General features: G+C 43.3%; 56 protein-coding genes, 1 tRNA gene and 3 pseudogenes (1 of these 60 running past the window's edge). 35 read left to right on the top strand and 25 right to left on the bottom strand.

Annotated elements, in window-relative coordinates:
- From F6J99_RS08760 to F6J99_RS08745, 4 genes and pseudogenes are all read right to left on the bottom strand, one after another.
- A pseudogene (locus F6J99_RS08760) lies at nt 1-295 on the bottom strand (transposase family protein) (its annotated part extends 206 nt beyond the left edge of the window); the annotation flags it as partial.
- A 47-nt stretch (nt 296-342) separates the two neighbouring features.
- On the bottom strand, nt 343-1,038 hold the full coding sequence (locus tag F6J99_RS08755; RefSeq protein ID WP_293112597.1) for an IS630 family transposase: 696 nt from the start codon (nt 1,036-1,038) through the stop codon (nt 343-345).
- A 4-nt stretch (nt 1,039-1,042) separates the two neighbouring features.
- The gene (locus F6J99_RS08750; protein WP_293112590.1) at nt 1,043-1,270 is read right to left on the bottom strand and encodes a hypothetical protein; all 228 of its coding nucleotides are present in this window, start codon (nt 1,268-1,270) and stop codon (nt 1,043-1,045) included.
- A 7-nt stretch (nt 1,271-1,277) separates the two neighbouring features.
- Entirely contained in the window at nt 1,278-1,490 is a 213-nt protein-coding gene (locus F6J99_RS08745; RefSeq protein WP_293112589.1) for a hypothetical protein, read from the bottom strand.
- 415 nt (nt 1,491-1,905) lie between these two features.
- Between F6J99_RS08745 and F6J99_RS08740 the strand changes: the two genes are divergently transcribed.
- From F6J99_RS08740 to F6J99_RS08680, 13 genes are all read left to right on the top strand, one after another.
- Entirely contained in the window at nt 1,906-2,040 is a 135-nt protein-coding gene (locus tag F6J99_RS08740) for a hypothetical protein (RefSeq protein ID WP_293112588.1), read from the top strand.
- A gap of 863 nt (nt 2,041-2,903) precedes the next feature.
- Entirely contained in the window at nt 2,904-3,383 is a 480-nt protein-coding gene (locus F6J99_RS08735; RefSeq protein WP_365972921.1) for a sigma-70 family RNA polymerase sigma factor, read from the top strand.
- A gap of 182 nt (nt 3,384-3,565) precedes the next feature.
- Nucleotides 3,566-3,841 carry a hypothetical protein gene (locus tag F6J99_RS08730; protein WP_293112587.1) on the top strand — a complete coding sequence of 92 codons (276 nt, stop codon included), beginning with the start codon at nt 3,566-3,568 and terminating at the stop codon, nt 3,839-3,841.
- A 269-nt stretch (nt 3,842-4,110) separates the two neighbouring features.
- Nucleotides 4,111-4,248 carry a 50S ribosomal protein L34 gene (gene rpmH, locus F6J99_RS08725; RefSeq protein WP_044494288.1) on the top strand — a complete coding sequence of 46 codons (138 nt, stop codon included), beginning with the start codon at nt 4,111-4,113 and terminating at the stop codon, nt 4,246-4,248.
- Between the two features lie 128 nt (nt 4,249-4,376).
- Nucleotides 4,377-4,784 (top strand): ribonuclease P protein component, encoded by a 408-nt coding sequence (gene rnpA / locus F6J99_RS08720; RefSeq protein WP_293112586.1) that lies wholly within the window; start codon nt 4,377-4,379, stop codon nt 4,782-4,784.
- Nucleotides 4,774-5,169, top strand: coding sequence for a PH domain-containing protein (locus tag F6J99_RS08715; protein ID WP_070394093.1), 396 nt, complete (start codon nt 4,774-4,776; stop codon nt 5,167-5,169). Before rnpA ends, F6J99_RS08715 begins: the two co-directional genes overlap by 11 nt.
- Before the next feature lie 208 nt (nt 5,170-5,377).
- Nucleotides 5,378-6,547, top strand: coding sequence for a membrane protein insertase YidC (yidC, locus tag F6J99_RS08710; RefSeq protein WP_075901672.1), 1,170 nt, complete (start codon nt 5,378-5,380; stop codon nt 6,545-6,547).
- Nucleotides 6,548-6,553: 6 nt separating this feature from the next.
- A complete protein-coding gene (locus tag F6J99_RS08705; RefSeq protein WP_070394091.1) occupies nt 6,554-7,048 on the top strand; it encodes a R3H domain-containing nucleic acid-binding protein in 495 nt (164 codons plus the stop codon).
- Between the two features lie 302 nt (nt 7,049-7,350).
- Nucleotides 7,351-7,866 carry a YceD family protein gene (locus tag F6J99_RS08700; RefSeq protein ID WP_293112585.1) on the top strand — a complete coding sequence of 172 codons (516 nt, stop codon included), beginning with the start codon at nt 7,351-7,353 and terminating at the stop codon, nt 7,864-7,866.
- 242 nt (nt 7,867-8,108) lie between these two features.
- Complete coding sequence (locus F6J99_RS08695; RefSeq protein WP_070394089.1) at nt 8,109-9,623, top strand: AAA family ATPase; 1,515 nt, start codon at nt 8,109-8,111, stop codon at nt 9,621-9,623.
- Between the two features lie 377 nt (nt 9,624-10,000).
- A complete protein-coding gene (locus F6J99_RS08690) occupies nt 10,001-10,468 on the top strand; it encodes an SH3 domain-containing protein (protein WP_293112584.1) in 468 nt (155 codons plus the stop codon).
- Nucleotides 10,469-10,529: 61 nt separating this feature from the next.
- Nucleotides 10,530-10,694: a hypothetical protein gene (locus F6J99_RS08685; protein ID WP_293112583.1), complete on the top strand. Its 165-nt coding sequence runs from the start codon at nt 10,530-10,532 to the stop codon at nt 10,692-10,694.
- A 147-nt stretch (nt 10,695-10,841) separates the two neighbouring features.
- Nucleotides 10,842-11,018 (top strand): hypothetical protein, encoded by a 177-nt coding sequence (locus F6J99_RS08680; protein ID WP_009148761.1) that lies wholly within the window; start codon nt 10,842-10,844, stop codon nt 11,016-11,018.
- A gap of 247 nt (nt 11,019-11,265) precedes the next feature.
- Here the strand turns inward: F6J99_RS08680 and F6J99_RS08675 are convergent, their stop codons facing one another.
- The gene (locus F6J99_RS08675; RefSeq protein WP_293112582.1) at nt 11,266-12,141 is read right to left on the bottom strand and encodes an SH3 domain-containing protein; all 876 of its coding nucleotides are present in this window, start codon (nt 12,139-12,141) and stop codon (nt 11,266-11,268) included.
- A gap of 183 nt (nt 12,142-12,324) precedes the next feature.
- On the opposite strand from F6J99_RS08675, the gene F6J99_RS08670 reads away from it, so the two are divergent.
- A complete protein-coding gene (locus F6J99_RS08670; RefSeq protein WP_293112581.1) occupies nt 12,325-13,506 on the top strand; it encodes a peptidoglycan-binding protein in 1,182 nt (393 codons plus the stop codon).
- Nucleotides 13,507-13,737: 231 nt separating this feature from the next.
- Here F6J99_RS08670 and sigC read toward each other — a convergent pair whose 3' ends face one another.
- Nucleotides 13,738-14,988: an RNA polymerase sigma factor SigC gene (gene sigC, locus F6J99_RS08665; RefSeq protein ID WP_293062543.1), complete on the bottom strand. Its 1,251-nt coding sequence runs from the start codon at nt 14,986-14,988 to the stop codon at nt 13,738-13,740.
- Between the two features lie 489 nt (nt 14,989-15,477).
- On the opposite strand from sigC, the gene F6J99_RS08660 reads away from it, so the two are divergent.
- A complete protein-coding gene (locus F6J99_RS08660) occupies nt 15,478-15,645 on the top strand; it encodes a hypothetical protein (protein WP_293112580.1) in 168 nt (55 codons plus the stop codon).
- 287 nt (nt 15,646-15,932) lie between these two features.
- Here F6J99_RS08660 and F6J99_RS08655 read toward each other — a convergent pair whose 3' ends face one another.
- Complete coding sequence (locus F6J99_RS08655) at nt 15,933-16,844, bottom strand: NAD(P)H-dependent glycerol-3-phosphate dehydrogenase (RefSeq protein ID WP_293112579.1); 912 nt, start codon at nt 16,842-16,844, stop codon at nt 15,933-15,935.
- 48 nt (nt 16,845-16,892) lie between these two features.
- A complete protein-coding gene (lipA, locus tag F6J99_RS08650; RefSeq protein ID WP_293112578.1) occupies nt 16,893-17,762 on the bottom strand; it encodes a lipoyl synthase in 870 nt (289 codons plus the stop codon).
- Nucleotides 17,763-17,893: 131 nt separating this feature from the next.
- Between lipA and F6J99_RS08645 the strand changes: the two genes are divergently transcribed.
- Together F6J99_RS08645 and F6J99_RS08640 are read left to right on the top strand one after the other, a co-directional pair.
- A tRNA-Pro gene (locus F6J99_RS08645) sits at nt 17,894-17,967 on the top strand.
- 121 nt (nt 17,968-18,088) lie between these two features.
- Complete coding sequence (locus tag F6J99_RS08640) at nt 18,089-18,268, top strand: hypothetical protein (protein WP_293112577.1); 180 nt, start codon at nt 18,089-18,091, stop codon at nt 18,266-18,268.
- Here the strand turns inward: F6J99_RS08640 and tsaD are convergent.
- Nucleotides 18,251-19,303, bottom strand: a complete 1,053-nt coding sequence (gene tsaD, locus F6J99_RS08635) for a tRNA (adenosine(37)-N6)-threonylcarbamoyltransferase complex transferase subunit TsaD (protein ID WP_293112576.1) — start codon at nt 19,301-19,303, stop codon at nt 18,251-18,253. The two genes, F6J99_RS08640 and tsaD, sit on opposite strands and share 18 nt — an antisense overlap.
- A 151-nt stretch (nt 19,304-19,454) precedes the next feature.
- Between tsaD and F6J99_RS08630 the strand changes: the two genes are divergently transcribed.
- From F6J99_RS08630 to F6J99_RS08615, 4 genes are all read left to right on the top strand, one after another.
- A complete protein-coding gene (locus tag F6J99_RS08630) occupies nt 19,455-19,949 on the top strand; it encodes a Photosystem I reaction center subunit III (RefSeq protein ID WP_293112575.1) in 495 nt (164 codons plus the stop codon).
- Between the two features lie 163 nt (nt 19,950-20,112).
- Entirely contained in the window at nt 20,113-20,238 is a 126-nt protein-coding gene (gene psaJ, locus F6J99_RS08625) for a photosystem I reaction center subunit IX (protein WP_070394080.1), read from the top strand.
- 295 nt (nt 20,239-20,533) lie between these two features.
- The gene (gene purH, locus F6J99_RS08620) at nt 20,534-22,075 is read left to right on the top strand and encodes a bifunctional phosphoribosylaminoimidazolecarboxamide formyltransferase/IMP cyclohydrolase (RefSeq protein WP_293112574.1); all 1,542 of its coding nucleotides are present in this window, start codon (nt 20,534-20,536) and stop codon (nt 22,073-22,075) included.
- A gap of 381 nt (nt 22,076-22,456) precedes the next feature.
- The gene (locus F6J99_RS08615; protein WP_293112573.1) at nt 22,457-23,275 is read left to right on the top strand and encodes a phytoene/squalene synthase family protein; all 819 of its coding nucleotides are present in this window, start codon (nt 22,457-22,459) and stop codon (nt 23,273-23,275) included.
- Between the two features lie 419 nt (nt 23,276-23,694).
- Here F6J99_RS08615 and F6J99_RS08610 read toward each other — a convergent pair whose 3' ends face one another.
- The 6 genes and pseudogenes from F6J99_RS08610 to F6J99_RS08580 form a co-directional block, all read right to left on the bottom strand.
- Complete coding sequence (locus F6J99_RS08610; RefSeq protein WP_293084583.1) at nt 23,695-23,841, bottom strand: chlorophyll a/b-binding protein; 147 nt, start codon at nt 23,839-23,841, stop codon at nt 23,695-23,697.
- 144 nt (nt 23,842-23,985) lie between these two features.
- Nucleotides 23,986-24,153: pseudogene (locus F6J99_RS45495) on the bottom strand (hypothetical protein); the annotation flags it as partial.
- Between the two features lie 385 nt (nt 24,154-24,538).
- Nucleotides 24,539-25,006: a hypothetical protein gene (locus F6J99_RS08595; protein WP_293112571.1), complete on the bottom strand. Its 468-nt coding sequence runs from the start codon at nt 25,004-25,006 to the stop codon at nt 24,539-24,541.
- Between the two features lie 361 nt (nt 25,007-25,367).
- On the bottom strand, nt 25,368-26,201 hold the full coding sequence (locus F6J99_RS08590) for a hypothetical protein (protein WP_293112570.1): 834 nt from the start codon (nt 26,199-26,201) through the stop codon (nt 25,368-25,370).
- An 11-nt stretch (nt 26,202-26,212) separates the two neighbouring features.
- Entirely contained in the window at nt 26,213-27,217 is a 1,005-nt protein-coding gene (locus F6J99_RS08585) for a multicopper oxidase domain-containing protein (RefSeq protein ID WP_293112569.1), read from the bottom strand.
- Between the two features lie 152 nt (nt 27,218-27,369).
- Nucleotides 27,370-28,914 carry a hypothetical protein gene (locus tag F6J99_RS08580; protein ID WP_293112568.1) on the bottom strand — a complete coding sequence of 515 codons (1,545 nt, stop codon included), beginning with the start codon at nt 28,912-28,914 and terminating at the stop codon, nt 27,370-27,372.
- A 1,421-nt stretch (nt 28,915-30,335) separates the two neighbouring features.
- Between F6J99_RS08580 and F6J99_RS08575 the strand changes: the two genes are divergently transcribed.
- Both F6J99_RS08575 and pyk read left to right on the top strand, forming a co-directional pair.
- On the top strand, nt 30,336-31,676 hold the full coding sequence (locus F6J99_RS08575; RefSeq protein ID WP_365972897.1) for a sorbosone dehydrogenase family protein: 1,341 nt from the start codon (nt 30,336-30,338) through the stop codon (nt 31,674-31,676).
- 503 nt (nt 31,677-32,179) lie between these two features.
- On the top strand, nt 32,180-33,961 hold the full coding sequence (gene pyk, locus F6J99_RS08570) for a pyruvate kinase (RefSeq protein WP_070394073.1): 1,782 nt from the start codon (nt 32,180-32,182) through the stop codon (nt 33,959-33,961).
- Between the two features lie 372 nt (nt 33,962-34,333).
- Here pyk and F6J99_RS08565 read toward each other — a convergent pair whose 3' ends face one another.
- Nucleotides 34,334-34,999, bottom strand: coding sequence for a hypothetical protein (locus F6J99_RS08565; RefSeq protein ID WP_293112566.1), 666 nt, complete (start codon nt 34,997-34,999; stop codon nt 34,334-34,336).
- A gap of 654 nt (nt 35,000-35,653) precedes the next feature.
- Complete coding sequence (locus tag F6J99_RS08560) at nt 35,654-35,863, bottom strand: hypothetical protein (protein ID WP_293112565.1); 210 nt, start codon at nt 35,861-35,863, stop codon at nt 35,654-35,656.
- A 671-nt stretch (nt 35,864-36,534) separates the two neighbouring features.
- On the opposite strand from F6J99_RS08560, the gene acpP reads away from it, so the two are divergent.
- The 3 genes from acpP to tkt all read left to right on the top strand — a co-directional run bounded on the left by acpP (nt 36,535) and on the right by tkt (nt 40,492).
- On the top strand, nt 36,535-36,792 hold the full coding sequence (gene acpP / locus F6J99_RS08555; protein WP_070394071.1) for an acyl carrier protein: 258 nt from the start codon (nt 36,535-36,537) through the stop codon (nt 36,790-36,792).
- Nucleotides 36,793-36,855: 63 nt separating this feature from the next.
- Entirely contained in the window at nt 36,856-38,106 is a 1,251-nt protein-coding gene (gene fabF / locus F6J99_RS08550; RefSeq protein WP_070396806.1) for a beta-ketoacyl-ACP synthase II, read from the top strand.
- Nucleotides 38,107-38,485: 379 nt separating this feature from the next.
- Entirely contained in the window at nt 38,486-40,492 is a 2,007-nt protein-coding gene (gene tkt / locus F6J99_RS08545; RefSeq protein ID WP_293112564.1) for a transketolase, read from the top strand.
- Between the two features lie 57 nt (nt 40,493-40,549).
- On the opposite strand, the gene F6J99_RS08540 is transcribed toward tkt, so the two are convergent.
- On the bottom strand, nt 40,550-40,741 hold the full coding sequence (locus F6J99_RS08540) for a hypothetical protein (protein WP_293112563.1): 192 nt from the start codon (nt 40,739-40,741) through the stop codon (nt 40,550-40,552).
- Between the two features lie 1,174 nt (nt 40,742-41,915).
- Between F6J99_RS08540 and sds the strand changes: the two genes are divergently transcribed.
- A complete protein-coding gene (gene sds / locus F6J99_RS08535; protein WP_293112562.1) occupies nt 41,916-42,887 on the top strand; it encodes a solanesyl diphosphate synthase in 972 nt (323 codons plus the stop codon).
- 210 nt (nt 42,888-43,097) lie between these two features.
- On the opposite strand, the gene F6J99_RS08530 is transcribed toward sds, so the two are convergent.
- From F6J99_RS08530 to F6J99_RS08520, 3 genes are all read right to left on the bottom strand, one after another.
- Complete coding sequence (locus F6J99_RS08530) at nt 43,098-43,280, bottom strand: hypothetical protein (protein ID WP_149031100.1); 183 nt, start codon at nt 43,278-43,280, stop codon at nt 43,098-43,100.
- Between the two features lie 117 nt (nt 43,281-43,397).
- Entirely contained in the window at nt 43,398-44,891 is a 1,494-nt protein-coding gene (locus tag F6J99_RS08525) for a cyclic nucleotide-binding domain-containing protein (protein WP_293112561.1), read from the bottom strand.
- Between the two features lie 223 nt (nt 44,892-45,114).
- The gene (locus F6J99_RS08520) at nt 45,115-47,184 is read right to left on the bottom strand and encodes an adenylate/guanylate cyclase domain-containing protein (RefSeq protein WP_293112560.1); all 2,070 of its coding nucleotides are present in this window, start codon (nt 47,182-47,184) and stop codon (nt 45,115-45,117) included.
- Nucleotides 47,185-47,710: 526 nt separating this feature from the next.
- Between F6J99_RS08520 and F6J99_RS08515 the strand changes: the two genes are divergently transcribed.
- The 7 genes and pseudogenes from F6J99_RS08515 (at nt 47,711) to F6J99_RS08480 (ending at nt 52,827) form a co-directional block, all read left to right on the top strand.
- Complete coding sequence (locus tag F6J99_RS08515; protein ID WP_365972919.1) at nt 47,711-48,013, top strand: pyridoxal-phosphate dependent enzyme; 303 nt, start codon at nt 47,711-47,713, stop codon at nt 48,011-48,013.
- 322 nt (nt 48,014-48,335) lie between these two features.
- Nucleotides 48,336-49,336, top strand: a pseudogene (nadA, locus tag F6J99_RS45490) (quinolinate synthase NadA).
- Nucleotides 49,337-49,437: 101 nt separating this feature from the next.
- On the top strand, nt 49,438-51,153 hold the full coding sequence (locus F6J99_RS08500) for a methyltransferase domain-containing protein (RefSeq protein WP_293112558.1): 1,716 nt from the start codon (nt 49,438-49,440) through the stop codon (nt 51,151-51,153).
- Between the two features lie 317 nt (nt 51,154-51,470).
- Nucleotides 51,471-51,719 (top strand): FAD-binding protein, encoded by a 249-nt coding sequence (locus tag F6J99_RS08495; RefSeq protein WP_365972891.1) that lies wholly within the window; start codon nt 51,471-51,473, stop codon nt 51,717-51,719.
- Nucleotides 51,720-52,008: 289 nt separating this feature from the next.
- Nucleotides 52,009-52,158: a hypothetical protein gene (locus F6J99_RS08490; protein ID WP_293112557.1), complete on the top strand. Its 150-nt coding sequence runs from the start codon at nt 52,009-52,011 to the stop codon at nt 52,156-52,158.
- On the top strand, nt 52,148-52,534 hold the full coding sequence (locus F6J99_RS08485; protein ID WP_293112556.1) for an FAD-binding protein: 387 nt from the start codon (nt 52,148-52,150) through the stop codon (nt 52,532-52,534). The genes F6J99_RS08490 and F6J99_RS08485 overlap by 11 nt, the downstream gene beginning before the upstream one ends.
- Nucleotides 52,429-52,827, top strand: a complete 399-nt coding sequence (locus F6J99_RS08480) for a hypothetical protein (protein ID WP_293112555.1) — start codon at nt 52,429-52,431, stop codon at nt 52,825-52,827. Before F6J99_RS08485 ends, F6J99_RS08480 begins: the two co-directional genes overlap by 106 nt.
- A gap of 89 nt (nt 52,828-52,916) precedes the next feature.
- On the opposite strand, the gene F6J99_RS08475 is transcribed toward F6J99_RS08480, so the two are convergent.
- From F6J99_RS08475 to F6J99_RS08460, 4 genes are all read right to left on the bottom strand, one after another.
- Nucleotides 52,917-54,026 carry a M23 family metallopeptidase gene (locus F6J99_RS08475; protein WP_293112554.1) on the bottom strand — a complete coding sequence of 370 codons (1,110 nt, stop codon included), beginning with the start codon at nt 54,024-54,026 and terminating at the stop codon, nt 52,917-52,919.
- Between the two features lie 204 nt (nt 54,027-54,230).
- Nucleotides 54,231-55,298, bottom strand: a complete 1,068-nt coding sequence (locus F6J99_RS08470; RefSeq protein ID WP_365972917.1) for a transposase — start codon at nt 55,296-55,298, stop codon at nt 54,231-54,233.
- A 13-nt stretch (nt 55,299-55,311) separates the two neighbouring features.
- Nucleotides 55,312-55,908: an IS607 family transposase gene (locus F6J99_RS08465; protein WP_293112553.1), complete on the bottom strand. Its 597-nt coding sequence runs from the start codon at nt 55,906-55,908 to the stop codon at nt 55,312-55,314.
- An 87-nt stretch (nt 55,909-55,995) separates the two neighbouring features.
- Nucleotides 55,996-57,309: a homoserine dehydrogenase gene (locus F6J99_RS08460; RefSeq protein ID WP_293112552.1), complete on the bottom strand. Its 1,314-nt coding sequence runs from the start codon at nt 57,307-57,309 to the stop codon at nt 55,996-55,998.
- 173 nt (nt 57,310-57,482) lie between these two features.
- Here F6J99_RS08460 and F6J99_RS08455 point away from each other — a divergent pair, with 173 nt between their 5' ends.
- A complete protein-coding gene (locus F6J99_RS08455; RefSeq protein ID WP_293112551.1) occupies nt 57,483-57,617 on the top strand; it encodes a hypothetical protein in 135 nt (44 codons plus the stop codon).
- The last annotated feature ends 54 nt before the right edge of the window (nt 57,618-57,671 follow it).

The raw sequence follows: 57,671 nt of genomic DNA, 5'->3' as shown, positions 1-57,671 counted from the left end.
TAAATTCTCCCGAGCGAATTAATATATTTTCAATTTTATGAACCGTTCGATAAACTGTAGATTCTGAAACTTCCCAGTCCATGCCGATATGATAATACGAGCGATATTCTCGCCAATATTGAATAACCATTAATACTTGATCTTCAATTGTTAATTTAGGGGGACGACCGGTTTTCTTTTTACTAGCATCTTTCCCTTTAACTAAACAAACCATTAGCCTATAAGTTTTGGGACTAATTCCTGTAAGTCGTTTGAATTTTTTAGAGGATAGTTTTGTGGCTTTCCAATATTTCATGCTTAACTTCAGTCGGTTGTACAAAAAATAATTAATCTTTAATTATATCACAAAAAACTTTTGCAAGAGCTCTTATGAATCGAGCCGTTATCGAGGGTAATAACACGGATTCGACCCGTACGTTGGTAAATTGCACCAGCCACTTGGGCTTGTTCCTCCATCAGTTTGATGAAGTCTTCGCTTTTCCAGCTCCCCAACACCAAACTGCATATAAATGTCACCAACGGTTGCCACAGACCCAACAGACTCAATCGTTTCCCCCGTTTTTTCGTCTGTTCAAGCCGCTTCTGCTCTCCTTTAAAGTAATAGCTATAGCTGACGGCACTCCACAAACAGCATCCCGATTCGTCGAGGTAAAGCAAGTCAATTTCATCGGCAGCAGCCGCTAGTTCAAGCATTTCCAGGTCGTTCTTCTTAGCCAGCCGCTGATGTGGATCTTGCCGTTTTTGATGACTCACTCGCATCCGTTTCCAAATCACCCCCTTTTTTTGAGGAAAGTCACGTAGATACTCAGGACTAAGGTCAACTTGCCGTTCCCGAGAGAGTTTTTCGGCGAGTTGTACGCTGTTGTAGCTTCTTGGGTCAATTCTTAGACAGTCTTCTAGGTATTCGATATCCGTTTCGCTCCATCTTCTTTGTCGCCCTCGTCCTGATGCCTCCCATAGTCCTCCCAACCCTTTCGTTTTCCAGGCGTTTAGTGTCTTCCTAACCGTTTTAGCTGTCGAGTGCAGGTGAGTGGCGATCTGTTCAACATAAAGCGCCTTGATGACTTAAACGAACCGCTTCTGCTCGGTCGCGTAGCGTGGCCATAGGCCAATCTTTGACTCGTTGACCGACGGTGGTGGCTCTCCTCAACTCCCAGAGCGTTCTTTCTTCTTCTTGGGTGAGAAACACTCTCAGTCTGGCTCCCATACCTCTGACTCCTTTTTCCGGCAACACTTTATAATTTGTAACATACCTCCTTTTTTCTTGCACGACCTACTTACCTTACATCGATTTCCTTGGGAGTAGCCTTGAGGTGAAAAAAGTACCGACCGTTGATCATATAGACCGTTGTGATAGCTCCGATGGCGCAGATCAGGACTCCACAGAGCGGTAAGGTAATTTGCCAAACTGGGAAGTTGTGCTTCCCTGACCTAGCTTCAGACAAGGCAGAGGTGTACTTACTTGGTTTTGTCTGGTGATTCTGTAACATATGATTGAGCACTGAAAAACGAATGTTGAAATAGCCACGATTTTCTGTTGAGCGCCTGCCTAGAAACTACAAACTATCCAGCAGGCTTTTTACTAACAGTAGAATTCCTAAGCCAAAGAATTCTTGGTAAAAATTAGTGGCGTTGCTGATTCTGGGTATGATTCCGCCCCCTTAGCCCTTACAAGGGTAAGTTTTTTATAAAGGGGCGAGTAGATACTTTCATTAAATATCACATTTTTACCATATGTATTAAAATACACAAAATTTTCAGTAATAAGTCTTACCATTTCCTACTTCTGACGACTCCCTACTCCCGATTCCCGATTCCCGATTTCCTACGGTGCGCTTTCCGTAGGCGAATTAAATTCGCCACGGGTCGCACCGCTCCCGACCCAAATGTAAAAAACCTACCCCTGTGAGGGAACCAACGGGGGCTTTGCCAAAACCAGACGATCGCGCATTCATACTTCAATTCAGCAACGCCAAATTAGTAGGCATGTTCTTTCAAGGTCTACTAGCAGCTTTAGAGTCTGATTACGAGGCTACATAGTTAATGTGCCGGTTCAAGGATTTTGTGACATTGACTGGCTCATTCTTCTAGAGGTGCTGCTATTCAAAATTCAAGCACCCTCTTTTTTTTTGAAAATTTTCCTGAGAGGGTGTCACACTTTCTGACAGTTCTGCACATATATATAGAAGAGGCAATCTGATGATTTGCGTAGCAGCATATTCTGCTGAGCCTAAAAAATAGGTCGTCTCTTCAAGTAGTCAATAGCGCTAGCTATTACTTGCAAAACAAATCCTAAAATAGGAGATACTGTACCATGCAAAAAGTAAACTATCCACCAAAACTTACCGTACCATAGAGGAAAAGTACAGAACTAAATGCAAACTAAGCGGCGTTGCTAATTTTGGGGATAATTGTGACCAATTTTGAGAAACCAATCTCATATTTTCCAAAAAAGGTAGTATTTCGGAGGCTCTAAAAAAAACAAATTATCGCCCATTCATTCCTTGATTAAGCAACGCCAACTAAGCAAGTACACAAAATTAATTACACATTTTACAAAAATCAAAGCCTTACAATGTAAGGGTTACAGAGATTGCGAGTAGGTAATTAATTCTGTGTAGGTGCTTATCCATCACAACTTACCCTGGTGGTGGCACACAAGTTGATAGTTTAACCCCGAACCTTGACTACACCGTAGGTAGCTAAATCACTGCATCTTTACCACTAGCGAAAATGCATTATCAACAAGGACAAACAGGAGGTGGTTTTCAATGTCGCCATAGGAGACCTAATCAATGGGTGAAAAAACTTTAACCCCTCGGGAAAAGTTTGAATCAGTGGTTCAACATTTAGTTAACCCAACCTCTTGAAAAACTAATGAAGCAACATCTTATGCTGCATTAATCAATGGAATAAAGAAAAACCTACGGCAATTTAATTTCCCGGATAACCAAGTATACGATGTAATTCATCAAACCTATTTACGGGGAATAAAACTGCTAGACTCTGGCCAAGAGATTGAAAATCCTAGAGCCTGGATCAGGGCGACTTCGTTAAATGTTATCCGTGAGATGAGCCGGAAACAAAAAAAAGAGCAGTCATGGGACTCTCATTTAATAGAGCATCAAAGAGCAGTAAAAGACAGCGATAACTCTGAGGATGAAAACTTAAGGCTGTTGGAGCTAGCCCTTAAAAAATTAGACCCAAAGGACTACAAGCTAATCGTCTTACGGGAAATAGAAGGCTTGTCTTGGAAACAAGTAGTGAGCCATCTAGCTTCTAAGGGAGAAGATATTACTGAGGCGTCTGCCAGACAGCGAGGTAATCGTGCCCTAAAGCGTTTGCGCAAAATCTTTTTTGAACTTAAAAATCATCATAAGTAAACAAAATATTATGATTACCTATAGCTAATTAGGGTGCGGAAACCGCTTGAGGGCATTCCTGATATGATTGCCCCAATCTTCCTTAATTAATTAAAATATATTTTTTAAACAATTTTATTTGTAGAATATTTTATTTAATAAAACTTTATCAAATAAAATTACAGGATAAATTCATAAAAATAATGAGCATAATTAAACGAAAAAACAATAAATTAGCAAAAAAAAAAGCAGAAGAGTATAGCCAGCTAATAGCTCTTCCGGTTTTGTCGGAATTAGAAGCAAATCGGATGGCGGAAATCCTAGAGCTAGCTAATCTTGATGAATCCCTTAACTCCTTAATTGAGGAAATTGAAATGACCGACTATTTAAAACTAGAACAGTGGAATCAAGGTCTTCGGAAGTTACTGAAGGTGGTTTCAACAGAGGAGCCATCCCATACTACAGCATTCCAGGACTAAACTATCTGAAGGGATGTAAGCAGTCAGTGGTCAGTGGTCAGCGGTCAGCCTTGTGGCACAGGCTTCTAGCCTGTGACCTAACTCATCAGCTGATAGCTGATAACTGATAGCTGATAACTGATAGCTGATAGCTGAAGCTGATAACTGATAACTGATAACTGATCGCTTAGCTTGATAGATCACCCCTAGACATGGTAAGATCAAGAGTCAGCTATAGTAGGCAATCAATCCTTCATAGTATTCGTTAATAGTATTCCTCCAGCAAACCCATGACTCAACGCACTCTAGGCGGAACCAACCGTAAGCAAAAAAGAAAATCCGGTTTTCGTGCCCGGATGCGCACCAAAGATGGTCGCAATGTGATTAGAGCTCGCAGAAGCAAGGGACGGCGTCGTCTCTCGGTCTAGTCATCCAAACATTGATGCCGACCTGCTGCAAGTAAAAGGTAAAAGGTTAAGAAACAGCCATTTCCCGTGGCTCTTCTGCCTTTATCCTGATCAAGGAATTGATATTAATCAAGGATTACAGTTAAGCATTGGGATTGCCTCAAGCCAATCGACTTAAGCACTGGCGAGATTTTAAGACAGTTTATCGCTGGGGTATTCGTCGTTCAGGGCGTTACCTAACATTACGGGGTTTACAACAGAGTACTATTCCCGCGATTGCCAAAGAAACCATTGCACCAGAAAAATCCCTACCAGAGGATCACCCTCCCTCCCGTCTTGGCATCTCCATCAGCCAAAAAGTCAGTAAGAAAGCAGTTGTTAGAAATCGGATTAAGCGGCAACTTCGAGCCGCCCTCAGGCAGTTATTACCACGCCTATCCCCCGGTTGGAAACTAGTCGTAATCGTAAAACCAGAAGCTAGAGAGTGCGAATATGCACAACTTTTGAGAGAATTAGAAAAGTTGTTGGTAAAAGCAGAGGTGTTGGATGGGCATTAGAGAAGATGTATTTTATGAGGGTGGCCCCCACCGGGGAGATCTGATCATTAGCATATTGTTGGCATTTACGATTATATTCATACCTCTAACCGTAGCTGCTATAGTCCGGGCTCTATGGCTACGGTATCGGATTACCAGCCGCCGCATATCAATAACTGGGGGTTGGCGGGGACGCGATCGCTCAGATGTGATCTATTCTGAAGTTTCTAAGATTGCCACAGTTCCCCGTGGTATAGGAACTTGGGGAGATATTGTCGTTACCCTAAAAGATGGTAGCCGTTTGGAAATGCGGGCAATACCCCGGTTTAGAGAAATTTACGACTACATTGCCGAACGAACAGCAGACAAAACAGGCAAAGCTGTTAGTGCCATCAAAATGATGTAGAAAGCACATTGAAAAGAAAACCTTGACATGGGTGAGTTGCCCTGATCTGGTCTTCAGTTGCCTACATCTTGCCACCTAAATCGGCTAAACTGCTTGATGTAATTAGATCTACCTGATAAATGTCGGAAACCCGAACCGCATAGGGACGGAGATTAGTTACATTAGACACAGAAAACTTTACAATAGCGCCTAGGTTAACGTCAAACGAATGGACTTTGGTATCGGATTTATCTCCAACAACATCATGCTGCCAATCCTGGATTTCTTTTACGGGATTGTGCCTAGCTATGGTTTAGCCATAATAGCCTTGACCCTGGTGATTCGCTTTGCCCTCTTCCCTCTTAATGCTGGCTCCATTCGCAACATGAGGCGCATGAAAGTCACCCAACCCTTGATGAAGAAGCGGCAAGACGAAATAAAAGAGCGCTACAAGGATGACCCGGCTAAACAGCAGGAAGAAATGAGTAAGCTGTTCCAAGAGTTTGGCAACCCCCTAGCCGGTTGTTTGCCACTGTTGGTACAAATGCCGGTTCTGTTTGCCCTATTTGCCACCTTGCGGGGATCACCCTTTGCAAACATTAACTACGACGTCAACTTACAAATTTTTCCCCAAGAACAGCTGGAATATATCCAGCCTAAAGTCTTTACCACCAAACCCCAAAATATTTACATTACCGATGGCTTACATGAACCAGTCATCGCCCTACTTCCGGCAGGAAATAAGCTGGTAGTTGGGGAAAAAACCAAAGTAGAGTTTCAAACTGTTGAAGGTCAACCCTTAAATCAACTAATTGCTCAGCATCCAGAAACCGATATCACTCCCACTTGGCAAATAGTCAACGGAGAAGACCGCTTACGTATTCTTGAAGATGGGACACTAGAAGCCCTGATGCCTGGAGAGGTAAAGCTTCAGGGAACCTTAACGGGAATAGCTGCTAACAAAGGCTTTCTATTTATAGATGCTTTAGGAAGAGTGGGTGCTTTTGATGACGATGGCACTATCCACTGGGATATCGTAGGTATGATTCTCTTCTTTGGGATCAGTTTGTACGTCAACCAGCTGTTGTCTGGTTCAGGTGCAGGTGCAGGGCAAGCCGGTGACCAACAAAAGGTAGTTAATCAGATTACTCCAGTATTGTTTTCTGGCATGTTCTTATTCTTTCCCCTGCCAGCTGGGGTATTGATGTATATTGTTGTAGCTAATATATTTCAAACTATCCAGACTTTCATTCTATCGAGAGAACCTCTGCCAGAGAATTTGCAAGAAATAGTTGAGCAGCAGGAAAAAGAGGCAAAAAGACAAGCAGCTAAGTCTGGAGAGGGTCGAGAGGCATTGCCTTTTGAGCCCAAGCGTTCAAAGAAAAAGGCATCAAGTTAGTTTAGTATGGTAAATCAACATCAGGAGCGTGGTAAAGAGTGGTTAGAAGAACTCCTGCGATTATCTCGATTGCCCGCCAGTATAGAGGTAGCTGATGGTGACGCTCCCCTAGGAGAGCGACCCAGCTACTGGTTGACAATCGATAATAGTCAACTGACCTCGAAAGACACTCAAACTTTAATTGGTCGGGAAGGGGAAGTTATCGATTCTATCCAGTACTTAGCCAATTCCCTCCTTAACTTGGGTCATGAAGAGGAAGAACAAGCCGTTTACGTCATCGATATCGATAGCTACCGAGCCAGACGGCAAGTGGAACTTCAAGCGATCGCTGAACACGCTGCTATGAAAGTCCGTCAGACCGGGAAAGAATTTGAATTGAAATCCCTATCGGCAGCAGAGCGGCGTCAAGTCCATACCCTATTCAAGGCTTTTGAGGATTTAGAAACTCTTAGTCGAGGGCAAGAGCCAGACCGACGACTGGTGGTGCGTCGCAGGTATTGACAGATTAAGAGTTTTTATTCTATCACTGCTGATTGCACTTGGGATTATTCCCATCACCTGGCTAACATAATGCATTAAGTCTATATAACTATTTAAGTCTATAAATGGTCGCTTTTTGCTGAGTCAGGACTTACGCGCTTAAGTGGATTTCGCCCCCCTAGCCCCCCAATATTGGGGGGTAATGATGTCAAAGTCCCCCAATATTGGGGGATTTAGGGGGCAAATGCGTAAGTCCTATGAGTGTTTGAGAAGCTCAAGGTTAACCATCAACGCTTAACAGTCAACTGCAAAGGATAAGCATTATGGAGGCTATCTATATTCCTGAGTTGCTCAAATTACCAGAGCAAATAGAAGTAACTCCGGTCAATCAATTCTTGGTGGATTTACAGACACTGACCCCAGTTCGAGGTCAAGTGCAAGTGGCTCATCAAGGAAATTACCTGGAGGTCTGTGCTCAAGCAGAAACGATCATTACCTTGACTTGTCACCGCTGCTTAAAACAGTACAACCACCGCCTAAGCATCGATACATCCGAATTAGTTTGGTTAGCTTCCTCAGCTGACCAACTGTCGGATGAATCCCTAGAGGAGGAGATAACTTGGGATGATTTACAAGAAACCCTTCCAGCTCAGGGGTATTTTTATCCAGACACTTGGTTATACGAACAACTATGTCTGGCAATTCCGCCACGGCAGCTGTGTGACCAAGAATGTATAGGTATCCAGATTAACGATAACAGTGAAGCACAGTTACGGGATCAACTACGGGATCAACGTTGGGGCGCTCTAGAATCCCTGAAGAGAAAACTTCCTGGATAGTGAGTTGCCTGGTAGTATAATGCTGAAGGTAAATCGGTCAGGGAGTTACTAGCAGCCGAGCGGTTATCCAAGTTTATTGGAAATAAAAAATGCTATGTTTAAAGTTTAATTATTTTTTTCTAGTATTTATTGTTTGAGTAATTGGCTCCTATATAGGAATCCGTTTAGGAATTGTCATAATTTTTGACGCTATATTCCCTGCTCCCTGCTACCTGTTCCCTGTTCCCTGTTCCCTTTGCTATATGAATTTCAATGACGAGTTTGAGCTTCTGCTACGTGCTCGCTACCCTTTGTTATATATTCCCACTCTAGAAGAAGAGCGAGTGGAAACAGCGATCAAGCAATCCGCTAAACGTTTGGGTAATCGTGGTGTCTATATCTGGGATTTTGTGGATGGTTACCAAGGAAATCCTAATGATATCGGCTTTGGACGCCGCAATCCCTTACAAGCCTTAGAATTTTTAGATAGAATTGGAGAAAGTGCTGCTGCAATCTTTGTATTAAGAGATTTTCACCGATTCTTAGAAGATGTATCAGTTGCTCGTAAACTCAGAAATCTGGCACGTACCCTCAAATCCCAGCCTAAGAATATAGTTATCGTTACCCCCCAAGTGTCGGTTCCCTCGGATTTAACCGAAGTGCTGACAGTGCTGGAATTCCCCTTACCAACGGCATCGGAAATTAAAGCTGAGGTGAAACGTTTGTTGGGGGCAACGGGTCAAAATCTGACTGAAAAAATCATTGATGAGCTGGTGCGCTCGGCTCTTGGTCTTTCCTTAGAAAGAATTCGTCGAGTATTAGCTCGTGGGATTGCCTCTAATAATGCAATCCAACCTTCAGATGTAGAACTGATTTTAGAAGAAAAGCGCCAATCTATTAGGCAAACCCAGATCCTAGAGTTCTACCCAACCCAAGAAAAAATTTCCGACATCGGTGGCTTAGACAACCTCAAAGACTGGCTACTGCGACGGGGTGGAGCATTTACAGAACAGGCGCGACAATACGGGTTACCCCATCCTCGTGGTTTACTATTAGTGGGGATTCAAGGAACTGGGAAATCGTTAACTGCAAAAGCGATCGCAAACCACTGGCATCTACCCCTGCTACGTTTAGATGTCGGTCGTCTATTTGGTGGCTTAGTAGGGGAATCAGAATCCCGTACTCGCCAGATGATTCAGCTAGCCGAAGCTCTTGCTCCCTGCATCCTCTGGATTGATGAAATTGACAAAGCCTTCTCAGGTCTATCCTCTAAAGGGGATGCAGGCACAACCAGTCGTGTCTTTGGTACCTTTATTAGCTGGTTAGCGGAGAAAAAATCCCCAGTATTTGTGGTCGCTACTGCCAACAATATCCAAGCCTTACCCCCAGAAATGCTTCGCAAGGGTCGATTTGACGAAATCTTTTTTGTTGGTTTGCCTAACCAGGAAGAACGTCGTGCTATTTTCGATCTACACCTATCCCGGCTGCGACCTCATAATCTCAAGAGTTATGCTTTAGACCGATTAGCCTACGAAACCCCTGATTTTTCCGGAGCAGAAATTGAGCAGACCCTGATCGAAGCCATGCACATCGGCTTTAGCCAAAACCGAGACTTCACTACAGATGATATTCTAGAAGCCGCTAGCCAAATTATCCCCTTAGCACGGACAGCCCAAGAGCAAATCCAATTCTTACAGGATTGGGCAGCTGCCGGAAAAGCTCGTATGGCTTCTCGCAATACCCCCTTAAATGATCGGATTCAGCGCCAACTCCAATAAGTAACCATAATATAGCAGTTTTCAATTGGGTGAGAAACTTCATCCTGAGTTAATGGGAGTAGGGAGTAGGGAGTAGGGAGTAGGGAGTAGGGAGTAGGGCTAATAAAATTGACTTGACCTGATAAGTATGATCGACGCTATCGATTAATGTCAACTAGATTAATTTAGAATTTTATCATTAACTGTTGCTAGAACAATCTGTTAACCTTCACCCTTCAACCTGTTAACCTTCACCCTTTAACCTGTTAACCTTCACCCTTTAACCTGTTAACCTTCAACCTTCAACCTGTTAACCTTCAACCTGTTAACCTTCAACCTGTTAACCTTGGCCTTTCGGCCACGCAATCGCGTTCAACCTTTATTTTTAATAGCTTCCCATGAATCTGTCCAAGATAGCTCAGTTTATCATTGGTTTTATTCTTGGCATTGCCATCTTAGCAGGTGCTGCTGTTGGTACAGTTTATTACTTCTTTACTAAACTAGCAGCTGAGCCTGAAAAACCCGTCTTTGCTGAGGAGCGACCCAAGACCTCACCATCACCAAAAGCTCAACCCACCAGTTCATCTGGGCAGTCTAAACCAGCAACAACTCCCAAACCCATTCCTAGTCCTAGTCCTTTACCAAAACTGGAACCGGGTGCTTATCGAGCCAGTGTTACCTGGCCACAGGGGTTGATTCTCAGGGACTCCCCTAGCCTGAACGCTCAACGCATTGGTGGTATTGGCTACAATCAGACCCTGATCATCCTCGGATACAGTGATGATAAGCGATGGCAGAGAGTACGCTTGCCTGATAGTGACCAAAAAGGTTGGGTTAAAGCAGGTAATGTTAAAAAAATCAACTAATAGTTTTGAGGAACACTCAACACTCAATACTTAATCAATACTTATAGCGTTGCTCATAGCTATGAGGTACACATTATTTTTTCCCACTTCCGACTTCCGACTTCCGACTTCCCTGCTCCCTGCTCCCTGCTCCCTGCTCCCTGCTCCCTGCTCCCTGCTCCCATTAACCCAGAGATTTGTACCTCATGGGTATAAGACTTGCTATAATAAGTCTGGTTATTGTTAAGAAAATTAGCTAAATATTAATCTTGATTGCAATATTGCCGATCTAGCTTCAAGGCCAGAATCCAGAATGATAGGGTTATGAAACTAACTTTTAACACCATCAAAAAAGTTAAATTTCTACCTAACTGAATTTCTGGCTAACAAGTTTATGTACAACAAAAATACAAATAAAGATCTTTTGGGTGCTGCTGTTACTGCTGCTTTGGGTGCAGGGATTGTCACTTCCTTTGCCGTCAGCCAAGGTCAACACCCAATGATTGCTATAGGAATTACTGCTATGGCTGGCTTAGTTGGTGCCTTGTTACATCAGGCTGACTTAGTATAAACGAAAGGCATGTATATTTTTGTTGTAAATCTATAACTCAGGGGCGGGGGCGCGGGGACATGGAGAGATGGGTAAATATTATCCTGAAATGATATTAGCCTTCAATGGTCGTATTTTTGGAAAAGCGATGCAGCGAAGTAGCTTGGTAAAAGGAGGCCACCTCATGAGCGACGGCATCAAGACAGTGAGATGCACCCAACGAAATTCCTATGATAAGTAATTAACAACTTGCTAATTCTGTAGTGGGCTAATTGGAACAAACCAAAAGATTCTGCTCACCCTGAGCAGGAAACCCGTTAGACATCCATCCATTAACAGGATAGGTTATTCTTGCCCACTCGCGCCTTTGGAAGTCCAGGAAAAATTGCTCTTGAGGGGGACGGTTGACCAGTGTTACTTTAACTCCATTGGAGACAAGACCCAGTCGGGAAGAGTTAATATCGGGTCGTCTACGGACAGCTATACCATCATTACCTTTATATATAACTTCGCGACAGAGAGATTGTCTTTGATTAGTGCTTACTCTTACTGTCTGCTGACAGAACTTGAGATCTTTAGCTCGGACAAATCCAGGCATGGGGGAGTTGATCGCGATCCAACCATTTTTACTAGGGTTGTTTCCAGCCAGAATAACTTCTTCATTAGGCTCTAAGGTTCTGATTGGTTCGATTGATGGCTGTTTGTAGATAAACATTGACTTAGCAGCTTGGCGGCAGAGAGATTGTGCTCGATTAGGGCGTACTCCTCCTTCCCCACAGCGCTTCAGATATTTGGCTTGGACAAATCCAGGAATGGGGGAGTTGATCGCGATCCAACCATCTTTGCTAACCTTGTCTTCGGCCAGAATAACTTGTTCATAAGGTTCTAAGGCAATCATTGGGTTAGAGATTGATCGCTGTTTGTAGATAAACATTGACTCAGCCGCAGCGCGACATTGATCCATCAATCCCTGAGCCAGTTGAAATTTCCCTTGAGTCTGCACTTGGGTTGGTTTGGCCGAGGAGATGCTGTTGGGGGAATTGGTGTTGGGAATTACGGTAGCTCTAGCCCCTACTCCCCCTAAACTGCTCAAGACTAAAGCTAAGAGGGGGAGAAACGTACTCCAGTGACGAATAGTGGTCATGACTTAAAACTATTGCGTTATGGTTATAGAGGAGAATTGCTCTGTTTTGGTAAGAGTCTTGCTCTATAACTACATGCTTTACTATCGGATTACGTAAAATTTCTGAGCTTCTCTTGTCCGAAACATTACCAATGCTGTACTGTTATTTGTTAGACTAACGGTAAAAGTTTCCTTGGAATAATCATGGAGACCCTTGCCTATCTTCATCTTGCTTTAAGCGCAGAAGAACTAGCAGATACTCCTACAGCCTTGACGGAGTCGATTGAAGAATTGTTTCAGTGGCTCAAGGAGTATAAGCTAGTTGCTTATCATCGGATTTATTTACTGTTGCTAGTTGCCATACTTAGCATTGTGGGGATGGCAGAAGAAGCCCTAGCCCAAAGGGTGCTGCGGGAAGGTCGTAGGGGAGCTGATGTAACACAGGTTCAGCGTCGTTTGCAAGAACTCGGGTATTTCAATCGGCAACCAACTGGCTATTTTGGTTCAATTACTAAAAATGCTGTGATTCGGTTCCAACGAAAAAAGGGGCTTCCTGCTGATGGGGAAGTCGGACCACGAACCAGAGCACTACTCTTTCCATCACAAACCAGAGTAGCACCATCCGGTAGGAATGTTAATCAATTTGGACTCAGACGAGGGTCTCGTGGATCAGCTGTTACTAAACTTCAGCAACAGTTGGCAGATCTGGGGTATTTCAATGCCAACCCAACCGGCTACTTTGGTCTGGCCACAGAAAAAGCAGTGATTCGATTTCAAAGATACTATGGTCTCAGGGCCGATGGGGTTGTGGGATCACAAACTAGAACAGCACTATCTAATGCATTATTTACTCAACCAGAATCGTTTGGAGTCCTGCCTGGGGATATGCCTGTTCCTCTTGCTGACAATAGCCGTGAAGAACCCATAGCATTTGGTACTCCTATCCGTAGCAGTGAACTACGACGAGGCGATCGCGGTCCAGAGGTTAGACGGCTTCAGGAAGCGTTGAGATCTCGAGGGTTTAAACCCGGTGCTATTGATGGGAGCTATGGCGGACAAACTGAGGATGCAGTGTTTAAATTTCAGATACGTAATAATAATCTACTTCCAACCGGTATAGCTGATTTACAAACCCTGCAAGCATTGGGACTTATTGATCTAATTTCTGAACCTGAGAAGAATCGCTATGTGGTGGTGATCCCCATTCAAAATGATAATGTGCTGCGTGAAGTGCTACGTCAGACGACTCTGACTCGTGAGAATATATCTGATAACGGTCGAGGCGGTTATTTTAATGCTGGAGCTTTTTCTAGCCGTAGTGAAGCGGAAAGTCGTTCCTATGAATTGCGATCGCAAGGATTTGATGCCCGGGTAGCCTATTTTTAAGTCAGCTCAAGTCTGTCTACTAACAATGAAATAGATCGGGGTGCTCCCTGAGATATTTAACCTCAGGTGTTTAGAAATTCAATAAATTTTCAATAACTAGAACCCATGGGACTTGGGATAGCTAGGGTGATAGCTAGGATAAGAATAGCTAGGATAAGATTAGTAATAAGCCCACACTTTCCTAATAGGTAAGAAGTTAATAGGTAAGTGTGGGAATATGTCACCAAGGGATTAGCTCAAAGCTTCCAGATAATCCCGAACTCGGTTACGGCGCTTGGGTTGCCGCAACTTTTGTAACGCCTTAGCTTCAATTTGGCGTACCCGCTCGCGAGATAAATCCAAAGCGCGACCAATCTCAGCGAGAGAGTAAGGCTGGTTATCTCCCAAGCCAAACCGCATCCGAATCACATCCCGTTCACGGTTGGTTAGATCGGCTAGGAGTTGCTGTAAATCCCGTTGTAAGGCTTCTCGCATCAACACTTCTTCTGGAGAGGTTTCCTCAGTTTCGAGTAAATCTCCCAGTTCGGTGTCTCGTTCCTTACCAACTTTAATTTCCAAAGAAACAGAGCGGGGTACTCGTAGTAATACTTCTCGTACCTGAGCCGGAGTCATTTCTAATTCCACAGCAATATCGTCAATGGTTGCTGTGCGGCCACGTTCCTGGGAAATCTTCCGTTGGGCTTTTTTGATTTTATTGAGCTTCTCAGTAATGTGAACTGGCAGGCGAATGGTACGGCTTTGGGTAGCGATCGCCCGGGTGATTCCTTGACGGATCCACCAGTAAGCATAGGTGCTAAATCGGTAGCCTTTGGTCGGGTCAAATTTCTCAACCGCTCGCTCTAATCCCAGAGTTCCTTCCTGAATTAAGTCTAGGAGTTCCAAGCCACGGTTTTGATACTTCTTCGCTACTGACACTACCAGACGTAGGTTAGCTTTGATCATGTGTTCCTTAGCTTGGAGCCCTTCAGCTTGTACCTGCTCTAGCTCTTTGGATGTTAGTTCGGCTAACTCTGCCCAACGCAGTTTGCCAGCTGACATACTCGGCTTCAGTTGAGAAACGTCAATTCCTGCAGCGGTTGCCCACCGTTCCAAGGAAGGACGGTGACCTAACTGGGACGCTAGACGATCATGGGTTTCAATCAGGTGGACAAAGCGCTCCATGACTTTATCTTCGGATATAGCCGATTTATTGCGCAGCCGTAGTAGTTTCATGTAGCGCTGAACTTTTTGAGCTTCCGAGACTTCCTCATCTCGCCTCAGTAGACGAACCCGACCAATTTCCTGGAGATATAACCGAACTAGGTCGGTGGTGCGACGGGTGCTATTTTTGGTTAAGCTAGCCGCGTCTACACCCTCAATCTCCACATCAACTAAGTCATCCACTGATCCTTCCCCATCGTCCCTTGGGCCATTAAGCTCAAAGCTATAGGCAGAAGTCTCGTGATCTAATTCTGTGTCGGCATAGAAAGGAGTGGCTGGCATAATGATCTCTCGATTACAACCAGTGACAACACGGAATTGTGTTTGTCACACTTAGTACTAGAATTCCCACCCATGATGACCGGAGAAACAGTTACTAAAATTTTTTTCCGGCAAGACTTACCGGTTTCCCTGGTAGCCCTTATTAGTATCCGTAGCTAACGGTTCACCCGATGTCTCCACCCTACCTTGCCGCATTATGCTAAAGGTTTATAGATGGCTAAAGGAACGGGATTTCCTGATTTCAGCTATTGATTTGAGCTATTTTAGAAGTAACTCTATAGGTAAATAGAGACCTTGGTCAAAAGCTGTATTAATCTACAGTGCGCATCATGGGGATTCCAGAAAGATTCTCGCTAATTCAAGAAAAAATTTTATTTGGGGGTATCAGGGACTAATACCAAGGACTAAGCAGTAGGCAAGCTACTTGCGGAGATCCTTTGCTGGAATGGGTTTTAAGAAACAACGAACTTATGAATAAGTGCATACACAGTGTTCAAATTTGCCAAATTATTGCCGAATTACCAGAGTTATCAAATATTAGTGCCACCTAGCTATGTTGCCAGATTGGCCATGGCATTACAAAACTTTATAAAAGATTACCAAAGTTTGCAATGTCTTGATGCAGTCGCTTTAGCTCAAGCAGTGCCATGTCTCTAAAGATTCTATATTTTCAGAATGCCTGATAGACAACAGCAAAATGTCTCAATTTTTGTCTCAGTTTTTTGTCATAGACAACAGCAAAATGTCGCAGTTTTTTGTCTGAGTTTTCCTGTCTGAGTTTTAAAGCAGGCGAGCTTCCGGAGCAGGAGACCTTTCGCACTCAGGCAGCAAGGGATACTAGCTGGTGCACGTAAATTTTTCATGATCATTGCGATACTCTTAAGGCCAAAGGCCACGCGGGGCGCGTTCAGAGCTGCTACGGGAACGCACTCGAGATCAGACCATTATTCTGGCTTAGTATCTCGTAACATTAGAGCTTCAACAGCAGCTTGGGGGGTAATCTCCCCTTGGAGCAATCGATGGACTTGATAAGTAATGGGTACTGAAATTCTTTTGAGCTTAGCTCGTTCCATCACAACCTTTGTAGTGTTGACCCCTTCTGCTGTTCCCTCCAAGTTGGCCAGAATATCTGAAAGTTTATGACCCTGAGCGAGCTGATAACCAACTTGATAATTGCGACTGAGGCTACTACTACAGGTTGCCAGTAAATCTCCTAGTCCCGACAAACCGTAAAATGTTTCTACCTTAGCACCCCAATCTGTACCAATACGGATCATTTCTGTAAGTCCACGGGTTAGCAAAGCTGCTTTGGCATTTGTGCCTAGTTGTAAACCATCACAGGTTCCAGATGCGATCGCCATTACATTTTTGAGGGTACCCCCTAGTTCTACACCGAGGGGGTCTCGATTGGTGTAAACCCGGAAATTTGGCGAAGAAAACACCTGTTGTAGTCTCTGAGTTGCTTTTACATCTGTGCTAGCTACTACTGTAGCGGCTGGGAGTTCTTGTTTAATTTCTTTGGAAAGATTGGGACCCGATAGCACCGCTACAGGATTGTTGGGAAATTCAGCTTGCCAGATTTGAGAGGGAGTACGGGTAGTTTGCAAATCTAACCCCTTAGTCGCTGTGACCAAGATCACGTCAGAAGATACTGATAAACACTTTAGCTGTTGCGCTACAGAATTTACCCCCGACATGGAAACAGCAGACAAGATAATACTGCTAGATTTTATAGCATCTGCTAATTTTGTCTGACTCCGACGGGACCACAAACAAACCTGATCACCGTTTTTAGAGGCTAGGCTATTGAGGGCTGTACCCCAAACACCAGCTCCGATTATAGTGATTTTGGTCATTATGATTGTTAGTTGTTACTGTCTATTGTCCTGCAACCATGGAACCGTTCATCGGGGATAGCGCTCGATTAATTCTCGAACTTGCTCGGCATGATAGGAACTGCGGGTGAGGGGAGAGGAAACAACTTGCAGGAAACCGAGGGATTCACCATACTCTTTCCAAGTATCAAATTGTTTAGGGGTTATGAATTCAGCAATTTTTAGGTGTTTTTGAGTGGGTTGAAGATACTGACCAATAGTTAAGATGTCGCAGTCTACTTGCCTTAAATCTGCCATAACTTGCCGGACTTCAGCATCAGTTTCTCCTAAACCTGCCATTATACCAGATTTGCTGTAAACTGATGGAGCCAAGTTTCGCGTCCGCATCAGTAATTCGAGGGAACGCTGATAATCCCCTTGAGGCCTTACTTTCCGATAGAGTCGGGGTACTGTTTCTGTATTGTGATTGAGGACTTCGGGTTTAGCTTGAAGAATCGTTTCGAGGGCATCCCAGTTCCCGCACAAGTCTGGGATTAAAACCTCAATAGTGGTATCAGGTGAGACCAGGCGAATGGCTTCAATGCACTGTACAAACTGGGAAGCACCACCATCAGGTAAATCATCCCGGTTGACAGAGGTAATAACTACATGATTTAAACCCATGCGCTGCACGGCTTCTGCTAGGCGTGTGGGTTCAGTGGAGTCAAGGGCTTTGGGTTTTTTCTCAAAGTCAATATCGCAGTAGGGACAAGCACGGGTGCAGGCTGGTCCCATAATTAAAAAGGTGGCGGTACCAGCATTAAAGCACTCTCCGATATTGGGACAAGAGGCTTCTTCACAGACAGTATTGAGTGCTAAATCTCTTAAGGTTTCTTTAATATTGCCGACACGCTGCCATTGGGGCGCTTTGACTCGCAACCATTCTGGTTTAACTACCACTCTTGGTTATACTCCAACTATATATATATATAAATTTAAGTTACGTTACTTTAATCTTGATCCTAGCAAGCTAGGGGCGGATTGCCCCTAAGGCATGATAAAATAGATGAAATCTTAAATTATGGCTTTATCGGGATGTAGCGCAGTTTGGTAGCGCACTTCGTTCGGGACGAAGGGGTCGCAGGTTCAAATCCTGTCATCCCGATTGTGCTTTTGGACTAACTATAAAGGTTAGCTGGTTACAGGTTAGCTGGTTACAGGTTAGCCGGTTACAGGTTAGCCGGTTCTTAAACCTTGGCCAAAAGGCCACGCAATCCCGTTCAACCTTGGCCAAAAGGCCACGCAATCCCGTTCAACCTCTTAAACCTTGGCCAAAAGGCCACGCAATCCCGTTCAACCTTAAACCTTCAACCTTAAACCTTGGCCTTTGGCCACGCTTCGCGAACAACCTTCAACCTTCAACCTCTTCAACCTTCAACCTTCAACCTTCAACCTTCAACCTCTGAATAAAGTTCCATTACCTTAGTGATAGGCATTCGCGATCGCACTCCCAAAGTCAAAGGGGAAGTATGTCCTTGATTTAAATGGTCAGTTGCGGCACAGCCAATCATTGCGGCATTATCGGTACAAAACTTCAGGGGAGGAAAAATAACTCGCAAATTATGCTCAGTTGCTGCAGCTTGCAACTGTTGTCTCAATCCACTATTGGCAGCCACCCCACCCCCAACCACAATCGTGTCCAGACCATAGTCGAGAGCACAAGCAATGGTACGCTTGGTAAGCGATCGCACTACGGTTTCCTGAAAGCTGGCAGCAATGTCGGTCACTGGAATTTCTAAGTGTTCCTGCTCGAATTTTTGCACCAGCCTTAGCACCGCTGTCTTCAAACCGCTAAAACTGGAGTCATAGGGATGATAACCACCAGTAGGAAGGGAAATCTTACCTTCTGGCAAGGGAAAGGCTTTGGGGTTGCCCTCTCGTGCTAACTTATCTATAGCTGGTCCTCCGGGATAGCCTAACTTTAATAATCGTGCTACCTTATCGAAGGCTTCACCTGCAGCATCGTCACGGGTTGCGCCCAGTATTTCATAGCTACCACAGGTTTTGACATAAATTAAGCTAGTGTGACCGCCAGACACCAAGAGACTCAAAAATGGTGGTTGTAGTTCTGGCTCACTGAGATAGGTGGCGTAAATATGACCTTCTAGATGATGGATACCCAAAAACGGCTTGTGGTGAACCATGGCCAGGGTTTTGGCAGCTGTGACCCCCACTAGTAGAGAGCCCACTAAGCCGGGAGCACAGGTAGCAGCAATTCCATCAATTGCTGCCCAGTCCAGTTGAGCTGCTTCTAGGGCTTGCGCGATCGCATGATTGATGGTTTCTAGATGGCTACGGGATGCTACCTCTGGCACCACACCGCCATACTGCCGATGCATAGGAATTTGGGAAGTAACGATATTGCTACAACATTTACGATTTTTAACAATCGCCACAGCTGTTTCATCACAACTGGTTTCTATTGCTAAAACACAAGCCATTCACCAATGACCTTTATTGAAACACTACTTTTAGTTAATTAAACTTTACTAGATACACGGCTCAGAGTAAGATTGCCTGAGTGTACAAATAATTTGATCTTTTGGTTTGTACAAAAAACTTTTTGTTTCTTAACAAAAGGAGACACTTTCTATGCGACGATTGTTAGCTTTAATTTTTGCCGTCTCTGTTTGGTTTTGCGCCATCAGCCCAGCCTCTGCTTCTTTGGATCATCTCACCCCTTGTAGTGAGTCTGCTGCATTTCAAGCCCGGAAGGCTGAGTTCGTAAACACTACAGCTGACCCCAATTCCGGTGCGAACCGATTTGAGCGGTATTCTCAAGCACTTTGTGGTGATGAGGGATATCCCCACTTGATTGTGGATGGTCGTTTCTCCCATATGGGTGACTTCCTGATTCCTAGCTTACTCTTCCTCTATATCACTGGCTGGATTGGCTGGGCAGGTCGCAGCTATCTACAAGCGATTCAAAAGGGTAAGAACCCAGAACAAAAAGAAATCATCATTGAAGTCCCCTTGGCATTTAGTAAGATGCTATTGGCTGCCTCATGGCCTTTGTTAGCATTCAAAGAAATCACCACTGGTGAAATGTTTGCTAAAGATGATGAGATTCCTGTCTCACCACGCTAGCAATCATACTTAGACTCCCTCGCGGGAACGCTTTTAGCACTGAAAAGTTAGCTAAAAACTACTGTCGTTCTCGCTAATCAAATTTTCGCGCTTTTATAGACAGGGCATTATCTTGATGTGCCAAAATGTCTTAAAATAGTTAACGATTTTAGGAGAATGTTCCATGCAGGATTTAGTTAAGTATTTGTCCCTAGCACCAGTGTTATTGGCTGTTTGGATGACCATTACGGCTGGAATTTTGATTGAATTTAACCGCTTTTTCCCGGATCTACTTTTCCATCCGTTGTAATTAGCAAGAATGGGTAAAAATTGAAATAATTCATTCCGGACTAGTAGTAGGTAAGCTAATTAATTTGTAGCTCCTACCCCAGTTAGCTGAATTATTAAAATTTACCCTAAAAAACCTTTTGATAATTTGACAAAAATAATTCAGAGTGCAGAATCCGTAATCCAGAAGTAGGGTCGAAGATTTCTGAACTATTTCTGAATTATTAAGTTGCTGAATCCTGAATTTAGCAACTAATAATTCTGCATTCTGAATTGATAATTCAGAATTCGGTTGACTTTTTGTAAAATTGTTTGAAATGGCAAATCTGGCACTGCTGAGTGTATCTGACAAAACTGGACTAATCGACTTTGCCCGTCAGCTAGTAGAAGAATTTGAATTTGATTTAATCAGCAGTGGCGGAACGGCTAAAGCCTTGCAATCAGAAGGTTTGCCGGTAACGAAAGTGTCTGATTACACTGGCTTTCCAGAAATTTTAGGTGGTAGGGTTAAAACCCTACATCCACGAATTCATGGCGGAATTTTGGGAAGGCGAGATTTGCCCGAAGATGTGGCAGAAATGGAGACAAACCAGATTCGTCCCATTGATTTGGTGGTGGTGAATCTCTATCCATTTGAACAGACTGTTGCTAAACCGGACGTGAGTTTAGCAGAAGCAATTGAAACTATCGATATCGGTGGTCCAACACTGCTGAGGGCAGCTGCGAAAAACTATGCTCACCTGACAGTGCTGTGTAATCCCAGTCAGTATCAGGATTACTTAGAGGAGTTGCGCCAGAATGGAAATCAACCATCAATCGAATTCCGTCAGGCTTGCGCTATAGAGGTTTTTGGTCATACCGCTGCCTATGACCATGCGATCGCATCCTACCTGATCGGCTACGAAGATCCAGTGTCCCTACCAAAACGATTTACCTTATCTGGACAACAGCGCCAATCTCTACGCTATGGCGAGAATCCCCATCAACCGGCATCGTGGTATCAATCCGGAACGGTTCCCACAGGTTGGGCTGCAGCCACTAAACTTCAGGGTAAGGAACTCAGTTACAACAACCTGGTGGATTTAGAAGCTGCACGGCGGATCATTAATGAATTTACTGACACTCCAGCCGCAGCAATTCTCAAGCACACCAATCCTTGTGGGGTAGCGTTGGCAGAAACCCTATCGCAAGCCTATCAGAAAGCATTCAATGCTGACTCTATTTCTGCCTTCGGTGGAATTGTGGCATTAAATCAACCCATTGATGCTGCTACAGCTGTGGCGTTAAAGAAAACTTTCTTAGAATGTGTAGTCGCTCCAGGGTGTGAACCAGAAGCTCAAGAAATTCTCAGTGCTAAGTCGAAGCTAAGGGTGTTGCTATTACCAGACTTACAGACCGGATCAAACCAAACGGTGAAAGCTATTGCAGGGGGGTTTCTGGTACAAGCTGCGGATGATGCTATGGATAATCCTGAGAATTGGCAAGTGGTGACCCAAAAGCAACCTACTCCTGACCAAATGGCAGAATTATTATTTGCTTGGAAGGTGTGTAAGCATGTTAAATCTAATGCCATTGTCGTGACACGCGATCGCACAACCTTAGGTGTGGGTGCGGGTCAAATGAATCGGGTAGGTGCAGTCAATATTGCCTTAGAACAGGCTGGGGAAAATAGCAAAAACGCTATCCTTGCTAGTGATGGATTCTTCCCCTTCGATGACTCAGTGCGGACAGCTGCTAAAGCAGGGATTGAGGCAATTGTGCAACCGGGTGGTAGTTTACGAGATCAAGACTCGATTCAGGCAGCAGATGAACTGGGATTAATCATGGTGCTCACCGGTATGCGCCACTTTTTGCATTAGTTATTTACATTATCCAGAATAAATAGTCGTGATTCGGAGCAAATTTATCGAACACTAATTTTGCTCAGAATCGCCCATTGTTAGTCATTTCATTTGATTGAAGCCGACTAATTAGTCAGGTGTGAAAGACACTTATTGGCTTAGTTTTCAGTAAATGCGCCTTGTATTTCCCTATTTCCGTATTTACCCAAATCCCTATCACCCAAAATTGTTAACTTATTGTATTTTGAAACACACCTGAAGTGCTTAAGGGAGCGAAACTAAGTCAACTGCCTAAGTCCTTTTGACAAAAAATACATAATAAATTCAATATTGATGAGTATTTATCTTTTAAAATTTAGGCATATAATAATATAAAGTGGTGATGAGAATGGTAAAGTTATGCAACTATGTAAAGATGCCTTAGGAATTCTAAAAGAAACTAGTCGAACTTTCTACATTCCAATTAGTTGCTTACCAGGAGGGTTACAAGAATCTGTTGCTTCTGCATACTTGTGTATGCGTGCAATTGACGAAATTGAAGATAATTTTGAGCTTGATAACCCTACCAAGGCTTCACTGTTGCGAAAAATTAGTTTCGGTCTACAAGGTATAGGTAATGGATTCAGTGCCTCGGAATTATCTTTAGCCTTGAGTAAGCACGAACAGCCACTTCCAGAAGTAACCATTCGGATTGGTGAATGGGCAATGCTAGCACCGGAAACCATTGCACCTCGCATTTGGGAAGCTAGCGCAGCTATGGCAGATCGAATGGCAGCTTGGGCTGAATGCGGTTGGGAAATTAATACAGAAATGGATTTGGATGCTTATACTTATAGCGTTGCCGGGTCTGTAGGATTGTTACTTTCTGATTTATGGGCTTGGTATGATGGTACCCAAACTAACCGTAGTTATGCAGTTGGTTTTGGTCGGGGTTTACAAGCAGTCAACATTCTACGTAACCGCTCTGAAGATTTGACAAGGCAAGTGGATTTTTTTCCCAACGGCTGGAGCGAAGAGGAGCTACAAAAATATGCTCGGAGAAATCTGTCTTTAGCTGATGCTTACACCAATGCTCTCATCAAGAATAGTCCAGCCAGAAATTTTTGCCAAATTCCCCTGGCTTTAGCTCATGCCACCCTTGATGTTTTAGCCCTCGGACAATCTAAACTAACCCGCAGTGAAGTTATGGGTATTGTTGAGCAATTAACAACTAAGTAGATAGGAAAATTTTTAGTCAGCTCCAATCCCTTGATTGTTATTAGTTACAATTCACAAATATAGATTTTTCTAAACTTACTTAAGTTAGATGCGCTTACCCTACCTCAATACCCTATTTCATATTTGGGACTTCCTGTCAATGGGTAACTCAAGCGCAAAAAAATATAGTTGCTCTTGCTCCAACGGGGAGAGGTATTTTCTTAGGAAGGATTAAGCGATCGCTCAAGAACAATACACTGTTGTTTTTTTTGCTGAGCTTCAATGGGGGTAAACCCTAGATTGTGTAAGGCTTTCAGTGACTGCGATCGCAATCTTTGTCAGAAATGCAAGTATAGCGCTTGCGATATTGCTTCCAATATTGAGTAGAACACAAATCAACTTTAGGGGCGCACGGTGTGCGCCCAAGTGCTTATGGCCGATTACATAAGACCTAGTTGTTCCAGAATGCCGTTACCAGTCAGCAACTCGGTAGCCAAGCCAATGGCGAAACCAAGCATTGCCAAACGGCCATTCCAGGTTTCAGAAAAATTGGTGAAACCGAACTTAGATTCTTGCTCTTGAGTCATTTTTATAGATCTCCTAGGGTTTTGTTAGCTTCTGTAATACAACTTAACCTATTTTGAAAAAATTTGCAACATTTATTTATATGTTTTTTTTCATAAATATGGTATATGAGGATACGCTTTGCCTGAAGTAGGCATAACTGGAGGCTATGGGGAGATAGGGTTGAGGGTTAACTGGTTGAGGGTTAACCGGTTGAAGGTTAACCGGTTGAAGGTTAACTGGTTGAAGGTTAACTGGTTGAAGGTTAACTGGTTGAAGGTTAACCGGTTGAAGGTTAACCGGTTGAAGGTTAACTGGTTGAAGGTTAACTGGTTGAAGGTTAACCGGTTGAAGGTTAACTGGTTGAAGGTTAACCGGTTGAAGGTTGTTCGCGAAGCGTGGCCTTTTGGCCAAGGTTCTAACCTTCAACCGACAACACCTACTAACCTTCAACCGGTAACACCTACTAACCTTCAACCGGCAACACCTACTAACCAGCAACACCTACTAACCGACAATCTACTAACCTTCAACTCTATTGGTTCACGGTCTAATGTCGATAGGGAACCCTTACCTCGAGCATCGGTACAAGTTATGAATCTGGACGGCTCAAACCAACAGACCTTTGCTATGGCTTACGTAATCTTGTCGGTCTCGACTGTCATCCAATTACTGGTGAACTTTACACTACTGTCAATAGACCTCATGACTTGTTTAACCTTAAATAAAGTAGCTGCTAGCTTTCCCGAGCCAAGGCAGAAGCTTAGTGATAATAAGCTGAAATGTTTTCCATAAGTTTGTTCCTGCTTCAACCGTTTCACCAGTTTCTTTTAAAACTTTGAGAGCTGTACAAGCCTTTTGCAAATTCTTAGCAGCAAAATCCTTATCAGGCTCTTCTTCTTGTGCTTCTTCTTTAGCAGCTTCCAAATACTTGATTGCTTGAGATGTCTCCGCCTCCGGTAAATCTGAGCTGCGAAACAGTTCTTCAAGCTTGGTAATTAACTCAACCACATTGGCTTGAGTTAATGGCTGAGAAGATTCACTTGTAGGCTGAGAAGATTCACTTGTACTAATTTGTGGATTTTGGGTCACATCCATATCGCCACTCGCCATTCCTCCAATTGTGTTATTAGACAAGTTTTGACCAACGGTGATATTGAATGATTGAGAAAAATTTTCTTCTGGCATGACTGTAGTACGAGTAAAGTTTACATTTAATCTTTAACAAAAGACTAGCTAAATAATATGACTTTTACAATTGTCAGAAATTCCACTAATCATCTAAGTAAAAAATTAGTAGTAGCTGAATAGTTTGGGTGCATCTCATATTTTAAAATATTGCGTAGGGTGCGTTAGGGGCGGCTCGCCGTCATTTTTTACCTCGTAGCCACCACTGGGAAAGCCGGCCCCGTAACGCACCACCGCATCAAATAGTAAAAATGAGATGCACTCGAATACTTTCCTCTTCTCTTAGAGTTTTATAAAATCCAAAAAATTTTTTGGAATTGCCATTGAGTTACCAGACTTTATGGATGTCATAAAACCTAGTTCACTTAGAAATTTTGGCAATCTCCTCAGATAATTGAGCCGGGGTCATTACCGGATATTTAGGTGGATATACAGATTCAGTTTCTCCAGATGGAGAGAGTGCCTCAAGGCAATTAGGAGGTTCACTTACCTTTCCTTTAAACGGTTTATCTTTATTTGGAGACCACGCTTTTAGAAGGTTTTTTACATCAGATTTCATCTTCTCTCGTGTTTGATCAGGAACCCAACTTTTTTGTGAAAGTTTGTTGTATACATATTTAACAAAACCAAAGGAATCTTGATACTCTATTGGAGCAACGATATTACAGTTCCTTCCAATGGCAGCTTCGTATTCTTCCGATGCTGTATTAAGAATACTAATAATCACCTTTTCAGCAAATTCCGGTGACTGAAGATTCTTATTTTTTTCAAAAAAACTATCTATAGCTGATTTGATTTTTGCCATTGCTCCGTCAAGTTCTTTAGTTACGTCTTGACTATAAGGTTGATATTTAGCTTTTTCGTATAGATCTTCCAAATTATTTTTGAAATTATCAACACCTTCCTCTTTTAATTTATCTTGAATTTCCCCGTAAAGTTCCTCAATAGGATGTTCTAAATGAGATTGTGCTTGATCTGGGGTTCCCCCGTTTAATAAATCTTTGGCTGCAATCAGATGACCTTGCATTAGACCAAGATTTTTGATATAATCTTCATCTAATATTTTTTCAGGTTCGGAGTTAGAAAAAGGTTCACTAGTTTTAGTAGGAGTATTACTAGGTAAATAGTACCTGATTCCTACCACCAAAAGGGCAACAACTAAAGTAATAAAAACGTATTTGAGTATATTTTTCATAACGTTTACTGTTATAAAAATTTGTTACTAGGAATAACTGAAAATTGTCCCATGCAACCATTTTCAGCAATTTGGTCTTGATGAGGGTGAAACATATAGTTTCCTGGGAAAGGATACGCAAACTCTAAAATATGCCGTTCCGCTGTACCCATAGTAATGACATCGGTTTTTATAGTTGGCTTTATAGTACAACCGGTTGGATAAACCTTAAACATGTTAGCATGAATATGAAAAGTTACAGCCACATCATACTCAATCATATTCAGTATATATAATCTTATTAACTGATTTTGATAAATCGGAATAGGGTGTTTATTGTAAAAATCAGGTAAGCCATTAAACGCATAAAGTTCATTAGTTTTTATGTCTTCAGTTTTTATGTCTCCGTCAATGTCATAACCTGACATAACTAAAACCATTTCATCGGCGGGAGGGCGTTTTCTAGGAGGATCAATAATGAACATACCATACAGTCCTTTGCTAATGTGGCGAGTAACAGGACTAACATGGCAATGGTAAAGATGAACGCCATAGGGCTTAGCCTCAAATTCATAGACAGTTTGTTTACCTTTGCCTATTGAAGTCACTCCATCCATTTCAGCAGGATGAATACCATGAAAATGAATGCTATGACTACTAGCAGAATCCTGATTCCGAAAAATTACTCTAATCCGATCACCTTCTACCGCTCTTAATGTTGGACCGGGAACTCGATGATTAAAATTCCAGCTAACCCAACCTACAAATTTATTTAGCTGAGTCGGGGTATGATCGGCAACGATTTCAAACTCCCTGATCAGATGTCCATTTTCCTGCTTAACACGACCATAATCAAAACTTCGTAGACAATTTATAGGATCAAATCCAACATACTTTGCTGAGAGTTGCTCATCTGTGGTGAACCTAGGTACGTTAACCGTGGCGGTAGGTCGCGATTTAAAGAATTGGTAGACAGTCCCTGCGATGCCTAAACCTACAAAACTAGATTGTAATATTTGGCGACGACTCCACATCATAGCAATATTAGGGATTACTAGTATAACTATAGCGTTTATTGCAGTTATGAGGTACGATTATCAACCTCAAAGTCCCCCTTATTAAGGGGGATTTAGGGGGATCGCTTTGTCCCTCACATTTCGTATAATTGCTATATCCTGGAATAAAAAATTTAAAATTCAGGATTCTTTTCGCACTCATGCAATTTATCATTTGCAACATTAATAAATGGATCTGTTCTTCTTTTTTTGTCGTGAAACTCCAATTTGGCCTGGAAAAATCCTGCTTTAATCAACTTTTGTTTAAGACTACTTCGATCTTCAATATCACAAATATTGTTATCTGTATCTAGTTGATCACATTTATTCTTTTCAATTTTTTCTAAATAGTTTTCCATCAACTCCCTTCTTTCTTTCTCAATTGGCGTTTCTGACACTTCCAACTCACGTGCTCTATCCAATCTATCTTTAGCTTTATTATACTTCTTATTAAGATAGTACACAAAACCAGCATCTCGCAATGCATAATAGAAAAATTTAGTATCATCAGGTTCTGTAATTTCTTCATATTCTATAATGGCCTCCTTATACTGATTATTAGCTAAGATATATGAGTTGCCAAGGTAGTACCTAATCTGATAAGCCTTTGGCTTTACCTTTAAAATATCTGTCAAATATTTTTGAGCTTTTTTAAAATAATCTTGAGCTTTTTCAAAATAATCTTGAGCTTTTTCACGATTATTTTGAGCTTTTTCACCATAATAATTAATTAGTTGATATTCAGCATTAAGTAGTTGAGCTTTAGCCTTGCTTAACAAAACTGTATGCTTTACGTTCGGGTCAGCTACTTGGAGCTTATTGTAAAGTTCTATCGCTTTCTGATATCCATTTAAGTCGTCCCAATAGGTATGTTTTAAATTTTTAGATATCTTACCTGCGTCTCTGCTAACTAATAAATGACCCAACTCAAGCAGTGCAAAAAAATTATTGTCTACAGTTTCAACTTTTGCCACATCTTTATAAAGGTTAATTGCCTTTTCATAGCGTTTACTGGCAGGCCAAAGCAAACATTTTTGATTATTATCCTCACGTACAAAATCAAAATACTTAAAATCTTCCATCAAAGCGATGTAGAATTTTACTTGTGGATCTTTTGGATTATACTCTTCAGCAGATTTAAAATGATTTTGTACTTTTTTGATTTCTTTGTCTTTCCTTTCAGCTTTTTCGGAGGCATCAAGATCATTCCAATAAACTAGATTTGCTCTTCCAAAATTTTTATGGGCTAGATATAAAGCCGACTTATTCTTGGTAAAACCATTAATTATGGAGTCACAAGATTCCCTTATGTTAAAGGATTGCTTCCTTTCATTAGTTAGAACTTGATTACATTTATTTTGAGCAGACCATAAAAAAGGATTGAGTAGAAAAAACGGTTCAACAATATAAAACCACATAATAAATAAAATTACAATTATTGTCAAGCGCAAATAAAGGGAAGGTAAGATAATAATTTTATCGAAATACTCCTTTTTTTTTGATGATATTTTTTTGCGATATTTCTGCTTGTAATGACGTAAACTATTGTTATAATTGTATGAAGTTGTGACTAGTTTTGCTCTTCCATTATCAACGTCATCTAGTAAGTTAGATATCCTTTCTGAGGGAGGGTTATTTTGATTAGCAAAGATTATTTCATGCAAATCTTTCTTGCTCAAGAACTTGATTTTCACCTAGCCCTCCACAATTGACTCAAATATCATAAATCAGCTTTAAATGCTCTTATTTACAGACATAGATTAAGTACAGCTATGCTGCCTTAGATTCTAATAGAACATCCCTCCAACCAAGTCCAGCTGAGCCTGAAGGTTTGGGATTTACTCGATTTTTGGTCTCTGAATTAGGGTATGAGCAAGCCTCAACTTCCTTAGATTCTAATAGAACATCCCTCCAACCAGGTACAGCTGAGCCTGAAGGTTTGGGATTTACTAAATTTTTGATCTCTGAATTAGGGTATGAGCAAGCCTCAACTTCCTTATGTTCTAATAGAGCATCCCTCCAACCAGGTTTAGAATTAAACTCACGCCTAACCTTAAAGAACGCAAGTGTGGGGAATCTGGGTAATGTGGGAGTTTGATTATAATTTTTGCCTAATTTAAATGAGATCCACCCATTTGAGTTAATGCTATTACCAAGATTAATATTAATTATTATTAGACTGTTTTGAATGTTTTGATCAACACTACCAGAGCCACTGTTTTGAACAGATGTAATGTTCCCCCCAGCTTGTCCAAGAATTTGACTCCTATCAATACTTTCGGAAGTAAAATCCAAGCCTTGAGTTAAACTACTGATCTTGTTATCATTCATAAAATTATTCTTACTAGGTGTATATCAGAAACGCTATATAGCACCCCAAAGCGCAAGAATCAATAACCCCGTGCTTATTGATAATAAAACCCCATCATTATCAACAACTTAACTCTATTGCGAGTACACTTCTAGGAGATTATAGGGGTTTCGAGGCAGGATCAACCGATATCCAACCAACCCACGTTATGAGCGATTTTTTTTGCCTTACCCTGTATAGCACCCAGGGTAAAAGCAAGAATCAATAAGGCGACATTATTATCAACTATATTGATAATTATATGCAATAGTGCTGAGCAATTTTGGCTTAATAAGCTCATAATCCTTGCCATATATCACATTCTGGCTCAACTTTTATTGGGTTTACCCTGATGCACCCTAAGTAATCACTAGTATAACAATGATTTTTGCTAAATGATAAATACTTTTATTAAATAACTAATAACTCGCCTATGGGTATACGAGTACTCGATTACTCTGAGTTGGATTGAGCCGAGATATGGATGCTGAAGTGCAATATATTCTCAGCAATTGTTGAAAGTTTGTTACCTATAGGAATTACGCATTTGCCCCCTAAATCCCCCAATTTTGGGGGACTTTGACATCATTACCCGCTAATGCACGTGAACTTTTGCCTCTTGCCTCTTGCCTCTTGCCTTGCGCGTAGCGCTATACCTTTGATTGCTACTTGGTCAGTTAAGATCAATCGCAATATCACCCTGTGCTGCTGACCATGAACTCCGCACGTTTCCTGATCCTGCAACTACTGATGACTACGGTAGTAGCCTGTGCTTCAACTAGCACCTCAACTCAAGCACCTGCTGCACCGATTTTACAAAAGTCCTCGTCTGAGGAATCTCCCCAAATTGCTCAGGCACCTACACAAACAAATGCTTTATTGACAAAAACCCTAATCGATACCAAACCCCTGACACCCCAACGGATTCAAATTACCCTGAATGATTTACCCCAACCCTTTGCTACTTCTAGCGCCTCTCGACCTCCAAATGTTGTAGCAGTACCATCCAACCCAAGCCTAAAAGTACCAGCGGGTTTCCAAGTGAACGTATTTGCTGATGGGTTAGACCGTCCCCGCTGGCTAGCACTTACTCCCACTGGGGATATCTTGGTCACAGAAACTCGGGCAAATCGTATTCGTTTATTGCGCGATCGCAATGGTGATGGAGTTGCTGATGTCAAAAAAACCTTTGCTAATGCCAGTAATGGGTTAAATATTCCCTTTGGCATGGCGTTTGCTGATCAATACTTCTTCTTGGGCAACACTAATGCTGTACTCCGGTTTCCCTACACTAAAGGTCAAGACCAACTCACTAGCAAAGGTCAAAAAATTGCTGACCTTCCTGGCGGTGGCTACAACCAGCATTGGACGCGCAATGTGGTAGTATCTCCCAACCTCAACAAAATCTATGTCTCTATTGGTTCACGGTCTAATGTCGATCGGGAACCCTTACCCCGAGCATCGGTACAGGTGATGAACCTGGACGGGTCAAACCAACAGACCTTTGCCTATGGCTTACGTAATCCTGTCGGCCTAGACTTTCACCCAATTACTGGTGAACTTTACACTACTGTCAATGAACGAGATCTGATCGGAGATGACCTAGTTCCTGATTACTTCACGCGCATTCGCCAAGGGGAATTCTATGGTTGGCCCTATGCCTATTTAGCCCCCCATCTCATCGATCCCCGTCAAACCCGCAATGGTCAAAGCATCAAACCTGAACTGGTTGCCCAAACCCGAACTCCCGATGTCTTGTTCCAATCACACTCAGCAGCACTAGGATTACAATTTTATGATGGACAGACCTTTCCAGGAAAGTATCGTAACGGTGCCTTTGTAGCGTTTCGTGGCTCTTGGAATCGTAACCGAGGCACCGGTTACAAGGTTGTATTTGTCCCCTTCAAAACTGATAGACGACCATTAGGCTACTATGAAGATTTTCTGACTGGTTTTCTGATCGATTCTTCAGGACCAACTACCTGGGGACGTCCAGTTGGTTTGCTGGTGCTAAAAGATGGCAGTCTGCTCGTCACAGAAGAAGCCAACAACCGCATTTACCGGATCCAATACCGCAATATTAACCCGTGAAGTGCTCTCGACTAACCCCAAGGATGTAGTCGGTGCTTCCTGTTTCGTTCCCTGTTGCCTCAATGCACCCTTACTACAGGGTTAAGACAGCGTCTCTGGCTCAAATGAACCTTGATCAGCGACAACAACCAAGATGGATGTCTCTACGAAAGCTGAACCCAGGTAGCAATCCAACTGACCCAGACTGATTTATGATTGACATTAACCCTTGGTTTTCGGGATAGCATAACTTTGCTTAAGTCTAATTCTTTTAAGAATATCTTATTTATTACGACTTGATTAGGACAAAATTTTTTGACTGGAAATTCATCCCCTACTAACCGCACTTAGTGTAGATTGGGGAATGTTTACCGAATCTTATTAAACCTGGCTTGGTACTAATAACTAATGACTCATAACAAGTCTTTGTAAAGATATTTAGGAAAACTTAATATCAGACAAAAAACAGTAATGTGCCATGCTAAGGTGTTGTTCGGGAAACCAACCTAATCCCTTTCACGTTTATGCAATCGCCAAATTCCCTACGTCGGACAAAGATTGTCGCCACAATTGGCCCTGCGAGCAATAGCCCAGATGTTCTCAAGGCACTAATTCAAGCTGGTGCCACCACTTTACGACTTAATTTTTCCCATGGCACCCACGAAGACCATCAGCGCAATATTCGCCTGATTCGCCAGACGGCCTTTGAACTCAATCAGCCTGTAGCGATCCTGCAAGACTTGCAAGGACCGAAAATTCGCTTGGGGCGGTTTGAAAACGGTTCCATTGTTGTCAACAATGGCGATCGCTTCACCTTAACCAGCAAATCCATGGTTGGTAAACAGGAAATCAGTTCAGTTACCTACGAACCCCTAGCGGACGAAGTGCCTGCGGGAGCCACCATCCTATTAGATGATGGCAAAGTTGAGATGCGGGTAGATGAGGTAGACCGAGAGCAACGAGCCTTGCACTGTACCGTTACCGTCGGTGGACCCCTCTCAAATAACAAGGGAGTTAACTTCCCTGGTGTCTACCTATCCATCAAAGCTCTAACCGATAAAGACCGACGAGATTTAATGTTTGGTTTGGATCAAGGTGTGGATTGGGTAGCACTCTCCTTTGTTCGGAATCCTCAGGACATATTAGAAATCAAAGAACTGATTAACAGTGCTGGCAAGCAGGTACCCGTCGTTGCCAAAATTGAAAAGCATGAAGCCATAGAGCAAATGGAAGCAATTATCTCCCTGTGCGATGGGGTGATGGTTGCTCGGGGTGACTTAGGGGTAGAACTGCCAGCAGAGGATGTACCAATCTTACAAAAGCGACTGATTGCCTCAGCCAATCGACGGGGAATCCCAGTCATCACTGCCACTCAAATGTTGGACAGTATGGTTCACTCCCCCCGACCAACTCGTGCAGAAGTTTCTGATGTAGCTAATGCTATCCTTGATGGCACTGATGCCGTCATGCTCTCTAACGAAACTGCTGTTGGTAAATACCCAGTAGAAGCGGTAAAGACTATGGGCAGGGTTGCGGTGCGCATTGAGCAAGAACAGATCATCGGTCATGCTCGTGACACCAGCCGTTCCATTCCCAATGCTATATCCCAGGCAGTTGGTCACATTGCGGAGCAGTTAGATGCAGCAGCCATCATGACTCTGACCAAAACTGGTGCTACAGCACGGAATGTTTCTAAATTCCGACCCCAGACTCCCATATTAGCAGTAACACCCCATGTAGATGTGGCTCGACAACTCCAGCTAGTTTGGGGGGTCAGACCTTTGTTAGTCCTGGATTTACCCTCAACTGGTCAGACCTTCCAAGCCGCAATGAGTGTGGCTCAGGAAAAACAGCTTCTAACAGAAAGAGATTTGGTCGTCATGACGGCGGGGACAATCCAAGGTGTGGCTGGGTCAACAGACTTAATTAAAGTAGAAGTAGTCAAAGCAGTTTTGGGTCAGGGAGTTGGTATTGGTCAGGGATCAGTAAGTGGTGTTGCTCGGGTGGCTGGCACTGATGGTGATTTACCTAATTTCAACCACGGAGAAATCCTAGTGGCTCCTTCAACCAATGCCAAATTTGTGGAAGTTATTCGCAAGGCAGCAGGAATTATCACTGAGGAAGATAGTATAACTAGCCATGCAGCAGTGATTGGCTTACGCTTAGGTGTGCCAGTAATTGTGGGGGTGAAGAATGCGACCCAATTGATTCGGGATGGGGCAATTTTGACTCTGGACACACAGCGGGGTTTAGTTTATTCTGGTACCCTTGGGGCTAGCCCCAGTGACGGGTTACTAATGACTTGAATAAATTATACCCATCAGCATTGTGTATTTTGTCTTGGCTATTCCCTGGTTTTCTTTGTATGCTCAAGCATCACTTAACTATAAAATAGTTTGTGGTACTATTTGGCTACTAACTTAACCTGGTAGAGTCAATATTTTGGAATTCGTAATTGGTAAGATCAAGTCCGGTTAATCACTTAGAAAATGGTTGAGCATATGCCCATGAATTGTTAATTGTTAATTGTTAATTGTTAATTGTTAATTTTCAATTTTAAATTAACGAAAACCCCAGAATTATAAGTAGTCAACCGGACACGATATTACTCATGACCGTAACTGTCCTGCTTTAAGCTTGTAGACTGATCAAAATTTATCATCAACACATCTTGGTGTTTACATCTTTAGTGCTTCGATTTCAGTGAGTAGGGATTGAGTTTCAATATGCTTCTGTCTCAGTTTACCTGCCAAGATGTTTTTTTGATGATTTAGTTGTTGTTTTTCTATAGCCAGACATTGATTTTCAGCCCTCTCCAACTCAAGTTGCCTTTCTAAACATGCTTTATCCCATGCCAATTGTTTGTTTTGTCTGAGGAGTGATTTAACTTCCGTCTTGACTTGGTTTAGCTCCACAATTATTCCTTTGGTTTTCTGTACCATCAACTCCCAGGCTTGATAATCCCAATTTGAAGTTTCTACTCCCCCATCAAGCTCTTCAAGAAAAGCCTGCTTTTCCAGCTCCAGCCGTTCAACCCTCTCTTGCAGTGAGACATTTTTCTTATGCAAGCTCCTTAAGGAGTTATTAACTACAATAAACTTATTGATTATCCCAATAATTTGCTGATGACTTTCTTTGAGTTCATATTCCAGCCACTTAATTTTATCATTAGCAAAATTTATATCTTGTTCAATGGCTTCATAGTTATTTAAAATAAAAAACAACCAATAGATTAATAAATTTTGGATTTGATTGCTATCTTTTATAGTCTGGTTTTTGGGTTTAAAATTATAAATGGCTAATAAAAACCAGCTGAATAACAAAAAACTGATAATTGAATTCATGAGAGCTTCGTTGTCAAGTAATTACATCACTTTTAGCATCAACGTTCCATACCACGACAACCGTGTAAATACAGAATTAAGCAACTGAGCTAACTCATTACAAAACTCATATTACGAGGAATTTCACCGAAGTCGTGTATTTTTAAAAGCTCCTCTTGATAAAACAAAAATTTTTTCCTGCTGCCCTTTTAGTAGGGATTGGTTAGTTAGCCCATGAACTAATAACAATTATTCAAAGTAGGACTTATAGATGCAGATGGTCAAATGCTTAGATGCTCAGATGCTTAGATGCTCAGATAAAATAAATGTGTACCCTTGTCAGCACTAAGAATTGGTATAACTTAAGAATTGGTATAACCTAAGAATTGGTAAAAGTACTGTATTAAGATTGGTAGAAGTACTGTATTAAGTATTCATACTGAGAATAAGCTCGACTTAATGGATTTACGGAGTTGCGATCGCCCATGATCGCAACTCCGTAAAACCCATAAGCATTAGGCTTTTTGACTCTTTCAAGGTTACTAAGATACCCGATAGGCAAAGAGTCTACCGCTCTGTTTAAGGAAGGCTTGAGAAGTCAGCTTCCCCCTACTCGTTTTTTTTATAAAATTTTGTTTCATTAGCTTGACAAAAATAAACAACAGCTGAAACTTTCTAATACCGACCATCGTGAATTAACAGGGTGAGCTCGGATGCCAGAAATTCAAATTCCAAAGGACGATGTTGAAATTCTGCCCATGAAGCTCTAACGGGGTGCATCTCATTGTCAGCCATGCAAAGCGCGAGTCGGGGAAACCACGGCAGTTGCTCATGGTTTGAAGTTACCGTAAGATAGGGTCGCCTTGTCTTGATGCAGTCGCTCATGGGGGAAACCCCCTTTGGCGGCGCTGCATCACTATTAAAAAATATTTAACCCTTTTCTGCATAACCTGCTAACTATAAAGGCGACCCTATCTAAGGTTTCGTCTCCGGGGGAGACCCCCGCGTGAAGGCACTGCCTCCCCAAGACCGTAATCGTGCGTTTGACCCGTAATTAAATTCGCCACGGGTCGCACCTGAGGCATTGCTTTTGCAGTTTGACCTGGTGGTGCGTTACAGGACGCACTGTCCCAAAACTGGCTACAGCTTGCGTCTTGGCGAGCCCGTCTGATCACGAACCTTACGCCACGTTTTTACAAATATGAGATGCACCCGCTCTAACGTTTGGCTGGGCCCACTCTCGGAAGGCAAGGGTCATGTGAGGTCAAAGGAGCAGTAGGCGCGAGGTTTGGTGTACAATTCCTAAGGATGCCTCTAGGTCAGGTATGGAATTGTGGTGCCAACTAAGCAGTTCTCGAGTCTTGAGGACATTGATATACGATGATACGGGGAACAAAGGCACCAAAGCCTTTGATGATTAAGGGAAGTGGTGTCAGGATCTGAAGCATTATTACCTACCTACAAGATCAGACCTCTTTCGGATAAGATCATAAAACCCCTAAAATCAGTAAGTACTGCTTGAGAGGTTATAGCTAAAAAGGCTGAGGAATATTTATATGAGCGAAATTTTCGATAAAGTTCAGGGAATCGTTTCAGAACAGTTGGACGTTGAGGCGAGCGAGGTTAAGCCAGAAGCAAGCTTTGCCAACGATCTGGGCGCTGACTCCTTAGACACAGTTGAATTGGTGATGGCCTTAGAAGAAGCTTTCGAGATCGAAATCCCTGATGAAGATGCGGAAAAGATCGATACTGTTGACAAGGCTGTGAAATACATTCAGGAAAAAGTAGGAGCTGGAGCAGAAACTCCAGCTTGATCAGCCTGATTCATTACCGCAAGTTCTGCGTTCACGGTCGATAAGCCTAGTTTTAATGGCATGATGACAAATTTTGATAAAAAACGGGTCGTTGTTACAGGTCTCGGTGCAATTACGCCGATAGGCAACACTGTGGCTGAGTACTGGGAAGGGTTATTAAACGGACGCAATGGTATTGGTTTAATTTCCTTATTTGATGCCTCCAAGCACGCTTGTCGTATTGCTGGCGAGGTGAAGGGCTTTGATCCCCATGACTACATGAAGCGTAAGGAAGCAAAGCGTATGGACCGCTTCGCTCAATTGGCGGTTTCTGCCAGTAAGCAAGCATTAGCTGATGCCCAGTTTGAGATCAATGACCTGAACGCAGAACAGGTCGGTGTAATGATTGGCACTGGCATCGGTGGTCTGAAGGTACTGGAAGACCAGGAAACAGTTCTTATTAAACGTGGACCTGACCGCTGTAGTCCGTTTATGATCCCGATGATGATTGCTAACATGGCAGCTGGTCAGACAGGAATTCATACGGGAGCCAAGGGACCCAATAGTTGCCCAGTTACTGCTTGTGCCGCAGGGTCTAATGCCGTAGGTGATGCGTTTCGCTTAATCCAGCGAGGCTATGCCCAAGCCATGATTTGTGGCGGTGCTGAAGCGGCGGTGACTCCCCTAGCAATGGCTGGGTTTGCATCAGCACGAGCTTTATCTACTCGTAACGATACCCCTGAGTCAGCTTGCTGTCCTTTTGATATCGCTCGCGATGGCTTCGTGATGGGAGAAGGTTCTGGGATTCTGATCCTAGAGGAACTAGAACACGCCCTCAGTCGTGGAGCAAAAATTTATGCCGAAATCGTTGGCTATGCCATGACCTGTGATGCCCATCACATCACATCCCCTGTACCAGGTGGTGAAGGAGCAGCCAGGGCTATAGCACTGACGATGAAGGATGCTGGGTTGACGGCCGAACAGGTTAGCTACATCAATGCCCACGGCACTAGCACACCTGCTAATGATAAAACCGAAACAGCAGCGATTAAAAAAGCTTTAGGAGACCATGCCTATAAAGTAGCAATTAGCTCCACCAAATCCATGACAGGTCATTTGTTGGGAGGGTCTGGTGGCATTGAAGCAGTGGCTTCAGTGATGGCAATTGCCCATGACCAGATTCCACCAACGATAAATTTGAACAACCCAGACCCTGAATGCGATTTGGATTACGTACCCAATTATAGTCGCCAGCAGATGGTAGAAGTAGTGCTATCCAATTCCTTCGGGTTCGGCGGTCATAATGTAACCCTAGCCTTCAAAAAATACCGGTAAAGTGGGAATAAAGTTTGAATGGTTAACGGCTTACTCCGTAGGAGAACCAAAAGGGTAGCCTTTATATTAGGGTAGGCATTGGGTGAAGGTAGCTCAAGGAAAAAACTAGTAGTTACAACTACTAGTTAATGATACTTACTGAGTAACCCATATTCCCACGCTTTATGGATTGTTTTCATCCTTGATGCTTGATCCTACCCTACAAGGGAAACTATCCGGCGAACATCCTTCATTCTGAGCCAATCCCTATCTCTTGCTGATTGATCCCGGTAATGGGATTATGAGAAAGTACCTTTGGGTCAACCGAGAGCCACCCTTGTTTGAACTCAGACAAATTCTTGTTAGACCATAGTACACACATATCCATTAAACAGAAATTATGGCCGTTGCAACCCAGTCTCTCGAAGAACTTTGCATCAATTCCATCCGCTTCTTGGCGATTGATGCTGTAGAAAAGGCCAAGTCTGGTCATCCTGGGCTGCCCATGGGGGCGGCTCCTATGGCATTCGTGCTTTGGGACCGTTTTATGCGGTATAACCCCAAAAATCCCAATTGGTTCAACCGCGATCGCTTCATCTTGTCGGCTGGTCATGGCTGTATGTTGCAATACGCCTTACTTTACCTAACTGGCTATGATGGTGTAACCATAGACGATCTTCAGCAGTTCCGCCAGTGGGAATCGGTCACCCCTGGACACCCAGAAAACTTTGAAACCGATGGGGTTGAAGTCACTACTGGTCCATTGGGACAGGGAATTGCCAATGGTGTGGGTTTGGCAATGGCAGAAGCTCACTTAGCTGCTAGGTTCAACAAACCGGATGCTACCATTGTCGATCATTACACCTACGTCATCCTTGGTGATGGTTGCAACATGGAAGGGGTGTCTGGTGAAGCCTGTTCTTTAGCGGGTCACCTAGGACTTGGCAAACTCATCGCTCTCTACGATGACAACCATATTTCCATCGACGGCTCTACGGACTTAGCCTTTACTGAAGATGTGGGTAAGCGCTTTGAAGCGTATGGCTGGCACGTCGTACATGTAGAAAGTGGTAACACTGACCTTGAAGCTATCAATGATGCCATAGCAGCAGCCAAAGCGGTAACAGATAAGCCGTCTTTGATTAAGGTAACCACCACCATTGGCTATGGTTCTCCTAACAAAGCCAATTCACATGCTGTCCATGGTGCAGCTTTAGGTGGGGATGAAGTGGAGGCCACTCGCCAACACCTGGGATGGGAATATGAACCCTTTGTAGTTCCAGATGATGCTCTCAACCATTTACGGAAAGCTGTGGAACGGGGTACGGAAGCGGAAACTGCCTGGAATCAAACCCTAGCTGATTACAAAGCAAAGTATCCTGAACAAGCAGCACAATTTGAGCAAATTACCAGTGGCCAACTCCCGGAAGGATGGGAAAAAGCCCTACCCACCTACACGCCGGAAGACAAGGGAGTAGCAACCCGTAAACATTCTCAAGCCACTCTCAATGCACTTGCCCCCGTACTGCCTCAATTGATTGGTGGTTCAGCTGACCTTGCTCCCTCCAATCTCACTTTATTGAACATATCTGGGGATTTCCAGAAAGGGCAATATGAAAACCGGAACCTACGCTTTGGCGTCCGGGAACATGGTATGGGAGCGATTTGCAATGGCATTGCCCTTCACAACTCTGGCTTGATTCCCTATGGAGCCACCTTCCTGATTTTCACCGACTATATGCGGGCAGCAATTCGCCTGTCGGCTCTATCAGAAGCTGGGGTAATTTGGGTAATGACCCACGACTCGGTAGCCTTAGGTGAAGATGGTCCGACACACCAACCGGTTGAAACCATTGCTTCCCTAAGGACTATACCAAATCTGGTAGTCCTTCGACCTGCTGATGGCAACGAAACCTCTGGGGCTTATAAGGTAGCTATTGAGCGTCGTAATGCTCCAACTCTCCTCGCCTTTACCCGACAAGGTCTACCTAACCTAGCTGGTAGTTCCATTGAAGCCGCGACCAAAGGGGCTTACGTCCTCTCTGACAGCGATGGCACTCCTGACATTATCCTGATTGGTACTGGTAGCGAAGTGTCACTGTGTGTCCAAGGGGCTGAGCAGTTGCGAGAGGAAGGGAAGAAAGTCCGTGTTGTCTCCATGCCAAGCTGGGAACTTTTTGAAGCCCAGGATGAAGCCTATCGGGAATCCGTCTTGCCCAAAGCAGTGACCAAGCGCCTCGGGGTCGAAGCTGGTGTCAGCTTTGGTTGGTGCCGTTACTTGGGTACCGAGGGGGATATGATTAGCATTGATCGCTTTGGTGTTTCTGCTCCCGGTGGCGTCGCTATGGCAAAGTTTGGTTACACGGTTGAAAATGTAGTCGCTAAAGCCAAAGCCTTGTTGGGATAATTAAACCACTATAACCCCTAATTATACCTAACTGAACTAGGGTAAACATTTCCATGGTCATGGGAAACCAAGACTAATGCTTGTTCTAGTGGCATAGGGAAAAACGGAGAGTTTCTCCTCTTCCTTTCTGCCACCACCAGGGCTATTTCGTTTACCGTTGGGCTCCCCCACAGAAGCCATTCTAGGGCAAGATCCAACTTGATAAACAAAGTCTGGGTTGTTATCTTCTAATGGTCCAACGCCAAGCACAGAGGCTATAAAATTTGTGGGATTAGTTTGTGTAGCCCAAGCATAAATTCTCCCTTAGGCCATTAGCCTTGGGGGTAAAGTCTAACTTTACCCCCAAGGCAGTATCAGTCCTGATGATGCCAACCTTGTATATTGGACTATCGCTAAGATATACTTGACTCAGCAAGTAGACCATGACAAGTCAAAATCTCATAGTTAAACAGATAAACACAGAAAGTGGTCATAACTATTTGCGTTTATCGGTTTTTGGGTAAACTCAGAATCTGTGCGCGACAATCTGGTACTGTAAGCGCCATGTTTCAAGACTCTTCCTACCCAAGCTAGCCCATGGGAAGTTTAAAAATCGCAGATGAATAGGCTACGGGTTATGCTGGAAGATATTAACTTTGAGACCTTTGAGACCATCCCTTAACCGTATTGACCTCGGATGCTGACTCAGTTGGCACACGAGAAGCCAAGGCGTTTTTAATGGGATTAGTAAAGTACCTTGGAGAACGTTGAACACGCTGGGCTAGTGTTAACAGCACATAGATTGTGATTAAGTAGCCAGTAGCTAGCAGGGGGATCATTAACGACATATCAATGTATAACATAAGAGTGAACAAGAGACAGGTAGATGCAAATTTCTAGAGAAATCTGCTGCAAAGCAATCCTAAAACCTTACAGTTCTAATGGTTTTAGGATATGGTTGCGGATAATAAGGTACAGGATACAGGTATTTGGCGCAATTGACCCTAACCACCCTAGCCTAGGTAACTCCTGATCTTAAGGTGAGAATTATCTCGACTTAGGCTCCCGATTAGGCAACTCTTGGTGGTTATGTCTGCTTTACAAGTTTACTCAGTAGAGATACTGAGATATAGACGGGATAGAGAGGCTTGTCTTGCCTAAGCCAACATCTTTACTATGGTGGGATCACCGAATTTAACTCTCCCCTTACCACATTTGGAATTCAGTATGTTAAATCTTTTAAACCCTCAATTCTCAGGATAGCACAAAAATCCTGGGTAGCCATACCGAGATCGGTACAGACTTAACAAGTCTATACAATTACTCAGATTTCCTTCCAGTTATGCCATAAACTCAACAAAATTTTCCTATCGGGGACGGTTAGCTTAGAATTAAGAAAGAAATATGTAAACTTTCGTAACTAACTTCTGAGTCGGCTGATCACATGACCTCAGTGACCTCCCTTTTTGCTTCCGTAGAAGCAGATCTGTATCTATTGAGTGAAAACTTAAAAAACCTGATTGGTGCCAGTCACCCAATCTTATACGCTGCAGCTGAACACTTATTCGGAGCTGGGGGAAAACGGTTACGACCAGCCATTGTATTGTTGGTCTCACGGGCAACGATAACCAACTCCAACATTACCCCACGTCATCGACGTCTAGCAGAAATTACTGAGATGATTCACACCGCTTCTCTGGTGCATGATGACGTGATAGACGAGTCAGAGGTACGCCGCACCGTACCTACTGTTAATAGCTTGTTCAATAACCGAATCGCTGTGCTAGCTGGTGACTTTCTGTTTGGTCAATCGGCTTGGTATCTGGCTAATCTGGATAACTTAGAGGTAGTTAAGCTACTCTCTGAAGTAATTAAAGATATGGCAGAGGGAGAAATCCAACAAGGACTGAGTCGATTTGACACCACGACAACTATAGAAGGCTACTTGGCAAAGACTTATAACAAGACAGCTTCACTGATGGCTAATAGTGCTAAAGCAGCAGGATGTCTAAGTGGTGTTTCAGATCAGGTAGCCGAAAATTTATATCACTACGGACGTAATTTGGGGTTGGCGTTTCAGATTGTAGATGATATCCTAGACTTTACAGCATCGACAGATGTTTTAGGTAAGCCTGCAGGGTCAGATTTAGTAAGTGGAAACCTCACAGCACCAGTTTTATTTGCCCTCGAAGAAAAACCCTACCTAGAGGTGCTCATAGAGCGAGAGTTTGCCCAGCCGGAGGATAAAGAACAAGCCTTGGTAATGGTCACGGAGAGTAAAGGAATTCAGCGATCGCGGGAAATGGCTGCCAAATATGCTGAGGCAGCAGTTAAAAATATATCAGTGTTGAAACCCTCAGAATCCAAGCAAGCTCTTATTGATCTCAGCGACTATGTCTTGAGTCGCTTATACTAGAACCTCGGGGATTCTAGTATTAAGCATGGCTTGGCATGGGTAATGGGTAACTAGGTAATCGGTAATGGGTAACTAGGTAATCGGTAATGGCTCAGCAGTAATGGCTCAGCAGTAATCACAATTACCAATTATCTTTTTACCGATTACCGATTATTACTGAAATGCTTTATGGGTAAGCATTTTTAGCGCTAAACTCCAGATAAACTTGATTTATGCAATCAGCAACATAGACTGGGATCCCACTGATGCTGCCCCGATTACACTACCATTGGCTCCACCTTCTGGGTAGTCCATTCCCCCTCTATTGCTGATGCGATCGCGCCCCGCGTGACCTACGGTCAATCGCGTAGCGTGGCCCAAAAGCCAAGGCCAATCCCATTGCATTAATGGCATTGCATTATAGTTGCGAACGCGCCCCGCATGACCTACGGTCAATCGCGTAGCGTGGCCATTCGCCTAGCATGGCCTTTTGGCCAAGGCCAATCGCATCATGAGGGATTGATAGTCAACTTAAGCTTGAGTTGATAACTCTGCTCCATTGCTGGATGCAAGATTGACTTGTTTCACCTCATCTATTGCTTTGCGTCGTGCTTCGATAATTTGACCGATTTCACGGGCGAGACTTGGTGTACTTTCTATCATCTGATTAACCAGATCTGAATAAAGCGCAATAGTTTGCAAATCTTCCACAACGGTAACGGATACTGAGCTTGGTTTGCCGCTAAACAGTGCCATTTCGCCAAAAAACTCACCACTGGACAGAGTCATCACCTCCTGTTGTTCACCATCACTATTTTTGAGGGTGAGTACAGCTTTCCCAGCAATAATAATGTACAGAGCATGACCAGGATCCCCTTGACGAATCACGGTTTCTCCCACACCGAAATTTTGTAGGAGTGCTCCTTTCGATAGATTCTCCAAGTTCTTTTGCTGTTTAGCTACAGGGACAAAGACAGGTATTGACTTCAGGCTCTCGGTAAACTTTGTCAAAGTGCTATCTGCTTCGGATGGGTCACTATCGAGTTTACGGAGTCTATAGATCGGAATGGTTGGTCCAAGATTGTTGCGCTGGGCTGCATACCAGATACGGGTCATCAACTGTTCACGGATTCTGGGCGCATCCTTATAGTCTTCGATAGAAAACTTGACCTCATAGTTACCCCGATAGTCGTTATATTCCATGGTGCGGATCTCTGGGGAAGGATCACTCAATATCCCTTCTGTGGCGAGTGCTGTTTCTTTTAGTACTTGCTTAATTAGGTTGGGTGGATCATCACTGTCGAAGTCAATCCTAAACGTTTCTACATGAATCCGTTTCGGTTTGCTGTAATTGAGGACTATTTCTCCTCCAAGTACCCGATGGGGAATAATAATCATGTCACCGTCCCGGGTTACCAGGCGAACAGCTCGCCAATTCATATCAATGACCTGACCAACTTTGTCTCCAATCTGCAACCAATCACCGACTTCAAAGGGACGAGCAAACAGTAGGGCAACGCCAGAAAAGACGCTGCCCAGAGAGTCCTGAAGGGCCAAGCCGATCACAATAGAACCCACACCCAAGGCAGTAGCCAGACCAGCGAGGTCGGCTCCCCACACTCTCGATAGCACAATGGCACCACCAAGGGCTACCAAAAAAAATCTTGACAAATCTAGGAGTAGTTTTGGGATCCGTGCTCGCCATGTATTTTTTCCAGCGGCTTCAAACAACACCGAATTGATTAGAGACAGAGAGGCGTCTATAACAAATATCCAGACCAGGGTCTCGACAAGCTTGACAAGATTGTTGTCCAGGTCTAATTCAAGCACATTCTGGATAAATAGCAGGAATACTAAGACGGGTAAGACACGGTTACGCACTAGGCGGAGCGTAGCTGCTAGAGGCTGACCGCGTCTTTGTAGACGATGAGTAATTTCTGTCAGAATAATTACTAGGATCGGGAACCCTATCCCTAAGGCTATTGCCCAGATAAACCAATCGTTTTGCCATATTACTTTGCTCATCAAAACAATCTCCTTGTCCCGTTCTTTTACTATCCCTTGAACAAGAGGGTTAACCCTCTGAAAAAGTTTTCATACCCCACGAGATAATGCTCGCGTGGGGGTTCAGAATTTAGGGTATTATGGTAATCTTAAAATAATGTAATCAAGTATAGTTTGTTCAGTTACCAATTCCCCATTACCCTTGGGTCTTTAATAATTGGGCAATACTTGGCAAAGCCCATGTCTACACTGTTGAAGCTACTAATTCTTGTGCAGTTTTTAACAACCAAGCTTTCTGTTGACCTTTTCCATTAGGTGTGATGTCATCAGCCTGCTCAAAGTCGTAAATATCATGGAGACTGTTGTAGACATTTTGAGACACTAATATAGCTCCCCGTGGGCAGTCAATCATCAGCTTATTGGCAACATTGACTGTATCGCCCCAAACGTCGTAGACAACTTTTTCTCGACCTACAATACCAGCAACAATATCTCCGGAATGGATACCGATTTCAAGGTCTAGGTCAAATCCTCGTTCATGACTGAATCGGTGGGTCAATGCTAGTATTTCTAAGCCAAAATCTAACGCCCTTTTTTGATGGTCTAGATGTAAGATTGATAATCCACAGACTGCCATGTAATTGTCACCAATGGTTTTAATCTTCTCTATCCCGTATTTGGCGGTGGCTTGATCGAAAAGACTTACTAGATCATTAAGAATTGCAATAACTTCATGGGTATCCATTGACCTAGAAAGCTGGCCGAATCCAGCAATGTCGCAGAACAAAACCGTAACATTAGAAACACTCTCAGCAATGTTTGTCTCTCCCCGTTTGAGACGTTTTGCTACGGAGTCGGGAAATACACTTGTGAGTAACTTTTCATTTTCGCGATTTTTCTGCTCGACTAGTTTAGTTTGAGTGCGTAAGCTGCCAACCATTTGATTAAATGACTCAGCTAACTCCCCAAATTCGTCTTCCGAGTTTATATTCACCACCGCATCAACTTGTCCATCCCTGACTTTTCGGGCACTAGCAATTAAAGCTCTAACTGGTTGCACAAACAGATGGGCCAGCCCCATAGCGAGTAGGGTGATCAGCAGTATGATCAAGGCAGCTGAAACCAAAACTCTCTTTTGAAAGGCGTAAACTGGGGCATAGGCTTCGGCAAGATCCATCTCGGAGAGGATAACCCACTCCAATCCATCGATGTTTAAGGGAGCGTAGGAACTCAAAACTTCAACACCCCGATAATCATTGATAATTTGGGTACCTTCTTGCCCAGCTAAGGCTGCTTTTACAGCTTCTGTCTTGACTGGCTGTTGTAGAATTGATGTACCAAACTGCTCGATTCGTTTAAGGATCTGTTCCTTTACACCCTGTTCTCGCAAGGCTTTACTATAAGCTGTCGGGTCTTCAATCAGGAAACGGGAAACTGATCGCATCAGATAATCGTCTCCGACTAGATAGATCTCTCCTGTATCCCCAAGACCATTACTCTTCCATTTACGGTAACCTGTCATGACATTGTTAATCTGATTAACCGGAAGCTGGAATGCCAAAACACCTATAAATTTGGAGCCGTCATAGATCGGAGCAGCAATAAATGCTACTGGGGCTCCAAAAGAAGGACGGTAGGAATCAAAATCAAAGATCTGCACATAATCCTTTCCCTTGGCTTTTCGGAGGTCGCCTAAGGCGAATGCCAAGTTACTATCACTGTATGGTCCACTGGTGAGACTGGTGCCAAAGTCTGTTTCTTTAAAAACTGAGTAGACAATCTCACCGGTTTGAGGATCGATCAGCAACATATCCTGGTAACCAAACTTTTCAACAATGTTGCGAAAAATTGGATGGTAGCGGGTGTGAATACTACTGTACTCACTCTTGTCTTCTGGATCATCTAGGAGATGTTTCTCCCCAGCTGGGTTGGGGTTAGTAGCGATGTAATAGTACTGGAGGTAACGAGCTGCAGAGGTTTCTGGTAAGTAGGATTCTAATACAGGCTTGCCGTCGCTAGTTTCCGCTAGTTTGGTCAGAAATTCTTTACGGTAGTATTCCTTGAGGGTGTCGTCTAAATCAGTTGGTGTATCATTTGGTGTCCTAGATCGTTGCAGTTGGTTGTAGGCTGTTTTAAATTCCTCCATGGCCTCGACCACCATTAAGTTTTCACTTAGGGTCTGGGTCTGATAGCGAATATCTTCAAAGTATGATTCGATTTGATCTGCTTTGGAAGCTCGTAGACTGGTTAACTGGTTTGATACTGTTTTGCTCAGATGAGACTTACCACTCCGATAACCGATATAAGCAGTCACGAACAGCGAGCAAGTGCTCAGAGCCAGCAACATAAATATAAGTTTTGACCTGATACTCAAATTGTTGAGCAATCCCATGAACAGCCTCCCTGATCCCGAATTGTGAATGATAATGCCTGTTACCTTGTGTGATCCTCAATTGCCTCACTCCACACCTGAGAGACTATGGAATCTGATCTACTTTCTTCCTGCTCAGGAGTAGGTAAAGAGTTTGATAAAAAAACTCTCAGAATGTACGCAGTTGGAATCTTGGCTAGATATTAAGCTATGAAGGGACATTAACTATGGGGGGTTACACCCCCTACCATGGCGACAATTAACCATAACCTCAACAAGACTTGCGCAAAACTGGCTCCTAAACGCGCTAATCATGTAGGGTGCGTTAATAAGGCTCCCTACAGGGAAGGAATGCTTTAGTTCATTTGTACGGGGGAACTTCAGTTGAGAAAAAGTTCGCGGCAAGCACCAATACTATAGCTATGTTAAAAATGATTTAAGTTTCGATTTAGATCCTGGTCAATCTTGAATTATTGAGGGGGCGGGAAAATCGGCACCTACAAAATGCCTGGATTTTTCTGTGATTGATGAGGTTCTGAAGATTTCAGATCAACAAGCTATTTCTACTTGCCATCAACTGGTTAACGATGAAGGCTTGCTTGTTGGTGGCAGTAGTGGTCTCAACGTTTTTGCTGCTCAATTTATTGCGAATCGTTCAGATCAGAAACACGTCGTAGTTACTGTTCTCTGTGATAGCGGAATGAAATACCTATCTAAAATTTACAATAAAGAGTTTCTAAGCGTAAATGGTTTGCACCATATTGAAAGCTAGTAGGATCAATCCGACTGGGTTATGCAAGCAAATATAACCGCTACCTCGCTCAAATAATATATTGCCAATAGGCTTTTTAAATTTAGTGAAGATAAGACGAGTTTGCGGATCGTATTACAAATAATATGTCTGATCAGGCAATAACCATGCTCAGTTTTATCTTAAGTTTCTTGACTTTCACCCCTTTTTTTTAATTAACAAAAAGTTAAAATTTAATCTCTTGCTATTAAACACTAAATAGTCTACTCTTATAGAGTTTGAACCCACCATTAACCCCTTTCTGCATCCCTAAGAATACCTCAATCCATAAGGAAACCTCACTATGTTTGTCACAGAATCAACAAAAACAAACACCCACTTGAGTTCTCTACCAGATGACTTATTCGCAGCTATTGAAGAGCTCAAAAAGGAGCTAAATGCAGTTATTTTAGTTCACTACTATCAAGAGCCTGATATTCAAGATATTGCTGACTATTTGGGTGACTCTTTAACCTTATCTCGCCAGGCTGCTACTACAGATGCTGATGTGATCGTCTTTGCTGGAGTCCATTTCATGGCAGAAACTGCCAAAATCCTTAACCCTAACAAGTTAGTATTATTACCGGATTTAGATGCGGGTTGCTCTATGGCTGATGGCTGTCCTCCCGAAGAGTTTGCTGCTTTCAAAGCTGCCCATCCTGATCATTTAGTAGTGTGTTACGTTAATTGCTCTGCTGCGGTTAAAGCAATGAGTGATATTATTTGCACCAGCTCTAATGCGGTAGATATTGTTAATCAAATCCCAAAAGATCAGCCGATTATTTTCGCTCCTGATAAAAACCTTGGTCGCTATGTTAGCGAACAAACAGGAAGGGATTTAGTACTTTGGGATGGGAGTTGTATGATTAAATTTTTTCGTAAAAGAAGATCGTACAACTTAAAATTGAACATCCTCAAGCAGAATTTATTGCTCATCCCGAATGTGAAGCTCCAGTGTTACGCCATGCGGATTACATTGGTTCAACGAGAGCTTTGTTTGAGTATAGCCAGGGAAGTGCTGCGGAGAAATTTATCGTTGCTACTGAACCCGGTATTCTGTATCAAATGGAAAAGCATATGCCCCACAAGCATTTTATTGCCGCACCAGCAACGACCTGTGCATGTAATGAATGCCCTCACATGCGGTTGAATACTTTGGAAAAATTATATTTGGCAATGAAAAATCGGGCACCGGAAATTACTTTACCAGAAGACATTCGGGTTGCTGCACTCAAGCCCATGCAACGGATGTTAGAGATGTCAGCGCAGATTTCAGCTGCTAAACAGATGTTGTCCAGTGTCTAAATCTTAGAGGATGTTTGAAAAAGTCTGTTAAGGATTGATTTTCAAACATCCTCCGATCTAAGCATGACTCAAATTAGATATGTTCTTACCTTAAAGTAATCATGACATTACCGCGATGGGAGAATCAATCTTCTTCCTCAAAAGACGCAGCTTTACTTTACGATTGGCGCATTTATAGTATTCGTCAAGCCCTTAAGCAAAAAGGAAAAGCTACCGGAGCTTTAGAAATTCAAGATTTGCTAGATTTGGGTCATCTGGATCAATATCACTACTTTGGTAGTCAAGCTTGCGATCGCGCCATCAATTATTTATCGCTCAATCCCAACTCTCACGTTTTGGATATAGGAAGTGGTGTGGGTGGGCCAGCTCGATATATTAGCTATAAAACGGGATGTCACCTCCAATGTGTGGAATTAAGACAGGATTTTAGTGAAATTGCCCAAGAGCTTACCCAACGGATGGGACTCGATCAGCGCATCCAATACCTTACTGGCAATGTTCTCAGTTCCGAAATCATCGATGCCCTGTTACCCAATTCATTTGACAACATCATTTCATTTCTATCCTTATTACACATTGAAGAGCGTGACAAAGTCCTTGAAATTTGTTTTCGAGCTTTGAAAGAAAATGGTAGTATCTACGTTGAGGATTACGTTGCCAATTGCACCCTGACACCGGAAGTCAAAACCACTTTAAAAGAAGTATTTAAATCTTCTTACGTGCCAACCCGTGAAACCTACCGACAGCACTTCGAGCGTGCAGGGTTTACTGAAATTTGTTTCATTGATTTAACAACCGGATGGCAACGTTGTATAAAAGAACGCTATCAGAAATTCATCGAGTCCAAAGAAGAATCAATCAAACTCTTCGGTGAAGACATTTTTGAACACCGCAGTCGATTGTATCGAATTGGTCGGGATATGCTTAAAGGGGGTAGCGTTGGTGGAGCATTGATCACTGCTAAGAAACCTTGTGCTCCAAAGATATACCAAGTACCAGACACCTATTTCGACCCTTTAACCTCTGTTTATAATGAGCAATACCATTTCTTTCTCGAAGACGGTTCTCTCCTTGCTCTTAGACATTTTAAAACCAAAACCCTTGAGCATTACTCCGCCTGGTGGAGTGACATCGAGGGCAATTCTAGGGAACTGATTAATACCTCGGAACAAAGAAGCTCAGCTGATCATATCTCTATCCAAAAAAACGATCAAACTGGAATAATTTGTTTGCCAGAAGCCAATCTGGAAGTGCAATTTGAAGTAACGACCCAATTCACCTGGGGTGTTCCTGGTGAAGAAAATCAGCGCGATGTTATCCATCAGCCACAACTTGAATGCATTGTTCATACAGATAATGGTACTAAAAAAGGGCAAGGATATTGCAAAATTTATGAGGGAAATTATCCGAGGTTTTGGGGCTACCATTTTGTTTATGCACTCTTCCCTAATTATGGGATTATTTGGAGTGCTGATGCCACATTTGGTCAAGAAAGAAACAATCATTTCAATTTCCTGAATACTTCTAAACTAAATACTTCCGAACTGGATACTTCCCAAACAGAAAAGCAAATATTGTTGCGCGGGGAAAAGTCTTATCATCGCCAAACAAGTGCTCATGCCAGCATTCAAAACAGAATGTATGACTTGATCTTCGATAGAGCCTTTGCAACTTGGTCAAGCATTCTGCGAAATCGAACATCCACGATGGAAAGTAACCTCAGCTTGGAATACAGGGAAGCCATTCTAACAATAGATGACCAAGAAGTGAGCAAAGGAGTTTGCTTAAAAGAATCTTGTTTTGGCACAATTGTATAAGGGCAAAACTATGCAAGACTCTCAAATTTCTCTCTGTAATTCCTCAGAATTGCCAAATATTCCCTCCCAGTTTGATGTTCTAATTATTGGCTCTGGTGCAGCAGGGCTGGTTGACTGACAAAACATTTCAGATCGACTGCTCAATAAGGGTTTCAGCATTCTCCGAGCGAACCCGGCGAAGCCTAATAGTTGCAAGGTTTGAAGGCAAATGATCAAGCTGAAAATCTGAAGCCCAAAACGATCAATGCATAAGTGCATTTCCTGTAAGCCCTAGAACCTTTGTCTATAGAGAGTCTTAGGGCTTCGCTCGCAAACTTTTGTCAGTCAACCAGGCAGCAGGGCTCTATGCTGCTTTATCTTTGCCTTCCTACTTACAAGTGGGCTTAATTACCAAAGATGCCCTGAAAACCGGAGCAAGTAACTGGGCACGAGGCATTGCTGCGGCGATCGATCCGTCAGATACTCCATTGTCCCATTGGGAAGACACCCTCAAAGCTGGGGCAGGTCTTTGCGAACCAGAAGCAGTCAAACTTTTAGCTGTCCGGCAAAATTCATCCCACACCTAATGCTACGCATTAGGTGTGGGATGAATTTTGCACAGGGTATTATAAAATTGCTATAATATATGTACTGATAAACAAAGCCGTTCGCGAAGCGTGGCCAAAGGCCTTAAATGCTGGTTTGTCAGCCAACTACGTTCCTAAAAAATAGAACTTATTGTATTGTAAGGCGTGGGTCGGGGCATCCCGGAGAGGAAACCTTAGAAGAGTGGAGCCTTAATCATAAAGTTTTAACCCTTTTATGCATAGCCTGCTAACCATAAAGGCTCCACTCTTCTTGCGGTAACTTCTGACCGTGTCGTTAATAAAGCAAGCCTACGTATCCGTTCGCGCAGCGTCGGCGAAAGCCGATACCGTTGGGTGGAGTTGGCAAGAAGCCCACACTGTAATCTTGGCCAAAGGCCACGCTACGCGAACGATGAGCGTGTGGGAGTATGTCACCTGATAATGCTCCTGGTGCGATCAAGTCCCTTCTAGAGATGGGAGTTGCGACGAATTTGGAGTGTTGTACCTCCATCGATGGGCTATATGCTATCGGTGAGACTGCCAGTAAAGGAGTTCATGGTGCTAATCGTTTAGCTAGTAACTCACTACTAGAATGTATTGTTTTTGCTGCTCAATTGTCCCAGCTAACAGTTAACTCCAAGGTTAATGGTGGTGATGATATGGGATATCACTCTCTGCCAGTAAGGCAGAACAGGATTGGAATAATGAGATGGAGACGGTTAACTCAATCAGACAAAATGTCCCTAAACTCATGTGGCAAAGTGCTGGGATTTCTCGCTCTCAAGGAATACTTGAAGATGCGATCGCACAACTAAATAGTTGGCGTTCTCAACTCACTGATTTGAATATTATGGGATACTTACTGAAGGCGACACCCAACCAAACAGTGCAATTACACTCTGATCGAGCTGAGCAGCACCTGAGGCTAGCTGCAGAAACTCTCAATTTGACCGATGTTGGTTATTTAATTTTGAAAAGTGCGGCTTGGCGCACTGAAAGTCGAGGCGGACATTACCGGAGCGATTATCCTCAAACCTCTGATGATTGGCTATTCCATACCCTAATTCAGGGAGATTTTTGGCATAAGTCCGGCAAGATTACCACTTAAACTGAGTTCGAAAGAGATGAGCCAAAAAATCTCAGCATTCAGCTATCAGCATTCAGCTATCAGCTGAATGCTTACCCGGGGACAGGTCACTACGGAGTAATTTTCAAATGCAATTTTGGATCTTGTGCTGCCCAACCCCCAGGGGAATTCAAACGAACCTCAAAATGTAGATGGGGTTGGTCAATGTCAGGATTTCCTGTAGTACCCACTGTCCCCAATAACTGTCCAACATTAATCTGCTGACCTGGACTGACAGTAGTACGGTTTAAGTGAGCATAGCGGGTTTGGCGTCCTCCCTCATGATTAATCACGACCAAATTACCATAAGTGTCTTGTGGTCCAGCATAGGCAACGATACCGCTATCACTGGCAAAAACCTGAGTACCTTCCTGTGCCACTAAATCCACACCAGCGTGAAACTTCTTTTCATCCTCACCAGTATCTTGCCGCCAGCCGTAATCCAGTCCTATCCGTGCCAAAGTTGGTAAGGGATAATTAGTCAATCCAGTGTAGCTATCTACAGTCGGAGTTTCCCTCGTTGCTGTGGGAATACCTATGCCAAGGGAATTCAACCCTGGGATAAAGGCTTGCTTAGAGGGTTTTTTACAACCATTTAACTCAAATAAAACGGCAGCACGGACACCGTAGGCGTCTGCTAAGTCTTGCCAAGTGGCATTCAATGGCACATTCACCAAGATACCGTTGAATGGGGGAATCAGAATCTCTTGCCCCACTGGCATTGACTGTCGGTTTAAGGCTCTATTAAATCTAAGTAGTGTAGCCTTCTCAAGGTTATATTGGTTGGCAATACTCTCGACAGTTTCACCTGCAGCCACTTGGTGGCGAGTTAAGCGGGAGAGCACTGGCGGTGGACAGATATCCTCTATAGTTGTGTTTTGAGTTACTGTGTTTTGTGGCTGTTGTACTGTTTGTACTGTCAGGGTTGTTCGCGTAGCGTGGCCTTTTGGCCAAGGTTGCAGGTTGGCTGGTTGAAGTGTGGAATTTGTGAAATTTAACTGGCTTTGCGTTCGCTGAAAGCGGGACGAAGTCCATCGCCAACTATCATCTACAGATAAAGAACCAGAATAGGAATCCGTTGTTCCCAAGTTTGAAGTAGCAACAGTTGGGGTCACTAGCAAAAAAATTGTAGAAACAATTGGGAGCCAGCGCACTACATTCATTGTTAACGATTGAGTCATAGGTCAAGACTAGGCCAGAGGTAAACGGTTTCAAATTTTAGACTTCAAGCAAACAACCTAACCTTCGGGAATGGCTACTATGGTTTGAACTTTCCCCGTTCGCGTAGCGTGGCCTTTTGGCCAAGGACTTCCCTCAACCCTCTAAAAGAGTAAACCTTCAACTATTAAACCGATACTTTTTAGCTACCAGAATCTCCCAGAAAGTCAATTTTGGCTCGCCAATGCAAGCTGATTTCTCAGCCAGGGTGTATCTACCAAAGCCCTCAGGAATATCCCACGAGCGCCGTTAATGTCTCGATCCATAGACCGACCATCAACTTTTGATCTAATAATGCGACTTCCGCCAATCTTGATCAATTCGCCTGTCCAACTAACAGTCTTGCTAGTGTAAGCTTCACAGACATCCACTACTACCTTTCCAGTCTCCTGAGCTTTATGCTTTAAGAATTCCTTGAAACGATAGTGAGCAAAATTCAGCAGATTTCGGACAGTCTTAGATCTGATTTTTCTGCTTCCTTTCTTTGAAATCTGAGAACTCTCGAAGGTAGGAAGTAGTATGACGTCGAAGTTGTCAACTAAGAGCCTAGCAGTCTTACGATGAAGTTCGTTTACTAGATTCTGAATTTTGATTGTCATCCGACGAGCAGCTTTCCTCATCCTGCGTTTTTGTCCACCACAAGCGAAGCTTATTTTAGACAGCAAATTATCTAGGTGTTGGCACAGGCGTTGAATGCGAGAAAAGTCTCCGTTCCCCATCTTCCCTACAGATGTCTCGCTAAAGAAAGTGATAAAAGTTCTAACCCCAGGGTCTAAAGCAACTACTCTACCTTGGTTCTCGGCTTTCTTGGTAGTCTCTTTATAGGGGACAACCAGATAGTAGTCCCCGTTATTACTAATTAGTCGGCTATCGCAGATATTCTTTGGAAGGTTTTCGGCAAAACCTAACTCCCCCAGTTTTGTGTAATATATTCCTGCTTCGGAAACTGCTGATTTTGGGATATAACAAGACTGGATTGGTTTTTTACGAGATCTAAACTTTACCCTTTGAATCTTATAGGATTTTTTATACTTTTTCTTTGCCTCCCGAACAGAGGTACAAGCATCCTTTATCGCTATCGATTTAATCTGATAAGGGACTTCCTTGCACCACTCGGGGAGACTGTTCAAGATGTCGGTTTTAATAGCTTTCCAATTAGCTTTAACCTCGCCATCTTGAAGTATTTTGATAGTTTTGTTGAACACATACCGGGACACTCCAAACCACTTACGGATTAGCGTACGCTGATCAGGGTTTAGGAACAGATGAATCTTCTTTGATTTTTTTACCGTATTTTCTGAGTCCGTGAACCCGACAGGAGAAGACGTTAATGATGGAGAGAAGATCTGCGGTAAGTTCTGATTCTGGACAATTTTCAGGTTGATCGAGAACCAGGATTTTTCCACCGTTGATGCCGACCAAGTACTCAATGAGTTCAAACCCGAATCGGGTAAGTCTGTCTCTACAGGCAACAACAATTGTGAGCTGATCTGAGCGCACAACTCGTTCCAATATGGCTCTAAGCCCTTTTCTTTTGTAGTTGAGTCCTGAGCCGATGTCAAAGATGATTTCGGCTTGCGGAAACAGGGAGTGCATATAGGCGACTTGGCGAGCAAGGTCGTCTCTTTGTTTGGTGGAGCTGACTCGGCAGTAACAAATCGTAGACTGACCCGATCGAGTGCTAGCTGAACTTCTTCCGAAAGTGAGCAAGCTTTCGACATCGAACAATCTTGTTCCTCCCGGCGTTTTTTCGCATTTGATCGTCCCATCGTCCGCATATTTCCTTAGGGTGTTTTTGGAGAGTCCCGTAAGTTCGACCGCCTTACGGAGTGGAATGAGTGCCATGTTTTTAATCTAACACACATTCTGGTAGATTGTGGAAGGTATAAGGATATTTTTGTTAACTGCTACAAGCCTTCAACTATTCAACCTTTAGAGCACTCTTAAAATACTAGGAATACTATCGACTGCCTCTAGAGTCTGAATTTCATCTAGAGCCTGTCGGAAGTTCCCTTCACGCACATCATGAGTGACGACCACAATTTCTGCTAAGTTTCCTTGGAAACCAATTTGCACCACAGATTCTAAACTGACATGATGTTTGCCAAAAGTGGTGCCTAAATGCCCAATTACACCAGGATGGTCTTGACTAAGGAACCGTGCATAAAAGCGGGTGACCAGGTCTGAAATAGGAGCAACAGTACAATAGTGCTGATGAGCACAACTAAGTAGAGGATGTAGTTGCTTGGCTTCCCGATTGGTTTTGAGAACAGCAGCAATGTTCAAGATATCCGACACCACCGCACTGGCTGTCGGACCAGAACCTGCACCAGGACCAGAGAAAATCACTTGTCCAATGGGTTCGCCTTCTACCAAAATCCCGTTGTAAACATCATTGATACTGGCAAGGGGGTGAGTTTTGGCAACAAGGGTAGGATGTACCCTCAGCTGAATAGTTTCAGACTTTGGGTTATCCCCAGTTGCCATGGGGTCTCGCTTGGCTACAGCTAAGAGTTTAATTACAAACCCGAGTTTCTCAGCATAACCAATATCTGCTGCACTGACCTGACGAATCCCTTCACAGTGGACATCAGATAACTTAATCCGTCCTGCAAAAGCAATAGAAGCTAAAATGGCAATCTTGTCAGCGGCATCTAATCCATCCACATCAGCAGTGGGGTCAGCCTCAGCATATCCCAAGCTTTGGGCATCAGCCAGAATATCGCCAAATTCTCCCCCTTCCCGTTGCATCCGGGTCAGGATGTAATTGGTAGTACCGTTAACAATCCCAGTAATACTGTGAATACGGTTCACTCCCAATGCCTGTTTTAGGGGTTGAATTACTGGGATACCCCCCCCAACTGCTGCTTCTAACATGACGTAGACTCCAGCCTCTTCCGCCGCCGCAAAAATTTCATCCCCATAGCGGGAAATAACGGCTTTATTGGCAGTGACAATATGTTTACCTTCGGCAATCGCCTTGAGCATAAGCGATCGCGCTGGTTCTAATCCTCCCAGTAGCTCTACTACAATATCTATCTCTGGGTTGGTGACAATTTCTTCTAGGTCGGTTGTCATCAACTCCAGTGGTAGTTGCACTTCTCTGGGCTTATCAAGCGATCGCACTCCTACCTTGGCAATTTCTATCCCTTGCAGTAGTGGGTTACGTCCAGCTGTGTCGAGTAAAATCTTTGCTGTTCCTGTACCAACGGTCCCTAATCCTAATAAAGCAATCTTAAAAACCACAGTATTTATCCTGAATCTATATGCTTGCCAAACTAGCGATCGCATAAGGGTGCAGATCGCGAATCTTTTTCTTTTCTAGCCTACTTTTCGGTGCAACCTTCAACCTGCCCAGCTGCCACCTGCCAACCTTTAACCTACTAACCTTTAACCTACTAACCTGCCACCTGCCAACCTTGGCCTTGGCCTATTGGCCACGCGGGGCGCGTTTGGCCACGCTACGCGAACAGTCTACTAACCTTGGCCAAAAGGCCACGCTACGCGAACAACCTAACAACCTTCAAAAGCACTCTAGCACTGGCAACTGGTGATCAATCAGCTTCTTCTGAGTCTTATCTTTTTCAGCTGTACTGGCTGAGAGTACT

This window comes from Moorena sp. SIO4G3 (assembly GCF_010692305.1).
Taxonomy (GTDB): Bacteria; Cyanobacteriota; Cyanobacteriia; order Cyanobacteriales; family Coleofasciculaceae; genus Moorena; species Moorena producens_A.
The sequence above is the reverse complement of the archived record's forward strand: the minus strand, read 5'-3'. Positions and strand labels throughout refer to the sequence as shown.

What these genes read in the sequence shown, in the direction of transcription:
- F6J99_RS08745 (WP_293112589.1), bottom strand. Translation starts at nt 1,490, where the DNA reads ATGTTACAGAATCACCAGACAAAACCAAGTAAGTACACCTCTGCCTTG.
- F6J99_RS08730 (WP_293112587.1), top strand. Translation starts at nt 3,566, where the DNA reads ATGAGCATAATTAAACGAAAAAACAATAAATTAGCAAAAAAAAAAGCA.
- rpmH (WP_044494288.1), top strand. Translation starts at nt 4,111, where the DNA reads ATGACTCAACGCACTCTAGGCGGAACCAACCGTAAGCAAAAAAGAAAA.
- F6J99_RS08715 (WP_070394093.1), top strand. Translation starts at nt 4,774, where the DNA reads ATGGGCATTAGAGAAGATGTATTTTATGAGGGTGGCCCCCACCGGGGA.
- yidC (WP_075901672.1), top strand. Translation starts at nt 5,378, where the DNA reads ATGGACTTTGGTATCGGATTTATCTCCAACAACATCATGCTGCCAATC.
- F6J99_RS08705 (WP_070394091.1), top strand. Translation starts at nt 6,554, where the DNA reads ATGGTAAATCAACATCAGGAGCGTGGTAAAGAGTGGTTAGAAGAACTC.
- F6J99_RS08700 (WP_293112585.1), top strand. Translation starts at nt 7,351, where the DNA reads ATGGAGGCTATCTATATTCCTGAGTTGCTCAAATTACCAGAGCAAATA.
- F6J99_RS08695 (WP_070394089.1), top strand. Translation starts at nt 8,109, where the DNA reads ATGAATTTCAATGACGAGTTTGAGCTTCTGCTACGTGCTCGCTACCCT.
- F6J99_RS08690 (WP_293112584.1), top strand. Translation starts at nt 10,001, where the DNA reads ATGAATCTGTCCAAGATAGCTCAGTTTATCATTGGTTTTATTCTTGGC.
- F6J99_RS08685 (WP_293112583.1), top strand. Translation starts at nt 10,530, where the DNA reads ATGAGGTACACATTATTTTTTCCCACTTCCGACTTCCGACTTCCGACT.
- F6J99_RS08680 (WP_009148761.1), top strand. Translation starts at nt 10,842, where the DNA reads ATGTACAACAAAAATACAAATAAAGATCTTTTGGGTGCTGCTGTTACT.
- F6J99_RS08675 (WP_293112582.1), bottom strand. Translation starts at nt 12,141, where the DNA reads ATGACCACTATTCGTCACTGGAGTACGTTTCTCCCCCTCTTAGCTTTA.
- F6J99_RS08670 (WP_293112581.1), top strand. Translation starts at nt 12,325, where the DNA reads ATGGAGACCCTTGCCTATCTTCATCTTGCTTTAAGCGCAGAAGAACTA.
- sigC (WP_293062543.1), bottom strand. Translation starts at nt 14,988, where the DNA reads ATGCCAGCCACTCCTTTCTATGCCGACACAGAATTAGATCACGAGACT.
- F6J99_RS08655 (WP_293112579.1), bottom strand. Translation starts at nt 16,844, where the DNA reads ATGACCAAAATCACTATAATCGGAGCTGGTGTTTGGGGTACAGCCCTC.
- tsaD (WP_293112576.1), bottom strand. Translation starts at nt 19,303, where the DNA reads ATGGCTTGTGTTTTAGCAATAGAAACCAGTTGTGATGAAACAGCTGTG.
- F6J99_RS08630 (WP_293112575.1), top strand. Translation starts at nt 19,455, where the DNA reads ATGCGACGATTGTTAGCTTTAATTTTTGCCGTCTCTGTTTGGTTTTGC.
- psaJ (WP_070394080.1), top strand. Translation starts at nt 20,113, where the DNA reads ATGCAGGATTTAGTTAAGTATTTGTCCCTAGCACCAGTGTTATTGGCT.
- purH (WP_293112574.1), top strand. Translation starts at nt 20,534, where the DNA reads ATGGCAAATCTGGCACTGCTGAGTGTATCTGACAAAACTGGACTAATC.
- F6J99_RS08615 (WP_293112573.1), top strand. Translation starts at nt 22,457, where the DNA reads ATGCAACTATGTAAAGATGCCTTAGGAATTCTAAAAGAAACTAGTCGA.
- F6J99_RS08610 (WP_293084583.1), bottom strand. Translation starts at nt 23,841, where the DNA reads ATGACTCAAGAGCAAGAATCTAAGTTCGGTTTCACCAATTTTTCTGAA.
- F6J99_RS08595 (WP_293112571.1), bottom strand. Translation starts at nt 25,006, where the DNA reads ATGCCAGAAGAAAATTTTTCTCAATCATTCAATATCACCGTTGGTCAA.
- F6J99_RS08590 (WP_293112570.1), bottom strand. Translation starts at nt 26,201, where the DNA reads ATGAAAAATATACTCAAATACGTTTTTATTACTTTAGTTGTTGCCCTT.
- F6J99_RS08585 (WP_293112569.1), bottom strand. Translation starts at nt 27,217, where the DNA reads ATGATGTGGAGTCGTCGCCAAATATTACAATCTAGTTTTGTAGGTTTA.
- F6J99_RS08575 (WP_365972897.1), top strand. Translation starts at nt 30,336, where the DNA reads ATGACTACGGTAGTAGCCTGTGCTTCAACTAGCACCTCAACTCAAGCA.
- pyk (WP_070394073.1), top strand. Translation starts at nt 32,180, where the DNA reads ATGCAATCGCCAAATTCCCTACGTCGGACAAAGATTGTCGCCACAATT.
- F6J99_RS08565 (WP_293112566.1), bottom strand. Translation starts at nt 34,999, where the DNA reads ATGAATTCAATTATCAGTTTTTTGTTATTCAGCTGGTTTTTATTAGCC.
- F6J99_RS08560 (WP_293112565.1), bottom strand. Translation starts at nt 35,863, where the DNA reads ATGAGCGACTGCATCAAGACAAGGCGACCCTATCTTACGGTAACTTCA.
- acpP (WP_070394071.1), top strand. Translation starts at nt 36,535, where the DNA reads ATGAGCGAAATTTTCGATAAAGTTCAGGGAATCGTTTCAGAACAGTTG.
- fabF (WP_070396806.1), top strand. Translation starts at nt 36,856, where the DNA reads ATGACAAATTTTGATAAAAAACGGGTCGTTGTTACAGGTCTCGGTGCA.
- tkt (WP_293112564.1), top strand. Translation starts at nt 38,486, where the DNA reads ATGGCCGTTGCAACCCAGTCTCTCGAAGAACTTTGCATCAATTCCATC.
- sds (WP_293112562.1), top strand. Translation starts at nt 41,916, where the DNA reads ATGACCTCAGTGACCTCCCTTTTTGCTTCCGTAGAAGCAGATCTGTAT.
- F6J99_RS08530 (WP_149031100.1), bottom strand. Translation starts at nt 43,280, where the DNA reads ATGCCATTAATGCAATGGGATTGGCCTTGGCTTTTGGGCCACGCTACG.
- F6J99_RS08525 (WP_293112561.1), bottom strand. Translation starts at nt 44,891, where the DNA reads ATGAGCAAAGTAATATGGCAAAACGATTGGTTTATCTGGGCAATAGCC.
- F6J99_RS08500 (WP_293112558.1), top strand. Translation starts at nt 49,438, where the DNA reads ATGACATTACCGCGATGGGAGAATCAATCTTCTTCCTCAAAAGACGCA.
- F6J99_RS08485 (WP_293112556.1), top strand. Translation starts at nt 52,148, where the DNA reads ATGTCACCTGATAATGCTCCTGGTGCGATCAAGTCCCTTCTAGAGATG.
- F6J99_RS08480 (WP_293112555.1), top strand. Translation starts at nt 52,429, where the DNA reads ATGGAGACGGTTAACTCAATCAGACAAAATGTCCCTAAACTCATGTGG.
- F6J99_RS08475 (WP_293112554.1), bottom strand. Translation starts at nt 54,026, where the DNA reads ATGACTCAATCGTTAACAATGAATGTAGTGCGCTGGCTCCCAATTGTT.
- F6J99_RS08465 (WP_293112553.1), bottom strand. Translation starts at nt 55,908, where the DNA reads ATGGCACTCATTCCACTCCGTAAGGCGGTCGAACTTACGGGACTCTCC.